General features: G+C 67.1%; 56 protein-coding genes (2 of these 56 cut by a window edge). 40 read left to right on the top strand and 16 right to left on the bottom strand.

Annotated elements, in window-relative coordinates:
* The 5 genes from CHB64_RS00865 to CHB64_RS00845 form a co-directional block, all read right to left on the bottom strand.
* Nucleotides 1-771 carry the 5' portion of an ABC transporter ATP-binding protein gene (locus CHB64_RS00865; RefSeq protein ID WP_089410702.1) on the bottom strand. The gene continues 189 nt to the left of window position 1, outside the view, so the window shows 771 of its 960 coding nt (coding positions 1-771); the start codon lies at nt 769-771; its stop codon lies beyond the left edge, outside the window.
* 63 nt (nt 772-834) lie between these two features.
* The gene (locus CHB64_RS00860; RefSeq protein WP_143265910.1) at nt 835-1443 is read right to left on the bottom strand and encodes a GNAT family N-acetyltransferase; all 609 of its coding nucleotides are present in this window, start codon (nt 1441-1443) and stop codon (nt 835-837) included.
* Nucleotides 1437-1877 carry a VOC family protein gene (locus CHB64_RS00855; protein WP_089410700.1) on the bottom strand — a complete coding sequence of 147 codons (441 nt, stop codon included), beginning with the start codon at nt 1875-1877 and terminating at the stop codon, nt 1437-1439. The genes CHB64_RS00860 and CHB64_RS00855 overlap by 7 nt, the downstream gene beginning before the upstream one ends.
* A 22-nt stretch (nt 1878-1899) precedes the next feature.
* Nucleotides 1900-2439: a hypothetical protein gene (locus tag CHB64_RS00850; protein ID WP_089410699.1), complete on the bottom strand. Its 540-nt coding sequence runs from the start codon at nt 2437-2439 to the stop codon at nt 1900-1902.
* A gap of 9 nt (nt 2440-2448) precedes the next feature.
* Entirely contained in the window at nt 2449-2994 is a 546-nt protein-coding gene (locus CHB64_RS00845; protein WP_200815188.1) for a DUF2244 domain-containing protein, read from the bottom strand.
* Between the two features lie 128 nt (nt 2995-3122).
* Between CHB64_RS00845 and nth the strand changes: the two genes are divergently transcribed.
* From nth to CHB64_RS00830, 3 genes are all read left to right on the top strand, one after another.
* Nucleotides 3123-4118 (top strand): endonuclease III, encoded by a 996-nt coding sequence (gene nth, locus CHB64_RS00840; protein ID WP_089410698.1) that lies wholly within the window; start codon nt 3123-3125, stop codon nt 4116-4118.
* A complete protein-coding gene (gene pyrF / locus CHB64_RS00835; RefSeq protein ID WP_089410697.1) occupies nt 4115-4822 on the top strand; it encodes an orotidine-5'-phosphate decarboxylase in 708 nt (235 codons plus the stop codon). The genes nth and pyrF overlap by 4 nt, the downstream gene beginning before the upstream one ends.
* 97 nt (nt 4823-4919) lie before the next feature.
* A complete protein-coding gene (locus CHB64_RS00830) occupies nt 4920-6671 on the top strand; it encodes an AMP-binding protein (RefSeq protein WP_089410696.1) in 1752 nt (583 codons plus the stop codon).
* Nucleotides 6672-6675: 4 nt separating this feature from the next.
* Here CHB64_RS00830 and CHB64_RS00825 read toward each other — a convergent pair whose 3' ends face one another.
* Nucleotides 6676-7689 (bottom strand): hypothetical protein, encoded by a 1014-nt coding sequence (locus CHB64_RS00825; protein ID WP_089410695.1) that lies wholly within the window; start codon nt 7687-7689, stop codon nt 6676-6678.
* Nucleotides 7690-7897: 208 nt separating this feature from the next.
* Here CHB64_RS00825 and hemH point away from each other — a divergent pair, with 208 nt between their 5' ends.
* The 12 genes from hemH (at nt 7898) to CHB64_RS00765 (ending at nt 20830) form a co-directional block, all read left to right on the top strand.
* Nucleotides 7898-8929 (top strand): ferrochelatase, encoded by a 1032-nt coding sequence (hemH, locus tag CHB64_RS00820; RefSeq protein WP_089410694.1) that lies wholly within the window; start codon nt 7898-7900, stop codon nt 8927-8929.
* A gap of 398 nt (nt 8930-9327) precedes the next feature.
* Nucleotides 9328-10101, top strand: a complete 774-nt coding sequence (locus CHB64_RS00815; protein ID WP_089410693.1) for a TerC family protein — start codon at nt 9328-9330, stop codon at nt 10099-10101.
* Nucleotides 10102-10443: 342 nt separating this feature from the next.
* Entirely contained in the window at nt 10444-10734 is a 291-nt protein-coding gene (locus tag CHB64_RS00810; protein ID WP_089410692.1) for a GIY-YIG nuclease family protein, read from the top strand.
* A gap of 516 nt (nt 10735-11250) precedes the next feature.
* Complete coding sequence (locus CHB64_RS00805; RefSeq protein ID WP_089410691.1) at nt 11251-11430, top strand: Flp family type IVb pilin; 180 nt, start codon at nt 11251-11253, stop codon at nt 11428-11430.
* A 604-nt stretch (nt 11431-12034) separates the two neighbouring features.
* The gene (locus CHB64_RS00800) at nt 12035-12541 is read left to right on the top strand and encodes an A24 family peptidase (protein ID WP_159462355.1); all 507 of its coding nucleotides are present in this window, start codon (nt 12035-12037) and stop codon (nt 12539-12541) included.
* Between the two features lie 100 nt (nt 12542-12641).
* On the top strand, nt 12642-13391 hold the full coding sequence (gene cpaB, locus CHB64_RS00795; RefSeq protein ID WP_089410689.1) for a Flp pilus assembly protein CpaB: 750 nt from the start codon (nt 12642-12644) through the stop codon (nt 13389-13391).
* A gap of 94 nt (nt 13392-13485) precedes the next feature.
* Nucleotides 13486-14928 carry a type II and III secretion system protein family protein gene (locus tag CHB64_RS00790; RefSeq protein ID WP_089410688.1) on the top strand — a complete coding sequence of 481 codons (1443 nt, stop codon included), beginning with the start codon at nt 13486-13488 and terminating at the stop codon, nt 14926-14928.
* A 12-nt stretch (nt 14929-14940) separates the two neighbouring features.
* Nucleotides 14941-15627, top strand: coding sequence for a CpaD family pilus assembly protein (locus tag CHB64_RS00785; protein ID WP_089410687.1), 687 nt, complete (start codon nt 14941-14943; stop codon nt 15625-15627).
* Nucleotides 15628-15669: 42 nt separating this feature from the next.
* Nucleotides 15670-17322 (top strand): AAA family ATPase, encoded by a 1653-nt coding sequence (locus CHB64_RS00780; protein ID WP_089410686.1) that lies wholly within the window; start codon nt 15670-15672, stop codon nt 17320-17322.
* 22 nt (nt 17323-17344) lie between these two features.
* Complete coding sequence (locus tag CHB64_RS00775; RefSeq protein WP_089411411.1) at nt 17345-18853, top strand: CpaF family protein; 1509 nt, start codon at nt 17345-17347, stop codon at nt 18851-18853.
* Nucleotides 18854-18858: 5 nt separating this feature from the next.
* A complete protein-coding gene (locus tag CHB64_RS00770; RefSeq protein ID WP_089410685.1) occupies nt 18859-19851 on the top strand; it encodes a type II secretion system F family protein in 993 nt (330 codons plus the stop codon).
* Nucleotides 19852-19858: 7 nt separating this feature from the next.
* Nucleotides 19859-20830: a type II secretion system F family protein gene (locus CHB64_RS00765; protein WP_089410684.1), complete on the top strand. Its 972-nt coding sequence runs from the start codon at nt 19859-19861 to the stop codon at nt 20828-20830.
* Nucleotides 20831-20895: 65 nt separating this feature from the next.
* On the opposite strand, the gene CHB64_RS00760 is transcribed toward CHB64_RS00765, so the two are convergent.
* Complete coding sequence (locus tag CHB64_RS00760) at nt 20896-22671, bottom strand: lytic transglycosylase domain-containing protein (RefSeq protein WP_159462354.1); 1776 nt, start codon at nt 22669-22671, stop codon at nt 20896-20898.
* A gap of 139 nt (nt 22672-22810) precedes the next feature.
* Nucleotides 22811-23683: a uracil-DNA glycosylase gene (locus CHB64_RS00755; RefSeq protein WP_200815187.1), complete on the bottom strand. Its 873-nt coding sequence runs from the start codon at nt 23681-23683 to the stop codon at nt 22811-22813.
* Nucleotides 23684-23798: 115 nt separating this feature from the next.
* On the opposite strand from CHB64_RS00755, the gene CHB64_RS00750 reads away from it, so the two are divergent.
* From CHB64_RS00750 to CHB64_RS00735, 4 genes are read left to right on the top strand one after another with little or no spacing between them, the layout of a single operon-like run.
* Nucleotides 23799-25478 (top strand): electron transfer flavoprotein-ubiquinone oxidoreductase, encoded by a 1680-nt coding sequence (locus tag CHB64_RS00750; protein WP_089410681.1) that lies wholly within the window; start codon nt 23799-23801, stop codon nt 25476-25478.
* Nucleotides 25479-25502: 24 nt separating this feature from the next.
* Nucleotides 25503-27230: a tetratricopeptide repeat protein gene (locus tag CHB64_RS00745; RefSeq protein ID WP_143265909.1), complete on the top strand. Its 1728-nt coding sequence runs from the start codon at nt 25503-25505 to the stop codon at nt 27228-27230.
* A gap of 13 nt (nt 27231-27243) precedes the next feature.
* Nucleotides 27244-28161, top strand: a complete 918-nt coding sequence (locus tag CHB64_RS00740) for a 4-(cytidine 5'-diphospho)-2-C-methyl-D-erythritol kinase (protein ID WP_089411410.1) — start codon at nt 27244-27246, stop codon at nt 28159-28161.
* A 45-nt stretch (nt 28162-28206) separates the two neighbouring features.
* A complete protein-coding gene (locus CHB64_RS00735) occupies nt 28207-29325 on the top strand; it encodes a glycosyltransferase family 4 protein (RefSeq protein ID WP_089410679.1) in 1119 nt (372 codons plus the stop codon).
* A 6-nt stretch (nt 29326-29331) separates the two neighbouring features.
* Here CHB64_RS00735 and CHB64_RS00730 read toward each other — a convergent pair whose 3' ends face one another.
* Nucleotides 29332-30372, bottom strand: coding sequence for a polyprenyl synthetase family protein (locus CHB64_RS00730; protein WP_234993291.1), 1041 nt, complete (start codon nt 30370-30372; stop codon nt 29332-29334).
* A 164-nt stretch (nt 30373-30536) separates the two neighbouring features.
* Here CHB64_RS00730 and CHB64_RS00725 point away from each other — a divergent pair, with 164 nt between their 5' ends.
* The 5 genes from CHB64_RS00725 (at nt 30537) to CHB64_RS00705 (ending at nt 34273) form a co-directional block, all read left to right on the top strand.
* Nucleotides 30537-31394, top strand: coding sequence for a S49 family peptidase (locus tag CHB64_RS00725; protein ID WP_089410678.1), 858 nt, complete (start codon nt 30537-30539; stop codon nt 31392-31394).
* Nucleotides 31395-31428: 34 nt separating this feature from the next.
* A complete protein-coding gene (locus tag CHB64_RS00720) occupies nt 31429-31623 on the top strand; it encodes a hypothetical protein (protein WP_089410677.1) in 195 nt (64 codons plus the stop codon).
* Nucleotides 31624-31842: 219 nt separating this feature from the next.
* Complete coding sequence (locus tag CHB64_RS00715) at nt 31843-32391, top strand: hypothetical protein (RefSeq protein WP_143265908.1); 549 nt, start codon at nt 31843-31845, stop codon at nt 32389-32391.
* 25 nt (nt 32392-32416) lie between these two features.
* Complete coding sequence (locus tag CHB64_RS00710) at nt 32417-33352, top strand: alpha/beta fold hydrolase (protein ID WP_089410675.1); 936 nt, start codon at nt 32417-32419, stop codon at nt 33350-33352.
* 126 nt (nt 33353-33478) lie between these two features.
* Complete coding sequence (locus CHB64_RS00705; RefSeq protein ID WP_089410674.1) at nt 33479-34273, top strand: SapC family protein; 795 nt, start codon at nt 33479-33481, stop codon at nt 34271-34273.
* On the opposite strand, the gene CHB64_RS00700 is transcribed toward CHB64_RS00705, so the two are convergent.
* Complete coding sequence (locus CHB64_RS00700) at nt 34270-34710, bottom strand: helix-turn-helix domain-containing protein (RefSeq protein ID WP_089410673.1); 441 nt, start codon at nt 34708-34710, stop codon at nt 34270-34272. The genes CHB64_RS00705 and CHB64_RS00700 overlap by 4 nt on opposite strands.
* Nucleotides 34711-34785: 75 nt before the next feature.
* On the opposite strand from CHB64_RS00700, the gene CHB64_RS00695 reads away from it, so the two are divergent.
* Nucleotides 34786-35631: a class I SAM-dependent methyltransferase gene (locus CHB64_RS00695; RefSeq protein ID WP_089410672.1), complete on the top strand. Its 846-nt coding sequence runs from the start codon at nt 34786-34788 to the stop codon at nt 35629-35631.
* A gap of 85 nt (nt 35632-35716) precedes the next feature.
* A complete protein-coding gene (locus tag CHB64_RS00690; protein ID WP_159462353.1) occupies nt 35717-37834 on the top strand; it encodes a protein-disulfide reductase DsbD family protein in 2118 nt (705 codons plus the stop codon).
* Between the two features lie 22 nt (nt 37835-37856).
* Here CHB64_RS00690 and CHB64_RS00685 read toward each other — a convergent pair whose 3' ends face one another.
* A complete protein-coding gene (locus CHB64_RS00685) occupies nt 37857-38072 on the bottom strand; it encodes a hypothetical protein (RefSeq protein WP_089410670.1) in 216 nt (71 codons plus the stop codon).
* A 104-nt stretch (nt 38073-38176) separates the two neighbouring features.
* On the opposite strand from CHB64_RS00685, the gene pgi reads away from it, so the two are divergent.
* The 7 genes from pgi to CHB64_RS00650 all read left to right on the top strand — a co-directional run bounded on the left by pgi (nt 38177) and on the right by CHB64_RS00650 (nt 44924).
* Nucleotides 38177-39850 (top strand): glucose-6-phosphate isomerase, encoded by a 1674-nt coding sequence (pgi, locus tag CHB64_RS00680; RefSeq protein WP_089410669.1) that lies wholly within the window; start codon nt 38177-38179, stop codon nt 39848-39850.
* Nucleotides 39847-40206, top strand: a complete 360-nt coding sequence (locus CHB64_RS00675; protein WP_089410668.1) for a GFA family protein — start codon at nt 39847-39849, stop codon at nt 40204-40206. Before pgi ends, CHB64_RS00675 begins: the two co-directional genes overlap by 4 nt.
* Nucleotides 40207-40228: 22 nt before the next feature.
* Nucleotides 40229-40816, top strand: coding sequence for a peptidylprolyl isomerase (locus CHB64_RS00670; protein WP_089410667.1), 588 nt, complete (start codon nt 40229-40231; stop codon nt 40814-40816).
* A gap of 87 nt (nt 40817-40903) precedes the next feature.
* Nucleotides 40904-42397, top strand: coding sequence for a histidine--tRNA ligase (gene hisS / locus CHB64_RS00665; RefSeq protein ID WP_089410666.1), 1494 nt, complete (start codon nt 40904-40906; stop codon nt 42395-42397).
* Between the two features lie 64 nt (nt 42398-42461).
* Entirely contained in the window at nt 42462-43706 is a 1245-nt protein-coding gene (locus CHB64_RS00660; RefSeq protein WP_089410665.1) for a dipeptidase, read from the top strand.
* A gap of 71 nt (nt 43707-43777) precedes the next feature.
* Nucleotides 43778-44200: a MarR family winged helix-turn-helix transcriptional regulator gene (locus CHB64_RS00655; protein ID WP_089410664.1), complete on the top strand. Its 423-nt coding sequence runs from the start codon at nt 43778-43780 to the stop codon at nt 44198-44200.
* A gap of 55 nt (nt 44201-44255) precedes the next feature.
* Nucleotides 44256-44924, top strand: a complete 669-nt coding sequence (locus CHB64_RS00650) for a hypothetical protein (RefSeq protein WP_089410663.1) — start codon at nt 44256-44258, stop codon at nt 44922-44924.
* A gap of 14 nt (nt 44925-44938) precedes the next feature.
* Here the strand turns inward: CHB64_RS00650 and CHB64_RS00645 are convergent, their stop codons facing one another.
* Nucleotides 44939-45511, bottom strand: a complete 573-nt coding sequence (locus CHB64_RS00645) for an energy transducer TonB (protein ID WP_089410662.1) — start codon at nt 45509-45511, stop codon at nt 44939-44941.
* A gap of 256 nt (nt 45512-45767) precedes the next feature.
* On the bottom strand, nt 45768-47174 hold the full coding sequence (ahcY, locus tag CHB64_RS00640; protein ID WP_089410661.1) for an adenosylhomocysteinase: 1407 nt from the start codon (nt 47172-47174) through the stop codon (nt 45768-45770).
* A 222-nt stretch (nt 47175-47396) separates the two neighbouring features.
* Here ahcY and CHB64_RS00635 point away from each other — a divergent pair, with 222 nt between their 5' ends.
* Nucleotides 47397-47900: a DUF6491 family protein gene (locus CHB64_RS00635; protein WP_089410660.1), complete on the top strand. Its 504-nt coding sequence runs from the start codon at nt 47397-47399 to the stop codon at nt 47898-47900.
* Between the two features lie 5 nt (nt 47901-47905).
* On the opposite strand, the gene CHB64_RS00630 is transcribed toward CHB64_RS00635, so the two are convergent.
* A complete protein-coding gene (locus CHB64_RS00630) occupies nt 47906-48775 on the bottom strand; it encodes an SDR family oxidoreductase (RefSeq protein WP_089411408.1) in 870 nt (289 codons plus the stop codon).
* Between the two features lie 56 nt (nt 48776-48831).
* Between CHB64_RS00630 and thpR the strand changes: the two genes are divergently transcribed.
* Both thpR and CHB64_RS00615 read left to right on the top strand, forming a co-directional pair.
* Nucleotides 48832-49383, top strand: coding sequence for an RNA 2',3'-cyclic phosphodiesterase (thpR, locus tag CHB64_RS00625; RefSeq protein ID WP_200815186.1), 552 nt, complete (start codon nt 48832-48834; stop codon nt 49381-49383).
* 162 nt (nt 49384-49545) lie between these two features.
* Complete coding sequence (locus CHB64_RS00615) at nt 49546-50055, top strand: DUF1993 domain-containing protein (protein WP_089410658.1); 510 nt, start codon at nt 49546-49548, stop codon at nt 50053-50055.
* Here CHB64_RS00615 and CHB64_RS00610 read toward each other — a convergent pair.
* The gene (locus tag CHB64_RS00610) at nt 50052-50456 is read right to left on the bottom strand and encodes a YciI family protein (protein WP_089410657.1); all 405 of its coding nucleotides are present in this window, start codon (nt 50454-50456) and stop codon (nt 50052-50054) included. The two genes, CHB64_RS00615 and CHB64_RS00610, sit on opposite strands and share 4 nt — an antisense overlap.
* A gap of 81 nt (nt 50457-50537) precedes the next feature.
* Between CHB64_RS00610 and CHB64_RS00605 the strand changes: the two genes are divergently transcribed.
* Nucleotides 50538-51254, top strand: a complete 717-nt coding sequence (locus CHB64_RS00605; RefSeq protein ID WP_089411406.1) for an NAD-dependent deacylase — start codon at nt 50538-50540, stop codon at nt 51252-51254.
* Nucleotides 51255-51529: 275 nt separating this feature from the next.
* Here CHB64_RS00605 and CHB64_RS00600 read toward each other — a convergent pair whose 3' ends face one another.
* Nucleotides 51530-52018, bottom strand: coding sequence for a GNAT family N-acetyltransferase (locus CHB64_RS00600; protein ID WP_089410656.1), 489 nt, complete (start codon nt 52016-52018; stop codon nt 51530-51532).
* 78 nt (nt 52019-52096) lie between these two features.
* Between CHB64_RS00600 and CHB64_RS00595 the strand changes: the two genes are divergently transcribed.
* From CHB64_RS00595 to CHB64_RS00585, 3 genes are all read left to right on the top strand, one after another.
* A complete protein-coding gene (locus CHB64_RS00595) occupies nt 52097-52402 on the top strand; it encodes a 4a-hydroxytetrahydrobiopterin dehydratase (protein WP_089410655.1) in 306 nt (101 codons plus the stop codon).
* A gap of 102 nt (nt 52403-52504) precedes the next feature.
* On the top strand, nt 52505-53200 hold the full coding sequence (locus tag CHB64_RS00590) for a response regulator transcription factor (protein WP_089410654.1): 696 nt from the start codon (nt 52505-52507) through the stop codon (nt 53198-53200).
* Nucleotides 53200-54551: the 5' portion of an ATP-binding protein gene (locus CHB64_RS00585; RefSeq protein WP_089410653.1), read on the top strand. 367 nt of this gene lie beyond the right edge of the window; 1352 of the gene's 1719 nt are visible here — the first part of the coding sequence; the start codon lies at nt 53200-53202; its stop codon lies off the right edge, out of view. Before CHB64_RS00590 ends, CHB64_RS00585 begins: the two co-directional genes overlap by 1 nt.

Genomic DNA, 54551 nt, shown 5'->3' with positions numbered 1-54551 from the left:
ACCGTCCGTCGTCTCGCCAAGAGCGACGATTTCGCGCACGCCGGGCGCGGCGGCGAGCGGGTCGACGGGATCGCGTGTGCGCAGCAGGAGTCGCGGCGGAAAGGCCGCGCGCGCCGCGGCGAGATCGCCCTCGAAGCGCTTGCGCCCGCTGGCGATGATCAGGAAACGATCGCAGAGACGCTCTGCGTGCTGCATGACATGGGTCGAGAAGATGATGGTGCGCCCTTCCGCCTTGAGGTCGCGGATGAGCGCTTCGAGCGTCGTCTGGTTGATGGGATCGAGACCGGAAAAAGGCTCGTCGAGAATGAGCAGCTCCGGCTCATGCGCGATGGTCGCGAGAAGCTGCACCTTCTGCGCCATGCCTTTCGACAGCGCTTCATTCTTGGCCCGTGCGAAGTCTGCGAGACCGAAGCGTTCGAGAAGTTCATGGGCCTTCTTTTTCGCCGCGCGCGCCGGCACTCCGCGCAGATGGGCGAAATAGGCGATGGTCTCGGCGGCGCGCATCTTGCGGTAAAGGCCGCGCTCTTCCGGCAGATAGCCGAGACGATGGCGCACAGGAATCGCCGAGATCGAGTCGAGAACCGTGATGCGGCCCGCCGTCGGCGGAATGATGCCGAGGATCATCCGCAAAGTCGTCGTCTTGCCCGCGCCGTTGGGGCCTAGAAAGCCGAAGATCTCGCCGCGCGCGACTGCGAAGGACAGCCCGTCCACGGCGGCGAGCCCGCCATAGCGCTTGACCACGTTTTCGAGCGACAGAACGGTTTCGGTCATTGGGCGCTTTCGGGCGGCGGATTCTTGCAACAGGCGGATAGCCGGCGGAGCTTAAGAAGACGTTCAGGCGCCGAAGCGAAGCCGCACGAGCGGCCGGTCGCCCCGGCGGCGGGCGATCTCGACGAAACCCGCGCGCGCGAACATAGCCGCGGTCCCGTGATAAAGCGACACGGCCGGCTTGTTTTCGGCCGTTTCCACCGGACAGGCGTCGATGCAGCGCGCGCCGTTCTTTCGGGCCCAGTCGATGCCCGCGCCCAGCAGCGCGCGCGCGACGCCCTTGCGGCGCCAGCGCCGTCGTACGACGAAGCAGTTGATCGCCCAGACGTTCGGGTCGTCTCCTTCCGCCGGGTCGAGCGGCGCCGAAAGCCGGCGCGGCCCGTTCCAGTTGGGCGCGTCCGGTCGCGGCGTGAGCTGCATCCAGCCGACAGGCTCGCCGTCGCAGGCGTAGGCGATGAGGCCGGGCGGCGGGCCTTTCCTTACGCGCCGGCGGAAACGGGCTTTCATCTGCTTGCGGGCCTCAGGGTTCTCGAAGTCGCGGCGCGGCGCGCGCCAGTACATGCACCAGCAGCCGCAATAGCCGCCCGTAGGGCCGAATACGGTTTCGAGATCAGCCCAGCGCTCGGCTGTGAGCGGATGAACCGCAAACGCCGGTTTCGCAGACGCCCTTACCACGCGCCGACATTCTCCATGCTCGCCCAGGGCTCGGCCGGCGCCAGCGGCTCGCCTTTCTGAAGGAGCTCGATGGAAATGCCGTCGGGCGAGCGCACGAAGGCCATATGTCCGTCGCGCGGCGGACGGTTGATCGTCACGCCCCCTTTCATCAGACGTTCGCAGACGGCGTAGATGTCGCCGACCCGGTAGGCGAGATGGCCGAAATTGCGCCCGCCGGAATATTCCTCCCGATCCCAGTTATAAGTGAGCTCCAGCATAGGCGACTTCTTCTCTTTCGCGGTCTCGAGGTCGCCGGGCGCAGCGAGAAAGACCAAAGTGAAGCGGCCCTTTTCATAGTCCTTGCGGCTCACTTCCACGAGGCCAAGCTTGTTGCAATAGAAGTCGAGCGAAGCGTCGAGATCGCTCACCCGAACCATCGTGTGCAAATATTCCATAGATCGCGTTCCTTTCCGTCAGTCAGCGCGCGCGCAGAATCTCCTCGCGCAGATAGCCCGGCCGGCGCGCATGATAGCGCCGCATAAAGATCGTCACGATCACGATCCAGGCGAACAGCACGCCGAAGAAATAGTAAAAGCCGGCAAGGTCGCGCGCGTAATACATCGCCGCCTCTGGCGTCGCGGCGGTGATCACGCGCATCCGTCCGTCCTCGACGAGATAGCGATTGGCGAATTCGGCCGGCGCGGGCAGCAAACCCAACGCCTCGCCCGCCCATATCCCGCCCGACAGGAGCGCTAGGATGATCGGCAGAGAGAGGAAAAAAGCCGCCGCGCAGGCGAGGGCGTATTTCGGGAAGCGCGGAAAGTTCACGCGGCGATAAATCGCGTCGAACTGCTCGCGCGTAAGGCCGGCGACCAGCTCCGGATCGTTCTTCTGAAGCTGCGCCCATTCGACCTCGCCGCCCTCGGCGATTTCAGCTGAAATCCGTCGCGCCCAGAGCGCATAGAGCCCGAAGCACGCGCCCAGAATGACCACGCCGCCGATGAAGAATCCGACCATGGTCCTTCCTCACCCCCGCCGCGCGCGCGCAAGCGCTTCGGCCAGGGCGTCCGCGAACTCGGCGCGCTCGCGCGGCGACAGGAAGGAGCCGAGCACGAGCGTGCGGCCCTTGGAGACCACCTGCACCTGGCTTTCATGACGCGCCGGCCGGTCGATATGCACCTCCGTCCAATAGGGCTGCAGCCGCCAGCGGGTCTCGTGGCCGGAAGGCAGCACGCGGCTCACCCACATGGCGTCCGGCGTGACCCGCACCCGCTCGTGCAGCCGGCCCTGCCGATAGCTGAGCTTGAAGGCGAGCCATACGAGAAAAACATCAAGGCCGCAAAAGCCGAGCACCGGCCAGGCGCCGAGCGCATAGAAATAAAGGCCGAAACTCAGATTGACGCCGATGATGACGCTCATCACCGCCGCGAAACCGGCGTCGGGCAGCGAGCGGTTCGGGTAAAGGATCGCGTCGAAGACCCGCTCATCGGGCGGGGCCGGCGCGGGCGGGAGATCGCGCGCGCGTCCGGCGACGACGGGCGCCATGTCCTCGAAGGCGGAAAGTCTCGGCATGGGGCGAGCCTATCCCGGGTCGGCGCGCCCGCCAATTGCGGCGGATCGGCCCGCTTTGCGCCGCGGGCCGGGCGCTGCTATGTCCGGACGGCCCGTCCTTGGGCCGGGCCCGCCGAGACAGTCCCGTCATGCCCCGCACGCTCACCCGGACAGAGGCAGAGAAATTCTTCGCCCGCCTCGCTGCGCGCGATCCCGCGCCGGAGACGGAGCTGAATTACACCAATCCTTACACCCTGCTGGTCGCAGTCGTGCTCTCGGCGCAGGCGACCGACGTCGGGGTTAACAAGGCGACGGCGCGTCTTTTCCAGATCGCCGACAGCCCGGAAAAAATGGTCGCGCTGGGCGAGAAGAAACTCGGCGAGCACGTCAGAACCATCGGCCTGTGGCGGAACAAGGCGAAGAACGTCATCGCGCTGTCGAAGATCCTGATCGAGCGGCACGGCGGGAAGGTTCCCGCCGACCGCGAGGCTCTGGAAAAACTGCCGGGGGTGGGACGCAAGACCGCCAATGTGGTCTGCAACGTCGCTTTCGGCCAGCCGACCATCGCGGTCGATACGCACATCTTCCGCGTCGCCAACCGCACCGGCCTTGCGCCTGGCCGGACGCCGCTTGAGGTCGAGCGCGCGCTCGAAAAGATCACGCCGAAGAAATATCTGCGCGGCGCCCATCACTGGCTGATCCTGCACGGGCGTTATGTATGCAAGGCGCGCCGGCCCGACTGTCCGAACTGCGTCGTCGCCGATCTTTGCCTTTATCCGGACAAGACGGCGGCTCATGCGCGCAAATCCGCCCGCGATGAGGAAAAGATCGAATGCCGCACGCCGACGCCGGGCCGGGCGAGCGTGCGCATTCCGCGCTGGAAATATGAGGCCGTGCGGCGCGCGATTCTGGACGCGCTGAAGACGGCGGGGGAAGAGGGCTTTGCGTTCAAAGAGCTTCCCGACGCGGTGAAGGCGCGTCTTTCCGCCGAAGAGCTTGAGAGTCTCGGCTCGGTTTCCTGGTGGACCACGACCGTCAAGCTCGACATGGAAGTCAAAGGCGAAATCGAGCGAGTCGTCGCCAAGGGCGGCCAGCGTCTGCGTCTCGTCCCGCGAAGGCGCGTGAGGAAAGGAGCCGCCGCATGACGCCTGACGCCGCGGAAAGACTGATCATCGCCCTCGACCTGCCGGACGTTCCGCAGGCGGAGGAGCTCGTCGCGCGACTCGGCGCCGCGGGCCGCTTTTACAAGATCGGCTATCAGCTCATGCCCGTCGGCGGGATCGAGCTTGCGCGTCGCCTGATGGAAGCGGGCGGGAAGGTCTTTCTGGATTTCAAGTTTCACGACATCGGCGCGACGGTGGAGCGCGGCGTGAAGAGCGTTCGCCGGCTGGGCGGCGATTTCCTCACGGTGCACGCCGAGCCGGACGTGCTGAAAGGGGCCGTCGCCGGACGGGGCGACGACCCTCGGCTCAAGATCATCGCGGTCACCGTGCTCACGAGCCTCGATCAGGCCGCGCTTGAGCGCGCCGGGATCACGACGAAGCTCGAGGATCTCGTCCTCAAGCGCGCCGAGTTCGCGGCCGAGGCCGGCGCCGACGGGGTCGTCGCTTCGGCGAAGGAGGCCGAAGCGATCCGCGCGCGTTTCGCAGACCGGCTCCTCATCGTCACCCCGGGGGTGAGGCCCGCCGGCGCCGGCGCCGACGACCAGAAGCGGGCGGCGACGCCAGCCGCCGCCATGCGCGCCGGCGCGGACTATCTCGTCGTCGGCCGGCCGATCGTGCAGGCGCCCGATCCCGCCGCCGCGGCCCGGTCCGTCATCGAGGAAATCCGCGCCGCGCGGCCGTCCTAGCCTTGGCCGCGCCGCCTTTGCGCGCCGGGCCCCGCCTTGTTAAAAAGAAGCGACCTCCTCGCAAGAAGGAGGGTCCGGGGCAGGAAGGCGGTATCCCATGAACGCTCACAAGGGCGACGCCGTAAGGCGGGTGCTCCGGCGCTCGCGTCGGTCCATTTTCCAGGCCTTTCTGGAAAGCGCGCGCCGGAAGGGCGGCAAGACCCTCGCCGTCATCGACGGCGACGGCCGCAAGCTGACCTATCGGGACATCGTCCGCGGCGCCTTCGCCATTTCCGGGCCGATCGCGCGCCGTACAACGAAGGGCGAAAGCGTGGGCGTGCTTCTGCCGACGGGCGCAGGCATTCTGATCGCCTTTCTGGCGATCCTCGCGCGCGGGCGCACGCCGGCGATGCTCAATTTCACGGCGGGCGCGCGCAATCTCAAGGCCGCCTGCAACGCCGCCGAAGTGCGCCGCGTGGTCACGGCCAGGAAGTTCGTCGAACTCGCCGGGCTTGAGAAGCTGATCGCCGAGCTGTCGGAGGCCGTGGAGTTCATCTATCTCGAAGACGCGAAAGAAGCGCTCACCCGCGCCGACAAGCTGCGCGCCCTTGCGGGCCCGCTCCTGCCGAAGCTGCTCGCCGCCGATCCGCATCCGGACGATACCGGCGTCATCCTGTTCACGTCCGGCACGGAGGGCGATCCGAAAGGCGTCGTTCTCACCCATGCGAACATTCTCGCCAACATCCAGCAGATCACCGAGCATGTGGAGATCGAGCCGACGGACGTTTTCTTCAATCCCTTGCCGGCCTTTCACTGCTACGGCCTGACGGCGGGAACGCTGTGGCCGGTGATGGCCGGCTATCCGGTCGTGCTGCATCCCTCGCCCTTGCAGACCAAGATCATCCCCAAGCGGATCTTCGAGACGAGCGCGACGATCATCCTCGCCACCGACACCTTCCTCAACCAGTACATGCGCGCCAGCGAAGAAGGCGGCATGAGCTCGCTGCGGATCGCCGTGTGCGGCGCCGAGCGCGTCAAGGACGAGACCCGCCAGGCGGCTGAGCGGCGCTTCTCCTTCGAGGTGCTGGAAGGCTACGGCGTGACCGAGGCCTCGCCCGTGGTGGCCGCCAACCAGCCGGGCGACATCCGCGCCGGCGCGGTCGGCCGGCTGTTGCCGGGGATCGAGGCGCGCGTCGAGCCGGTGGAAGGACTGGCCGAGGGAGGACGGCTGTTCATCCGCGGGCCGAACGTCATGAAGGGCTACCTGACGCCGGACGAGCCCGGCGTCGTCAAGCCGCTCGCCGACGGCTGGCACGACACCGGCGACGTCGTGGCCTTCGACGAGAACGGCTATATGTCGATCCGCGGCCGGCTGAAGCGCTTCGCCAAGATCGGCGGCGAGATGATCTCGCTCGCGGTGGTGGAGAACTGCGCCTGCGCCGTCTGGCCGGATCATCTGCATGGCGCGGTCGCGCTGCCCGACGAACGCAAGGGCGAGCAGATCGTCCTCGTGACCGCCAAGGCGGGCGCCGATCGCGGCCTGCTGCTCGCCTGGGCCCGCTCGCACGGCGTGCCGGAGCTCGCCGTGCCGAAGAAAATCGTCTGCGTCGCGGACGTGCCGGTGCTGGGCACCGGCAAGCTCGACTATGCGACGATCCAGCGCATGGCCGAGGAGGGCCTCGCCGCGCTCGAAGCCGCCGCCGCGGAACCTGCGCCGGCGCCGACGCGGCGCGAACTGAAAGAGGCTCAAAAACGCCAGCGCGCCGAGGAAAAGCGCGCCGCGCGCGAGGAGCGCGCGCAGAGCGCGGCGGCGAGCGACGCGCGTTCCGACGCGCCGGACGAAGACCCTCTGCCCAAGGCGGCCGAGTGAGGCGTCAGCCGCCGAGCCCGGCGAACAGCGCCGCGAACTCCGCGTTCTCGCCGATGGCCCTGGCCAGCCGCGGCAGGCCGACGGCGAGACCGACGCTGATGACGAGGCCGACGAACGCCTTGAAGGCGTCCATGCCCACAAGCCGCGCGGTCGCGCCGGGCGAACGGATCTTGTCGATGGTGGCGATCGAGAACTCGCGTCCCGCGATGAAGCCCAGAAACGCCCAGGTCGTCGACAGCGGCGTGGTCGAGATATAGGCGAAATAGGCGAGCAGCGAGGCGTAGATGAAGTCGATGATCGTCGCGGAGCGGATGTCGGCGACGTTGCTCTTCGAGCGGATGATCCGTTGCACCGGACCGCCCTGGTTGGCGAAAGTGACGAGCAGGAAAAGAATAATCACGCCGACCCCTGCGAACGCCTGTACGGGCGTCAGATCGCGCGGCAGGAAGACGAAGATGTTCGCGAAATCCTGCACCAGCCACACGCCCCACAGATAGGCGGTGGTGACCCATTGCAGAAGAATCCAGAAGGGCTTTTGCGCCTTTTCCGGCGTGTTGAGGAAATAGCGCTCGATCGTCGGCGCCAGCACGGCGTAAAGAACGAGGCCGACGCCGAAGGAGACGACATAAGCGTAAAGCGACTTCTGGACCATCGACGTCATCCCCTCGACCGAGGCGAAGATCGACAGCACCATGAAGCTCGTCGAGACCGGCACGCCGAGGCGCGTCAGCAGCAGCAGCACGAAGGCCGGCACCACATGATACCACTGCACCTCGAAAACGGGATATTTCTTCGCGTTGGAAAGCCGGCCCCAGGACGGATCGCCGTCGAACTGGATATAGCCGATCACGAAGGTGACGCAGAGCACCGTCGCCGCGAACAGGAACAGCGCCCACCAGGGCAGCTTGCGATTGGAGTTGATGAAGGTGCCGAGGGTCTGCAACGCGTCGTTGCCCACGACTGCGTAGGCGGCGAAGCAGAAGCCCACCATGGCCCAGAAAGTAATGCCGATGTCCATCAAGCCCGCCTGTCCGGTTTTGCGCGGCGCGCGGCCGCCGCCCCCCTTGCGAGGCGGGGGCACCCTCGTGTTTTTCTGTTTCACTATTGTGACAGGGCGGGGCGTAATCGGTGCGCCTGGCGGGACATCTCGCCGCGCCCCGCCCGCGTAAACAGGATTTGAACGTCCCCCGCATGACTCTCGCCCCCCTTCGCCCCGGACGCCGGCCATGAACGACCCCTCACAGAACCGGAACCTGCCCGAAGGCCATCCGGCGATCGCCCCGCCGCGCACGGGCGTTCTGCTCGTCAATCTCGGCACGCCCGACGCGCCGACGCCGGGGGCGGTGCGGCGCTATCTGGCGGAGTTTCTGAGCGACCGGCGGGTGGTGGATTATCCCCGCGCGCTGTGGCTGCCGCTTCTTTACGGCGTGATCCTCAACGTTCGCCCCGCCAGAACGGCGCGGGCCTACAAGGCGATCTGGCGGGAGGAGGGCGAATCGCCCCTGCGCTGGTTCACGCGGCGGCAGGCGGAGGCGCTTGCGGCGCGGCTGGGCGCGGGCGTTCTCGTCGACTGGGCGATGCGCTACGGCGCGCCCTCGCTCGCCGGGCGGCTCGAAGCGATGCGGGCCGCGGGCGCAGGGCGGATTCTGGTTCTGCCGCTCTATCCGCAATATTCGGCCTCGACCACGGCGAGCGTGAACGATGCGCTCTTCGCGGCGGTCCGCGCCATGCGCTGGCAGCCGGCGCTGCGCCTTGCGCCGGCTTTTCACGACGAGCCGGCCTATATCGAAGCGCTCGCCGCGGGCGCGCGCCGGCGTTTCGCCGAACTGGGCTGGACGCCCGAGCGCGTGATTATTTCCTTTCACGGCCTGCCGGAACGATTCCTCGCGGCGGGCGATCCCTATCACTGCCACTGCCAGAAGACGGCGCGTCTGTTGCGCGCGGCGATGGGCTGGTCCGAGGAGGCCGCGCCGATCGCCTTTCAGTCCCGCTTCGGGCCGGAGAAATGGCTGGGTCCGGCGACCGACGAGACGATCGAGCGCCTCGCCCGCGAAGGGACGAGGTGGCTCGCCGTGATGACGCCGGGCTTCATGGCGGACTGTCTCGAAACGCTTGAAGAAATCGCCGTCGCCGGGCGTGCGCGTTTTCTCGCCGCGGGCGGGGAGGCGTTCGACGCGATCCCCTGCCTCAACGACGCGCCCGAGGCGGTCGCGCTTCTCGAGTCGCTCGCCCGGCGCGAGCTCGCGGGGTGGGCGTAGCCGCGCCCGTCCTCCCGGTGTCCGCCGTCCTCCCGGGCGCATTGCAGCGCGCAGCGATGCAATGCAGACCCGGGATCGGGTTCGGCTTTCTCCGTCCTCCCGGGCGCATTGCAGCGCGCAGCGATGCAATGCAGACCCGGGATCGGGTTCGGCTTTCTCCGTCCTCCCGGGCGCGGCGCGGCGTGAAACGACGCGCCGCAGACCCGGGATCGGGTCCGGCCGGGCTCGGAGCGGGTCGAGAGCGGTCCCGGACCAGCAGCGCGGCATTTCATGCCGCGCAGCATCCGGGACGACGGGGAGATGCGCAGCATCCGGAATGACGCGGCGCGGGGAAATCCGGGCGGTCCCCTTGGCGGCAAATCGCGCTATAGCCGCTATTGAATGGTCCGGAGGGGAAAATGGCCGATCTCATCGCGGAGCCCGCTTTCTGGGGCAGCCTTGCGACGCTCACCTTCCTCGAAATCGTTCTCGGCATCGACAATCTGCTTTTCATCTCGATCGCCGTCTCGAAGCTGAAGGACAGACAGCACGTCTTCGCCCGGCGCTTCGGGGTGTGGGGCGCGATGATCCTGCGCATCGCCATGCTCGGCGCGATCTTCTGGATCGTCGGCCTCGACAGGAACGCGCTGTTCACGCTGCCGCAGGGACTGGCCGCGTTTCTGGCGGGCGGGGACGGGCACGCCCGCGAGGCGATCGCATCCGTGACCGCCAAGGATCTGGTGCTGCTCGCCGGCGGGCTCTTCCTGTTGTGGAAGGGCACCGTCGAGGTTCACGCCGCGGTGGAAGGCGTCGCCCATGAGGAAGCCGGGGCCAGGTCCACGCTCGGCGGCGTGCTGGTCCAGCTCATGGTCATCAACATCGTCTTTTCCCTCGACAGCGTCATCACGGCGGTGGGGTTGACGAACATCCTGATCGTGATGATTGCGGCGGTCGTGCTCTCCACGATCGTCATGGCGGTCTCGGCCGAGCCGCTGGCCGCATTCATCGAGAAGCACCCGACCACGAAGATGCTGGCGCTCGCCTTCATTCTGCTGATCGGCGTCGCGCTGGTCGCCGACGGGGCGGGCTTTCACATTCCGCGCGGCTATCTTTATTTCGCCATCGCCTTCTCTCTGGCGGTGGAGCTTCTCAACATCCGCGCGCGGCGCAAGACGGCGCGGCCTTCTCCGTAATCCCGGGCGCGGCTTTCTCCGTCATCCCGGGCGCATTGCAGCGCGCAGCGATGCAATGCAGACCCGGGATCGGGTCCGGCTTTCTCCGTCATCCCGGGCGCGGCGCGGCGTGAAACGACGCGCCGCAGACCCGGGATCGGGTCCGGCCCTCTCCGTCATCCCGGGCGCGGCGCGGCGTGAAACGACGCGCCGCAGACCCGGGATCGGGTCCGGCCGGGCTCGGAGCGGGCGGACAGCGGTCCCGGACCAGCAGCGCAGCATTTCATGCTGCGCAGCATCCGGGACGACGGGGAGCATCAGGCGCGGGGTGACGGTTGGTTTTGCAGACCGTAACCTTTCGCAATGCCCGGCTATGTCTACATGCTGGCGAACAAGCCCCGCGGCGTCCTGTACACGGGAGTGGCCGCCGATCTGGCCCGGCGCATCCATCAGCATCGGGAGGGGCGGGGCTCGGCCTTCTGCCGGCGTTACGGCCTGGACCGGCTCGTCTGGTACGCCGAGTATCAGCGCATAACGGACGCCATCAGCGAAGAAAAACGCATCAAGCGCTGGCGGCGGGCCTGGAAGGTCAGGCTGATCGAAGAGATGAATCCGGGCTGGGAAGATCTGTATCCGCTGCTCGGCTGGCGGTGACGCGATCCGGCGCCCGGGCCCTCTCCGTCATCCCGGGCGCATTGCAGCGCGCAGCGATGCAATGCAGACCCGGGATCGGGTCCGGCCCTCTCCGTCATCCCGGGCGCGGCGCGGCGTGAAACGACGCGCCGCAGACCCGGGATCGGGTCCGGCCGGGCTCGGAGCGGGTCGAGAGCGGTCCCGGACCAGCAGCGCAGCATTTCATGCTGCGCAGCATCCGGGATGACGGGAGCGCGTCGAGAGCGGTCCCGGGTCTGCGCAGCAGCGCTTCGCGCTGCAGCGCGCCCGGGACGACGGGAGGCGCGCAGCATCCGGGACCACGAAGATCCGTACACGAACATTATGCGCCGCTAACCGTTCGTTTACCGACTTTCACAATAAAAATTTAACGGATTGCGGCTCTATCGTTTCAGGCTTTCTTTACGCCTCGCGATCATAGTTCGGGCAGTCTGGGTGGGGGCTGAACAACCCATTCAGCGGTGCAAGCAAGAGTCTCGTGCAAGCAGGAGTCGACTCATGAAAGCTCTCATCAACCGCTTTCTCAAAGACGAGGAAGGCGCCACGGCCATCGAATACGGCCTGATCGCCGCCCTGATCGCCGTCGCGATCATCGTGGCAGTTAGGACTGTCGGCGGAAATCTTAACACGACGTTCACCACCATCGGTGACGAGCTCACAAATGCCAACACGCCGTAAGACGTATTTTTGTTGGAAGTGAAAAGGAGGCCTTCGGGCCTCCTTTTTCGTTTGGGGCGATTTTCGGGTCATGTCTAACGGCCCGTTAATCCGCGCGGGGTATTGGGAGACGAAACGTCGCCCCGGGCCCCTGCGTCATCCCGGGCGCGGCGCGGCATGGAATGACGCGCCGCAGACCCGGGATCGGGTCCGGCTTTCTCCGTCCTCCCGGGCGCATTGCAGCGCGCAGCGATGCAATGCAGGCCCCGGATCGGGTCCGGCCGGGCTCGGAGCGGGTCGAGAGCGGTCCCGGGTCTGCGCAGCGGCGCTTCGCGCCGCAGCGCGCCCGGGATGACGGTCCCGGACCAGCAGCGCAGCATTTCATGCTGCGCGGCATCCGGGACGACGGGAGCGCGGGTCGAGAGCGGTCCCGGGTCTGCGCAGCGGCGCTTCGCGCCGCAGCGCGCCCGGGATGACGGTCCCGGACCAGCGGCGCAGCATTTCATGCCGCGCGGCATCCGGGATGACGGGAGCGCGGGTCGAGAGCGGTCCCGGGTCTGCGCAGCGGCGCTTCGCGCCGCAGCGCGCCCGGGATGACGCAGGGTCGAAGAGGAGGAAACGCGGCATGGTTCCGCTGATGATGCTGTCGATCTTTCCTGCGGCGCTTCTCATCGCGGCGGCGAACGACCTTTACGAATTCAAGATTCCGAACTGGATCTCCGTCGTCCTGTTCGCGGCCTATTTCGCGGGCGGGCTCGCGCTCGGCGCGCCGGCGGCGCTTTATCTCGAAGGGCTCCTGCTCGCCGCGGCGGCGCTCGCCGTCGGCTTCGCGCTGTTCGCCTTCCGCATTCTCGGCGGGGGCGACGCGAAGCTGCTCGCGGCGATCGCGCCGTGGATCGGGCTGTCCGGTCTCGGCGCGTTTCTCGTCAACATGGCCTTCGCGGGGGCGGCGCTCGCCGTCGCGCTCATTCTTTTCCGCAAGACGCCGCTTCTGCCGATCTACGCCCACGCGCCCTGGATCATGCGGCTGCATCAGCAGCCCAAGGACATTCCCTATGCGGTCGCGATCGCGGCCGGCGGGCTGCTTAGCTTTCCGCAAACGCCTTACTTCCAATTGGCCTATGGCGGTTAACAGATTGAGTTAACCGGGTTTTGAGAAGTTGCCGGCAGGATGGAAAACGCCGCCGGACCGCTTTCGGCGGAATCGAGAGGGCAGGAAGGGCAGGTTCGACATGAATGTTTCGCGTATGGCCGTTCTCGCCGTGGCGCTCGTCGCCGGCGTCGGCGCGTTCTTCCTGATGATGAACAATTCCCCCGCGCCGCAAACGGTGCAGATCATCGAGCCGGCGAAGGAAGAGACGGTGCGCGTGCTCGTCGCCGACAAGGATTTTCAGCGCGGGGAGCGCCTCGGCGTCGAGACGGTGAAGTGGGTCGCCTGGCCGAAAAAGGCGCTCTCGCCGTCCTTCATCACCGAGGCCGGCGGCGTGAAGACGGAAGATCTCGCCGGCGCCGTGGCGCGCACGCTGATCGTCGCGGGCGAGCCGATCATCGAGCAGAAGATCGTGCGCGCCGGAAACTCCGGCCTGATGGCGGCGATTCTCACCCCCGGCATGCGCGCCGTGACGCTCAGGGTCTCGCCCGAGACGGCCTCCGGCGGATTCATCCTGCCGGGCGACCGGGTGGACGTTCTGCATACGACGGGCGGGCGCGACGGCGGGGCGCCGCGCACCCGCACCATCTTCGAGAACGTCCGCGTGCTCGCGGTCAACGCCATGTACGCGGAGGCGCCGGAAGCGGCGCATATCGAAGGCGCGACCGTCACGCTCGAATTCTCGCCGGGCGACGCGGAGTCCTTCATCAGCGCGCGCGCGAACGGAACGCTCAGCCTCGCGCTCAGAAGCGTGTTCCAGCCCGAGGGCGAAGTGGAGAGCCAGACGCGCCGGTCGAGCGACGTCACGGTGATCCGGTACGGCAGGTCCTGATGCGCAGGCGCGGCGCAAATCTCGCGCGCGGAAGGCAGGTTAGGGAACGATGATGAACCCGGTTCGGACAGTTCGGAATGCAATTGCGCCGCTCATGCGCGCGGCCCTGATCCGTCATCGCGAGCGTTTTCTGCTCGGTCTGGCCGCGCTTCTGGCCGCGACGGCGCCGGCGGCGGCCCAGCGCGGGGCGTATCCGGTCGAGATCGATCTTGGCGGCCAGAGCGCGGTCTCGAAGAGCATCGTCCTGCCGCTGAACAAGGCGGCGATCGTGGAGCTGCCGCATTCGGCCGCCGACGTGCTGGTCTCGCAGCCGGAGATCGTCGACGCGGTGGTGCGCACGCCGCGCCGGGTCTATCTGCTCGGCAAGGCGGTCGGCCTCGCCAACGCCTTTTTCTTCGACGCGCAGGGCCGGCAGATTCTCAATCTCGAAATCCAGGTCGAGCGCGATCTCGACGCGCTGACGGAGATTTTCTCGCGGCTCATCCCGGACGCGCGCATCACGGCCGAGGCGGTCAACGACAACGTCGTCCTGCGCGGAACGGTGCAGTCGGGCGCGCAGGCCGCGAACGCGGCCAATATCGCCGCGCGCTATGTCGGCGGCGAGGAAAAGGTCATCACCATGCTGAGCATCCGCCAGCCCGAGCAGGTGATGCTGAAGGTGCGCATCGTCGAAATGCAGCGCCAGCTGATCAAGCAGCTCGGCATCTCAAATTCAGGCACGGTGACGCTCGACAATGCGGCGCTGACGTTCGCCTCGTCGAACCTTATCGGCGCGGCGGGCGGTCTGGAAGGCAACCTAGGCACGTCCATCGGCGATCTGACCGATCTCGACGTCGCCTTCGAAGCGCTGGAGTCGACCGGCATCGTGCGCGTGCTCGCCGAGCCTAATCTCACCGCGGTGTCGGGCGAGTCCGCGAAGTTCCTCGCGGGCGGCGAGTTTCCCGTGCCCGTGGGCCAGGACGACGAGGGCATCACCATCGAGTTCAAGGAGTTCGGCGTGGGCCTCGGCTTTTCGCCGGTCGTGCTCGACAAGGGCCGCATCAGCCTGAAGATATCGACCGAGGTGAGCGAGGTCACGTCCGAGAACGCCTTCATCGTGCCTGGCGTCATCGTGCCGGACGGCCAGGGCGGCTTCTCGACGACCGGCAACCTCGCCATTCCCGGCCTGTCGGTGCGCCGCGCCAACACGACGGTCGAACTGCCGTCGGGCGGCAGCCTCGTCATGGCGGGCCTGCTGCAGGAAGACATGCGCTCGACCATTCAGGGCATTCCCGGCCTGAAGGACGCGCCGGTGCTCGGCCAGCTGTTCCGCAGCCGCGACTACCAGAACAACGAGACCGAGCTGGTCATCATGGTCACGCCCTATCTCGTCAATCCGACGCATGAGTCGAAGCTCACCGACCCGGTTCAGGGCATGGCGCCGGCGAGCGATCTTCAGGCGATCCTCCTTGGAAAGATGATCTCCACTTACGGCCTCGCAGGTTCGGGCGTTCGCGAAAAGACTCTGCAAGGCCCCCTCGGTTTCATCCTCGATTAGGAAGCGCGCATCATGACCCTCCACCGATCTCTGGCGAAAGCGTTTCTGGCGGCGGCCGCGACGGCCTTCGCGGCCGGGTGCTCTTCGGCTTTCAACGGACCCGAGCAGGCGCTCTCGGTCGCCGAAGAACATCCCATCTCCGTCGACACGCAGGTCGTCACGCTCACGCTGGGCGCCGATCCGACGACGACGGATCTGAGCGCCGTCGACAAGGCGCGCATCCGCGCCTTCGCCGACGCCTATCTCGTCAACGGCCACGGTCCGCTCACGGTCACGGCGCCGTCGGGCGGGGGCGCCGCCGACCGCGACGCAGAGGAAGCCGCCGCCGACGTGCGCGCGGTTCTCTACGAGGCCGGGGTCGACTGGGCGTCGATGACGGGATCGAGCTATCGGGCAGGCGGCGGAAACGACCGCCAGATCGTTCTTTCCTACACGCGTTATGTGGCCACGCCCAGCGCCTGCGGAAACTGGGCCGGCATGCGGATGCGCGACTATCGCAATCTGCGCTCGCCAAATTTCGGCTGCGCCACGCAGAACAATCTCGCCGCCATGGTCGCCGATCCGCGCGATCTCATTCAGCCTGCCGATGAAGCGCCCGCCGACGCCGAGGCGCGCGTGCGCGTCATGCGCGCCTACCGCAAGGGCGAGCAAACGGGCTCGGCGCAGGAAGCGAACATGGATGTGCAGATCTCGCAATAGAGGATCGGCGTGAAGCCGCGCAGCCGGCTTAAGGAGACGACGATGACCAAGGCCGTTGAGAAAGCCTTCGAATACGAGGACGACGAGGAAGGCGCCGCGAAAGCGGCCGCCCGGCTCGGTCCTGACGGCGGTCCGGCCGCCGCGCCGGCGGAAGCCGAGGACGCGCTCGACGAGCTCGAGGATTTCGAGAGCGAGGACGCCTGGCTGGACGAAGAGCTTTCCGACGAGGAGCTCGCCGCGCTCGGCGAGGAGGATTTCGAGGGCGAGGAGATCTTCGAGGAAGACCTGAGTCTTCTCGAGGACGAAGATCTCGGCGATGCGGAAGCCCTTGAGGCGGAAGCGCCCGCCGAAGACGCTGATGCGGCCGAAGCGGACGTGACGGCCGGCGCGCCGCGCGCGACGGCCGGGATGCTGACCGCGGCCCCGCTCGCGGCGAGCGACGAGCCTGCCCCGTCGGTCGAGTTCGACGCCGGTCCGGCCGGCGAGGAGGACGAACTCGATGCGCGCCCGGTGCCGCGGATCTCGATCCACGCCTTCTGCGAGACGCCGCAGACCACGGCGCTGCTCGAACGCGCCGCCGTCGACCGGCGTCTGTCGAAGGCGCATCTGACGATGCATATGGGCGGCATCGCCAAGGCCGTCGATCACTTCCAGTCGACGCCGACGCCCAACCTCATCATTCTCGAAACGCTCGACGGCGGGCCGGCGCTGTTCGAGCAGCTCGGCGAGCTGGCGCAGGTGTGCGATCCCTCGACCAAGGTCGTCATCATCGGCCGGATGAACGACATCGGCCTTTATCGCGAGCTCATCCGCCAGGGCGTCAGCGACTATCTGGTTCGGCCGCGCTCGCCCCTGCAGATCATCAAGGCGATCGCCGCGCTTTACATCGATCCGTCCGCGCCGCCCATCGGGCGCACCATCGCCTTCGTCGGCGCGCGCGGCGGCGTCGGCTCGTCCACGCTTGCGCACAACGTCGCCTGGTGCTCGGCGGAGGAGCATCAGTCCGACACCGTCATTCTCGACCTCGACCTGCCCTTCGGCACGGCGAGCCTCGATTTCGAGCAGGATCCGACTTCGGGCCTCATCGAGGCGCTATCCGCGCCGGAGCGTCTCGACGACGTGCTGCTCGACCGGCTCCTGCAGAAGCATACGGATCGGTTGAGCCTGTTCACCGCGCCTAATCTGCTCGATCGCGATTACGACCTCGACGATCAGGCTTTCGAGACGGTGATCGACGTGGTGCGCGGCGCGGCGCCGACGATCGTCATCGACGTGCCGCATATGTGGACGAGCTGGTCGAAACGCGTGCTTCAGACGGCGGACGAGATCGTCATCACCGCCGCCCCGGATCTCGCCTCGTTCCGCAATACGAAAAACCTCGTGGACGTCATTTCAGCGGCCCGGCCCAATGACGCGCCGCCCACGCTGGTGCTGAACCAGTTCGACCCCAAGCTGTCTTCCGTGCAGCCGGAACAGTATGCGGAGCATGTGGGTCTCAAGCCGGCGCTGGTCATCGGTTGGGAGCCGCAGCTTTTCCACACCGCCGCGACGAACGCCGCGCCGATCTTCGAGGTCGGCGCCAAGACGAAGACCGCGCAGGGATTGCGCGATCTGACGACGCGCCTGCTTGGCCGCGCCGACCCGCCCGGCGCGCGCGCGAAGTTCAGCCTCATCGGCCTTTTCAGGAAACGCTAGACGGTAAAGAGCGCTCATGGCGATGTTCGGACGCAGAACGAGTCAGGTCGCAGAGCCTCCTGCGGCGCCGGCGGGCAAGCCGCGGCCGGCCGCGGCGGCGGCGACCCCCAAGCCGAAGCCGGCTTCGGGTCCGGGCGCGAAACCGGCCGGCGCGGCCGCGCCGAAAAAACCGGCCGCAGGCGCGCCCCCGCGCGTGGCCGCCCCGACGCCTCCGCCCCCGCCCAAGCCCGTGCCGACGGTCGAGATCGGCGGGCGTTCGGACGAGTATTTTCAGACGAAGACCACGATCTTCAACGCGCTGATCGACACGATCGACCTGTCGCAGCTCGCCCAGCTCGACGCCGAATCGGCGGCCGAGGAGATCCGCGACATCGTCAACGAGATCATCTCGATCAAGAACGTGCAGATGTCGATCGCCGAGCAGGAAGCGCTCCTGCAGGACATCTGCAACGACGTTCTCGGCTACGGGCCTCTCGAGCCGCTTCTGGCGCGCGACGACATCGCCGACATCATGGTCAACGGCGCGAGCCGGGTGTTCATCGAGGTTGGCGGCAAGATCCAGCTCACCAATGTGCGCTTCCGCGACAACGCGCAGCTCATGAACATCTGTCAGCGGATCGTCAGCCAGGTCGGCCGGCGCGTCGACGAAGCCTCGCCGATCTGCGACGCGCGCCTCCCGGACGGCTCGCGCGTCAACGTGATCGCTCCGCCGCTGGCCATCGACGGCGCTGCGCTCACCATCAGGAAGTTCAAGAAAGACAAGCTCAAAATGACGGACCTGATCAATTTCGGGTCCATATCGCCGGAAGGCGCGAAGGTGCTGGAGATCATCGGCGCCTGCCGCATCAACACGCTGATCTCCGGGGGCACGGGCTCCGGGAAAACGACGCTGCTGAACTGTCTGACCGGCTTCATCGCTCATGACGAGCGCATCATCACCTGCGAGGACGCCGCCGAGCTTCAGCTCCAGCAGCCGCACGTGGTGCGTCTCGAGACTCGCCCGCCGAACCTCGAAGGCCAGGGCGAGGTGACGATGCGCGACCTCGTCAAGAACTGTCTGCGGATGCGCCCCGAGCGCATCATCGTCGGCGAGGTGCGCGGCCCCGAGGCCTTCGACCTCCTGCAGGCCATGAACACCGGTCACGACGGATCGATGGGCACGCTTCACGCCAACAGTCCGCGCGAAGCGCTGCAGCGTCTCGAATCGATGATCACCATGGGCGGCTACAATCTGCCGTCCAAGACCATCCGTGAAATGATCGTCGGCTCGATCGACGTCATCATTCAGGCGGCGCGCCTGCGCGATGGTTCGCGCCGTATCACCCATATCACCGAAGTTCTCGGCACCGAGGGCGACACCATCATCACGCAGGATCTGTTCGTGTACGAAGTCACCGGCGAGGACGAGAACGGCCGGCTTCTGGGCAAACACCGCTCCACCGGCATCGCCCGCCCGGCTTTCTGGGATCGCGCCCGTTACTACGGCAAAGAGGCCGAGCTCGCCGCCGCACTCGACGCCGCGTCGGAGTAGCGGCCATGGACCAACAGATAATCATCGTCGCGGTTCTCGGGGTTGTGTGCCTCGGCGCGCTCGCTTTCGCATTGTCGGCGCCCTCGCAGAAGGACAAGGCTAAACGCCGTATCGCCGAGATCGAAACCGCGCGTCCCGCGCGCCGCGCGGCGACCGCGGCCGGCGGGGATCGCGATTCTAAGGATCGCCGCCGCAAGCTGACCGAAGCGCTGGCCAAGATCGAGGACAAGAACAAGGAGCTGAAGAAGAAGCGGCGCGCTTCGCTCGCGCAACAGATCGAGCAGGCGGGTCTGACTTTCAGCGTGCAGCAGTTCTATATCGGCTCTGTCGTCTGCGCGCTCGTGTTCGGCGTGATCGGCGTGATTTCAGGCCAGAAGCTCTGGATCACCGGCCTTCTCATTCTCATCGGCGGGTTCGGCGTTCCGCGGTGGTTCGTCAATTTCGCCCGAAAGCGGCGGCAAAAGAAGTTCGCCAACGAATTTTCAAACGCCATCGACGTCATCGTGCGCGGCGTGAAGTCAGGTCTGCCGGTGAACGAATGTCTCAAGATCATCGCTGCAGAAGCGCCGAAGCCTGTGAACGAAGAATTCCATATGTTGACGGAGGGCATCCGCGTCGGTCTGTCGCTGGAGCAGGCGCTTGAGCGAATGTTTGAAAGGATGCCGCTGCAGGAGGTGCGTTTCTTCGCGATCGTGCTGATGATCCAGCAGAAGACGGGCGGCAATCTGGCCGAGGCGCTCAACAATCTCGCCAGCGTGCTGCGCGGACGCAAGCTGATGGTCGGGAAGGTGAAGGCGCTCTCGGCTGAGGCGAAGGCCTCGGCGATGATCATCGGCGCCCTGCCGTTTCTCGTCATGGGCGCAGTGTCGATGACCTCGCCGGATTACCTGGCGCCGCTTTTCACGACCAAGCCGGGCAATTTCATTCTGATCGGCGCCGGTCTGTGGATGGGCACCGGCATTATGGTCATGAAGAAGATGATCAACATCAAGGTGTAGCGCTGTCATGGAAGCGATCATAAACGCAGCGACGGATCGGCAGTTCCAGATCGCGCTTCTGGTCTCGCTCGCGGCGATCGGGACGATCTTCACCGTGCTCGAGCCGTTCCTCGTGCAGGACAGGCTCAAGGCGCGCATGAAATCGGTCACGGAATATCGCGAACGGCTGCGCCAGCAGCAGCGGGAGGCTTTCGCGCGCAAGGGCGCGAAAGGCCTGCGCGCGGCGAGCGCCCAGGGCATGCTCAAGGAGATCGTCGAGAACCTCAAGCTGTTCGAGATCTTCGACGCGGCCGATGCGCGCAAGAAGCTGGTGATGGCCGGTTTTCGTGGCCAGCGTCCGGTGTTCATCTTTCTCGCGGCGCGCATCGGCATGCCGTTCGTGATGGCCATCGGCGTCGGAATTTACGTCTATGTGCTGAAGGCGGTCGATCTGGAGAATCTGACCAAGCTGCTGGCGGTCGTCGGCGGCTTTCTGTCTGGCTTCTATGTGCCGAACCTTTACATCGAGAACGCGGTCAAGAAGCGCCAGCAGAAGCTTCAGGAAGCCTGGCCGGACGCGCTGGACCTCCTGCTCATCTGCGTCGAATCCGGCATGTCGATCGAGGCCGCGCTGCAGAAGGTCGCCGAAGAGATCGGCCCTGGCGCGCCCGAGCTCGCCGAGGAGCTTGGCCTGACGACCGCGGAGCTTTCATACCTTCAGGAGCGCAAACAGGCCTACCTCAACCTCGCCGAACGCACGGGCCTCGAAAGCGTCAAGGGCGTGACGACCGCGCTTGTTCAGTCGGAGAAATACGGCACGCCGCTCGGCCAGTCCCTGCGCGTCATGGCGAACGAAAGCCGCGAGATGCGCATGCAGGAGGCGGAGAAGAAAGCCGCCGCCCTGCCGCCGAAGCTCACCGTACCGATGATCGGCTTCTTCCTGCCGGTTCTGTTTGCGGTCATCCTCGGCCCGGCGATCATGCAGGTGATGGATCTGTAAAAGAGAGGCAGAGAAGCCGGAAAACAATCGCTCTCGCTTCTCCTTCCTCTTCCCTCGCCTCTATCCTACTCGCCCGCGATTTCGTCGAGCGCTTCGTAGAGGGGCAGCTCGCCTGCCGCGACCCGGTCGCGGGTCGGCGCGGGCTGGCCGAGCCGCGCGCGATAGATCCAGAAATTCGTCAGCACATGCTCGACGAAGTCGCGGCTTTCCTGGTTGGGAATGCTTTCGATGAACAAGAGCGGATCGTCGATCTCGGCCGCGCGCCGCCACCGGCGAAGATTGCCCGGTCCGCCGTTATAGGCGACGGCGAGCGCGAAAAGATCGCCGTCCGCGGCCGTCTCGATCAGATGGTTCACGTAAGTCTGGCCGAGCTCGAGATTGAGCGCAGGGTCGTAGAGCCGGTCGCGGCCCTTGCCGCGCTGAAGCGAGCGGTCGCGCGCGATAAAGCTCGCCGTGCGCGGCATGAGCTGCATGAGCCCGCGCGCGCCGACACGGCTCGTCGCTTCGACCTTGAACTTCGATTCCTGGCGCATCAGCGCGTAGATGAGCGCCCGGTCCGTCTTGAAACCTTCCGCTGGCGTATAATCCGGAATCGGATAAAGCCCGGCTTCGAGATATTTTGCATCGCCTGATTCGGCGATGTCGACCTGCGCCGCCGGCAGCTTGAGCGCGGCGGCGACCGCCAGAAGCTGCGCGTCGAGAGGCGGTTCGATCTCGCCGCTGGCCCAGCGCAGCTCCAGATCCGCGTCATGGCGTCGGCCGGCTTCGGCGAGCGCGACCGCCCGGCGCACGCGCGGGGCGGCTTCGACAAGGGCGGCGAAGCCCTCGGCGGTCGTCGCCGGCGGCGTCCAGTCGTAATCATAATCGCGCCCGAGCTGGGCGAGGGCGAGCTGGCCGTAAAAAGTGAAGGGAAACGAAGCGGCGATTTCGAGATTGGGCGTCACATCGTCCAGCCGGCCGGCCGCCAGCGCGGCGCGCGCCGCCCAGAAGCCGGCCGCGGCGCGCAAGGAGTCCTCCTGATGGGGAACCGCCGCCATCGCGGCGAAATGCGTGTGCGCGCGCGCCATGTCGCTCCCACGGAAAGCGGCGAGACCAGCGATCCAGCGCGCCAGCGGCGCGACGGCGCCGTTGCGCGAGGCCGCATCCTCGGCGAGGCGCGCGGCGGTGTCGACATAGCCCTGATAATAAAGGCTCGCCGCGATCCAGGAGCGCATGCGATCGTACTGGCGTTCGGTGATCGTGCGACGCGCGAGATGGCCGTCAATTTCCTTGAGCGCTTTGATGGCTTCGTTGCGGCGCGTGAGATAGCGCACCCGGCCTTCGATCTGGACGAGCTGCGGCCGACTGGTGCGCGCATAGTCGGCCTCGAGATCGGGATGCAACTCGAACCCGGCCGGCTTCTTGCGCCATTTGCGCGGGATCGGACGCACCGGCGGGGCGGCGCCTTTCGGCCGGCGCTTCAGCGCCAGGGAGTAGATTTTCGACGCATCCGGATGATCGGCGAAATACGCCATCCAGCGCTTGAGTTCGTCGAAGCGCGAGCGATAATCGGTCGGATGCATGTAACGCTGATAGAGCACGTAGCCCATCAGCGCGTCGTCCTCGACTTCGGCGATAAGGGCGTCGGCTTCCTTCCAGCGGCCGTCTTCCTGAAGCGCGAAGATTTCGGCGTAGCGCGCCGCATCCGCTTCGCTCAGCACGCGCGGGGCGTATGGCCGCGTTTCCCGCGCGGCGCCGGCGTCGGCCGCCGGCGTCGGATCCGCAGGCTGTTCCGGCGCGGCCGCCGCGGTTCCGGCCAGCATCGCGAAGATCGCGGCGAAAGTGGCGCGCGTCGCTTTCATCCCCTCCTGCTCCCGGCGCTCGACGCCTGTCTGCTGCTGCGAAGAGTCCGCTCGACGGCCGCCGAGCATAAGCCGGCGGCGCCCTGACGGGAAAGACGCATTCCGCGCCGCCCCTCGCCTAACGATAAGTTCACGGTCGTTAATCGCCTGTTAATCGCCTCTGGAGCGCGAGCAGATCCGCCCAAGCGAGGCGCTTCTGCGCCGGCTGGCGCAACAGAAAGGCGGGGTGAAAGGTGGGCAACGCCGCAAAGCGCGCGCCCGAGGCGGTCTCGATCTCGCGCCACACGCCGCGTGCGCGCATGATGCCCGTCACCTGCAACAGGGCCTGGGTCGGGACCCCGCCGGCGAGCAGCACGGCTTTGGGCGCGGTGATCTCGATCAGTCGTTCCACGAAGGGCTTGCACGCTGCGACCTCGAGCTGAGTGGGCGTGCGGTTGCCCGGCGGGCGCCAGAAGATCACGTTGGAGATGAGCGCGTTCGTCTCCCGCGCCCGTCCGATGGCGGCGAGCATGCGATCGAGAAGCTGGCCGGCCCGACCGACGAAGGGTTTGCCGAGGCGGTCCTCGTCGCGGCCGGGCGCTTCGCCGATGACGAGGAGATCGGCGCCGGGCGTTCCGTCGGTGAACACGGTCGTGCGGGCGCCGGCCTTGAGCGGACAGCCTTCGAAAGCGCGCACCGCCGCGTCGAGCGCGTCGAAGGTGTCGCAGGCGCGCGCGGCGGCCTCCGCCGCCGCGATCGCCTCGTCCGCCGACGGCGCGCTCGAAGGCGCGATAGGCGCGATGGGCGCGCGCGCCGTCGGCGGACGGGCGGGCGGCGCGTGGGTCCCCAAGGCGCCGTCGAGTTGAGACGAGCGCGGCGGCGCGTCGGGCCAGGCGAAGAAATCCGCCGGGCTTGCCTCGACGGCCTCGCTGACCCCCATCTCGGCGTACCAGCGCAACAGCGCCCGCGCGGCGTCTTCAGGACTCGTCTTGTTCATGCCGGCGAGGGCAGCACACGCCGCGTCTTGCGTCAAACGGGCGTTCGTTTCCGCCGGCGGGCGCCGTCCGTTGTGGCCCTCGCGGCGAAATTTTGCCAAACAGGCCTGAACGATGCGGTTCTCAGGAGCTGCCGGGGCGGAGGAAAGAAACATGTTCGATCAGGCGCCGGAACGCGAATCCATGGACTTCGACGTCGTCATCGTCGGCGCGGGACCGGCTGGCCTGGCGGCCGCGATCCGACTCAAGCAGCGCGCAGAGAAAGCCGGCGAGGAACTCAACGTCGTCGTCGTCGAAAAAGGCTCGGAGGTCGGCGCGCACATCCTTTCAGGCGCGGTGCTCGACCCGTCGGGGCTGGACGCGCTTTTGCCGGACTGGAAGGAGCGCGGCGCGCCGATCGACACGCCGGTGACTGCCGAGGCGTTCAAGCTGTTCGGCCCGTCGGGCTCAATCCCGCTGCCCGGATTCCTGATGCCGCCGATGGTGAAAAATCATGGCTGCTATGTCGTGTCCATGGGCAATGTCTGCCGCTGGCTCGCCGAGCAGGCCGAAAGTCTGGGGGTCGAGATTTACCCCGGCATGGCCGCCTCCAAGCCGCTTTTCCGCGAGGACGGCTCGCTTAAAGGCGTCGTCGTCGGCGAAATGGGGATCGGACGCGACGGCGAGCCTACCGATCGCTACGAGCCCGGCATGGAGCTCAACGGCAAATATGTTCTGATCGCCGAAGGCGCGCGCGGCTCGCTGGCCAAGACGCTGATCGCGAAATACGAGCTCGACGCGCAGTCCGATCCGCAGAAATTCGGCATCGGCCTGAAGGAGCTCTGGGAGATCGCGCCGGAAAAAGCCCGGCCAGGGTATGTGCAGCACACCTTCGGCTGGCCTCTGAAGGATGATGTCGGCGGCGGGTCGTTTCTTTATCACTACTCGGACAACACGATTGCGCTCGGCTTCGTCGTCCATCTTAATTACAAGAATCCGTATTTATACCCATACGGAGAATTCCAGCGCTTCAAGACCCATCCGGAAATCGCCGCGCTTCTCGAAGGCGGCAAGCGCATCGCCTATGGCGCGCGCGCGATTACGGAGGGCGGCTATCAGTCGACGCCGAAGCTCGTCTTTCCGGGCGGGGCGCTCATCGGCTGCGCGGCCGGCTTCGTGAACGTGCCCCGCATCAAGGGCAATCACAACGCCATGCTGACGGGCATAATGGCCGCCGACGCCGCTTTCGACGCCATTTCTGAAGGGCGCGCCGGCGACGCGCTGGAAGCTTACGAGGCTGCCTACCGCCGCTCGCCGGTGCGCCGCGAGCTTTATCAGGCGCGCAACGTCAAGCCGCTATGGACGAAATTCGGCACCTTTTTCGGCGGCATCGCGCTGTCGGGGCTTGATCTTTGGACGAACGCGCTCGCTCCCGGCTTTTCCCTTTTCGGGACGCTACGGCACGGTAAGACGGACGCCGAAGCGACGGAGCCGGCAGACAAGCACAAGCCCATTGATTACCCCAAGCCCGACGGCGTTCTCACCTTCGACCGATTGACCAATCTGGCCTTTTCGGGCGTGAATCACGAGGAGGACCAGCCCTGCCATCTCAGGCTTAAGGATCCTGAAATCCCGATCCGGGTGAATCTGCCGACCTACGCCGAGCCGGCGCAGCGCTATTGCCCTGCGGGCGTCTATGAGGTTGTTTACGAGGATGGCGGATCCGATCCGCGATTCCAGATCAACGCGCAGAACTGTGTTCACTGCAAGACCTGCGACATCAAGGATCCGTCCCAGAATATCGACTGGGTCACGCCCGAAGGCGGCGGCGGACCGAATTATCCCAACATGTGACGCCGTCGTCGGCGAGGAGGCCGCGTGAGCCTGACCAGAGCGTTGTTGTTCGCCGGTCTTCTCGCCGGCGCGGGTTGCGCCACGCACGAAGCCGACACCAGCCTGACCGGGGAGTACCTCGCCGGCAGGCTCGCCGCGCGCGTCAATGCGATCGACGACGCGGCCGCCGCCTACTCCGCCGCGCATGAGGCCGCGCCCGGCCAAGTCGACATTCTGCGCGACGCCTTCTTCTATCATCTCGCCGCCGGCGAGATCGACGCGGCCGCGCCTTATGCGGAAAAGCTCGTCGCCATCGGCGGCGAGGCGTCGAACGACGGGCTGGCGCGCACGCTGCTGGCCGCGCGCGCGCTCAAGCAGGGACGGCTGCGTCAGGCGCGCGCGATTCTCAACGGCCCGATGGAGACGCCGTTCGTCAAGTCGGTCGGCTTTCTGACCGACGTGTGGATCGAGGCCGGGCTCGCCGGCCCCGAGTCAGCCATGGCGCGGCTTGAAAATCCTGACACGGATATTTTCGCCGGCTTCAATCCGCTGCACCGCGCGCTGCTGGCCGAAATGGCCGGGAAAATCGACGAAGCGCGCGCAGCCCATCAGGCTTCGGTCTTCGCGCTCGGCGGGCCTGTGGGACGCGCCGCTTACGGCGCGTTTCTCGAACGTCGCGGCGACGAGGAGACCGCCCGCGCCTATTACAAGCTGCTCGAAGGAGAACCCGGCCCCGCGCGCCGGGCCGCCGAGGCCGGACTCGCCCGTCTCGATCGCGGCCGGGCGAGCCGGGCCTATGCGAAGGTTTCGCCGAGCGAAGGAGCGGCGATCGCGTTCTATTCCTTCGGCGCGGCGATGATCGACCAAGCGGCGGGCCAGCGCGCGCGCGCGCAGGAGGCCGGGTTCATTCTCGGCGAGCCGCGGTTCAACCTGCCGCTCGCGCTCGCGCGCATCGCGCTTTATCTCGACCCGAAGCTCGACGAGGCGCGCCGCCTCGTCGGGACGATTCTCAATGTCTACGGCGATTACGAGGGCGCGACAGCCGCGCTCGCCGGGATCGCGCCGTCCTCGCCGCATTTCGAGCAGGCCCGCATCGAAATGGCGCGCGGGCTGATGGCGCAGGCGCGTCCGGCCGAAGCGATAAACCTGCTCAGGGAGGCTATTCGCCGCGATCCGGACGGGCGCGAGCTTCGCTTCACGCTCGCCAATGTCTACGCCGGACAAGGCGAGCACGACAAAGCCGTCGCGACGCTCGACGAGCTCATCGGGCGCGCCGGCGACGAGCCGGACGACGGCGCCTGGCGCTATTACGTGGCGCGCGGCGCTTCTTATCTGGAGCTTGATCGCTGGCCTGACGCCGAAGCCGATCTTGAGCGCGCCGTCGAACTCGCGCCCGACGAGCCTACGGCGCTAAACTATCTCGGCTACAGCTGGGCCGAGCGCGGCGTGAATCTGGAGCGCGCGTTCGAGCTCATCGAAAAGGCGGTCGAGCTCGAACCGCGCTCGGGCGCGATCATCGATAGTCTTGGTTGGGCTTATTACCAGTTAGGCGATTACGAAAAAGCGGTGGTGCATCTCGAACGCGCCGCCGCGCTCGAACCTGACGATGCAACGATCACGGATCATCTCGGCGACGTCTATTGGCGCCTGGGGCGTAAGACCGAAGCGCGCTATCAGTGGCGGCGCGCGCTTGAGCTCGATCCCGGCGTGCGCCTCAAGGCCCTGATCGAAAAAAAGCTTGAGAAAGGCCTTGCTTCAGAGGAAGGCGCGTGACGGAGAGTCGGACATGATCCGCGAAATCGCGCCGGCCAAGATCAATCTGCATCTGCATGTGGGGCCCGCGCGCGCCGACGGGCTGCACGCCGTCGAGAGTCTGTTCGTGTTCGCCTGCGCCGGCGACGTCGTCGCGGCCGAGCCGGCGGATGATCTTTCTCTCGCCGTCGAGGGGCCTTTCGGCGCTGCGCTCGCGCGCTTTCCCGTGGAGAGCAATCTCGTCTGGCGCGCGGCCGAGGCGCTGCGGGCGGCGGCGGGCGTGCGCGCCGGCGCGGCCTTGCGGCTTGAAAAGAACCTGCCGCTCGCGGCCGGGATCGGCGGAGGCTCGGCGGACGCGGCCGCCGCGCTGCGCGCGCTTGTTCGGCTATGGCGGCTCGACATGCCGGACGACGCGCTCGCCCGGCTCGCTTTCCGGCTCGGTGCGGACGTCCCGGCCTGTCTTGCTGCGCGGCCGGTTTATGTGGGCGGAGCCGGGGAGAAGCTCGATCGCGGGCCGCGTTTGCCGCCGCTCTGGATCTGTCTCGCCAACCCGGGAGTCGAGACGCCCACGGGCCCGGTCTTTCGTGCTTTCGACGCCGCCAATCCGGCGCCGCCTTCGCCGAGGCGACTGCGGCCGGCCGCCTTCGCCGGCTACGAAGCGTTGCGCGCCTATGTCGCGGCGAGTCGCAATGATCTCGAGCCGCACGCCGTCGCGCGCGCGCCTGTCATCGCTGCGGCGCGGGACTTTCTGGCGGCCCGTCCCGGCGCGCTCTGCGCGCGCATGTCCGGCAGCGGCGCGACCGTGTTCGCCCTGTTCGCGTCGGGCGAGGCTGCGGCGCGGGCCGCGCGCGCCGCTTCGGGCCGCGGCTGGTGGGCTCTGGCGGCCGCGCTCGCACGGCGGTGGCAAACGCCGTCGCTCTGCGCTATGGCGTTCGGGCAAGCAGGGGAATAATCCGCCGGGTCAGGCGTAGTGTTCAGGGGGGGCGAAGGAACAAGGATGCCGGCGGAACCCATTGTGCTCGGCGTGATCGGCGTTTGCGTCGCGGCGGTCGGGGCGGCGCTTTCGCGGTTGGCCGTCCGGCGCAGGCTTGTGCTCGATCATCCGAACGGGCGCTCCAATCATCGCGACGCGACGCCCCGCTCCGGCGGGCTCGCCATCGCAGGGGCGTGGACGATCGGCATGGTCCTCGCCGCGCTCGCCGTTCCTTCCTTCGCGCTTGTCGCGTTGAAGCTCGCCGCCATCGCGGCCCTCGTATTTACGATGGGGCTGGCGGATGATCTTTACGATCTGTCCCCGGTCTGGAAGTTCGCCGGTCAGCTCGCCGCCGCGGCGCTTTTCATCGTGCTTTTCGGCGCTCTTGAGACGGGCCCCGTTCCCTTCGCCGGCGCCGTCCCGCTCGGCGCGGCTGGGGTCTTTCTGACGGTGCTGTGGATCGTCGGCTTCATGAACGCCTTCAACTTCATGGACGGCGTGAACGGCATGGCGGCGGGCTGCGGGCTCCTGACCGCGGCGGGACTTGCGGGCGCGGCCGCTTTTTCGGGCGCGCCGGAGACGGCGCTGGCCGCAGGTCTGCTCGGCGCGGCGCTCCTGGGTTTTCTGCCTTCGAATTTTCCGCGCGGGCGACTCTTCATGGGCGATTGCGGCAGCCAGACGGTCGGCTTTCTTATCGCTGCGTTAGCCGTCGTCGCGGCGCAGGAATCGGCGGGGGCGGCAAGCGCGCTGTTCGTTCCGACTGCAATGGCGGCGTTCCTGTTCGACGTCGCCTTCACGTTGATCCATCGCGCGCGCCGCCGGCGCAACGTGCTCGCCGCCCATTGCGAGCACCTTTATCAGCTAATGGCCCGCCTAGGCGCGAGTCATGTCCAGACGACGGCCGTCTACGCCAGCCTCACAGCAGCCTCGCTCGCGGCGGCCTTCGTGATGACGCGGCTCGATCCGGGCGCGCAATGGCTGGTTCCGGCGGGCCTGGCGCTTGTATTTTGCGGGCTCGGCTGGCCGCTTTTCGCACGCGCGCGCCGCGCCGGCCTGCTGGCGCGGGCCGAAACGCCCGCGCCGTCCGCCGGAGCGGGCGAAGACGCCGCCGCCTCGCGACAGATTCCTCAGGCGGCGGAGTAAGCGCGCTCAGTTCGACCGGCGCGTCGATGCGGCGGCGAGATCGGCGAGCGCGCGCAGACAGGCTTCATCCTTCGCGCCCCTGACGTCCTGAAGACTCGCCAGGGCCGTCTCGGCGTATCGGCGCGCGCAGCCGATAGTGTCCTCGATCGCGCCGGCGCGCCGCATGATCGCACGCGCGCGATCGAAATCGTCAGCATCCTGACGGCCTTCGGCGATGACGCGCCGCCAGAAGGCGGTTTCCTCGCCTTCCGCGCGGGCCAGCGCCAGCACGACCGGCAGGGTCATCTTGCCCTCCCGGAAGTCGTCGCCTACGCGCTTGCCGAGCGCGTCTTCCGCGCCCGAATAATCGAGCGCGTCGTCGACGAGCTGATAGGCGACGCCGAGATCGGCGCCGTAACGGCGCAGCGCCTCGGCGTCCTCTTCCGAACAGCCCGCGATGACCGCGCCGGCTTCGGCGGCGGCCGCGAACAGCGCGGCCGTCTTCGCTTCGATAACGGCGAGATACATTTCAAAAGTCGCGTCGAGATTATTCTGGGTCGAAAGCTGCAGCACCTCGCCTTCGGCGATGACGCCCGAAGCCGCCGAAAGAATCTGCAGCACTTTCAGATCGCCCGCCGAGACCATCAGCTCGAAGGCGCGCGAGAAGATGTAATCGCCGACGAGCACGCTTTCCTTGTTGCCCCAGATGACGTTCGCTGTCTGCGCGCCCCGGCGCAGCGCCGATCCGTCGACGACGTCGTCATGCAGAAGCGTCGCGCCGTGAATGAGTTCGACCGCGGCGGCGAGCTTGACATGCTCCAGCCCCCGATAGCCGAACAGACGCGCCGCCGCGAGGGTCAGCATCGGGCGGATGCGCTTGCCGCCTGCGCGCAAGAGGTGCCCCGCCAGCTCGGGGATCATCGGCGCTCGCGAGCGCATCCGGTCAAGGATGGTTTCGTTGACGCGCTCAAGATCGTCCGCCGTCAGGCGGCGCAGAACCGCCGTCGCCTCCGCGAAGCCGCACGCGGCGACAGGGGCATGTTCGGAGCTCGCAGCCGCCAGACCCAAAGCGGTCGCCTTTCATTGCAATAGATTGCGTCGCGCTCGCACCTTGCGAAAAGGCATGGGGCTGGTCAAGGCGGCCCCTTGCGACCGATTGCGCGCGGCGCTCAGGGTCGTTTCCCGCCGCGGCGCCGATTGATGAATGAGGCGGCTGCCCGTAATGGGAGAAAATGACCGAATCGTCCCCATCGACCCGCGCGCGATTTTCCTTTCCGCCGTTCTTCGGCCGCCGGCGGCCTCTCGTGACCGTGATCGAGCTTTCCGGCGTCGTCGGCCAGCTCGGCCCGGCCCGGAAGGGGCTGACGCTCGCGCGAGTCGAATCCGCCATCGAGTCGGCGTTCAAGCCGCGCGCTCTCAAGGCCGTCGCCCTCGCGATCAATTCGCCGGGCGGCTCGCCGGTGCAGTCGCGCCTCATCCACGACGCGATCCGCCGCCAGGCGGAGAAGAAGAAGATTCCCGTCTACGCCTTCATCGAGGATGTCGGCGCCTCGGGCGGATATATTCTCGCGCTCGCCGGCGACGAGATCTACGCTGACGCATCGTCCGTAGTCGGCTCAATTGGCGTGATTTCCGCCGGTTTCGGCTTTCACGAGTTGATCGGCCGGCACGGCGTCGAGCGCCGGCTTTATACCGCCGGCGAGCACAAGAGCCTTCTCGATCCCTTTCGCCGCGAAGACCCCACGGAGGTCGCGCGCCTGCAGGCCATCCTCGACGACATGCACGCGCAGTTCATAGATCTCGTCAAAGCCCGGCGCGGGGATCGCCTCGGCGGACAGGATGACGTCTTCACCGGCGCTTTCTGGACGGCCGGTCCGGCGAAGGAGCGCGGACTCGTCGACGGAATCGCTCATCTCGGCGATTTGATGCGGGCGCGCTTCGGCGAAAATGTTAAGCTGAAAAAGGTCGCGCCTGATCGCGGCTCGCTGCTGCGCCGGCTGATGGGCGGGGAAAGCCGCGGCCTCATCGATCCGGAGGCTGTCCTCGCCGCCCTCGAGGCGAAGGCTCTGTGGGCGCGCTACGGCCGGTGAGGCCGACGGCGCGCCCGAATGAAAGGAGGCCGCCATGAGCGCCATGACAGGCATCGTCGCCGGGCTGGCGACGGCCGCCGGGGCGTTTGCGCTTTACCGTTACGCCGAGCGCCGCGCGCGCGCCCTGCGGCGCGCGGTTGAGGAGAGGCGGCGCGACCCTCAGCGCGCCGGCAAGCCGGTGCTCGATTTCGAACGCGATCCGGAAACCGGCGTTTACCGTTCGAAATGACTCCTTTCCCGCGAACGCGCCCTGGTTTCTCCGTGCCTCAACGATTCTCCGCGTCCGGGAAGCGATGCTGCGCTGCAGCGTCCATTGTGCGGCGCGGCTTTACCCTTCCCTAGGCGGAAGGGCTATACTCTTCCTGTCGCATGGGCTATGGCCGGCGGCCCGCCGCCTGCGGGCGGTCACGGCCGCGTCACGAAATTCTGCTTCAAACGCGCGATGGTTATGGCGGAAAGAGCGATCGAGCATACGCGACAGACGGGCGCGCGGAAGCTGGCCTTCATCGACGTGGAGGCGTCCGGCCTCGGATCGAAGTCCTGGCCGGTCGAGGTCGGCTGGGCGTTCGAGGAGGGCGAGCCGCAGGCTTTCATGATTCGCCCACATGATTCGTGGACGGATGAATCGTGGGATCCGCAGGCCGAACGCCTTCACGGCCTCGATCGCGCCCGGCTCGAACGCGAGGGCCTCGCGCCCGTAGAGGTCTGCCGAGCCCTCAACGAGGCCTTCGCCGGCGCCGAGGTCTATTCCGACGCGCCGGACTGGGACGGCTTCTGGCTGTTCCGCTTGTTCTCGGCGGCCGGCGTCAGGCAGGGATTCGCGCTGCGCGATTTCGCCTGGCTGATGCGGCATTTCCCCCGCGCGCACGAAGCCGCCGTACTGGCCGGCGCGGCCCGCCTGGCGCCGCGCCGGCACCGCGCCGCCGCCGACGCGCGCCATCTGCAGACGCTCTATCGCCTGGCGCGGGAAAGCTGCGATCCGCGATTGACGCCGTGAACCGCCGCATCATGGTCGCCGGACCATGACGCCCTCCGAATCGTCCTCTCCCGTCCCGCCGCCGTCAGAGTCGGCCGAGCGTTTCGCCCTCGACTTCGGCGACGGCGCGATGGCGGGCTGGCGCTGGCGAAAGCCGGGCGCGCCCAAGCTGTTGTTCGCGCATGCGACGGGCTTTTGCGCGTCCGGCTACAAGCGAATGCTCGCCCCGCTTGCGGACGCCTTCGACATCATCGCGCCCGACCTGCGCGGCCACGGCCGGACGACCCTGCCCGCCGATCCGCGTCGTCTTGCAAGCTGGGAGACATACGGGCGCGACCTCGCGGCGGCGCTCGACCGGCTGAACGGGCTAGAGGGCGCGGCCGGCGCGGGCTGGATCCTCGCGGGCCATTCCTGCGGCGCGACCTCTTCGGCGCTGGCGGCGCGCGGCCGGACGGACGTCGCCGCGCTCATCCTGATCGAGCCTGTGATCCCGCCGCTTTCCGTGCGCCTGTGCGCGACGGGACCGCTGCGCGGGCTGCTGGCGCGCCGTCTGCCGCTCGCCCGCGGCGCGCGCGCCCGCAGGAACGGCTGGCCCGACCGCGCGGCGGTCCTCGAAAGCTACGCCCGCAAGCCGGTCTTCCGCGCATGGGCGCCGGGCGCGCTCGGGGATTATCTCGAAGACGGCCTTGTCGTGGACGCCGGGGGCGGGGTGCGGCTCGCCTGCGCGCCTGCATGGGAGGCGGCGACCTTCGCCGCGCTCGGCTTCGATTTCTGGGGGGCGATCCGGCGAACCCTAGCGCCCGTCTTCGTCCTCGCAGCGGAATCCGGCTCGACCCTGTTTCGCGGCGCGGCCGGACGGCTTGTCCGCAGCGGCGCGAGCGTGCAGACATGCTCCAGCGCCGGCCATTTCATCCCGCAGGAACGGCCGCTGGACGCTGCGGCCTTCATCCGCGAGGCCGCGCGCGCGGCGGGGCTCGGCTGACGGAAGACTAACGCTTGGAGCCTGGGCGGCTTTTTGCTAAGCGGGGCGCCGAACCGCCGCTCGGCGCGGCGCAAGAGGTCTGCAGAAAAGCTCCGCTGCGGTCGAAATAATCTGGAAAGGTCGTCCATGAGCGAAACGTCCGCCACGCCGAAGGTCACCGGCAAGATGTTCCTGTTCGAGCGCCCCGAGCTCCTCAACAAGGAGCAGCATGGCGCTTACGGGCTTAGCCGGCCCCAAAAGCCTTACGCCTTCTGCGCGAACATCCGCGGCGTGCCGCTGACGGTGAGCGAAATTCCGGCCGCAATGAAGTATTACCCGGTGGTCTTCTCCGGCGTGGAGAAGATCACGCCCATCGCCGTTCTCGGCATCTATGAGGACGTCAATCTGTTCGTGAACGACGCCGGCGAGTGGGAAGACAACGTTTATGTCCCCGGCTATCTGCGCCGTTATCCCTTCGCTTTCGCGTCCGAGACCGGCGGGGACCGTCTCGCCGTAGTCGTCGATGCGGCTTACGAAGGGTTCACGCAGAATGCGGAGATCCCGCTGTTCGACAATGGCGAGCCGTCGGAGGCGATGCGCAACGCCATCGAGTTCTGCAAGCAGTACGAGCAGGACCGGCGCACCACCGATCAGGCCATGCAGATCATCGAGCAGATGAAGCTGGCGGTCGGCCAGTCCGCCCAGTATACGCCCCAGCAGGGCGGCGAGCCGGTCACCTTCGCGCAGTATTTCGGCGTCGACGAAAAGCTGCTCGCCGAGCTTCCTGACGAGAAGTTCCTTGAGCTTCGCCGGACCGGCGTGCTGCCGATCGTCTACGCCCAGCTCATGTCGATGGCGAACTGGCGCCTGCTGCTCATGCGCCGCGCGCGCCGCTATGATCTGCAGGGCGAGGCCGTCGTCCGGCCGCTGAACGCCAACTAGGCGCTTTTCGGTCCTTTTGAGAGTCTCGGCGCCCGCGCTGCGAGCGCGCCGGATGCGGCCGCCCGCACGATGCGCCGGAAGACGGGGCATTCCATATGGCTGGGCGCCCGGCAGGCGGCGGCGTGCCGCAGACCGTCCTGCATGGCGCTCAGCCTGCGGATCGTCTTGTCCAGCTCGTCGGCCTTCGCCGTGAGCATCCGCCGGTCGATGCGCGGCCGGCCGTCGGGCCCGAACATCATCGCGATCTCGTCGAGCGAGAAGCCGGCGGCGCGCCCCAGCGCGATCAGCGCCAGCCTTTCGATGACGGATTCGTCGAACACGCGCCTGAGGCCCCGCCGGCCGATGGAGGCGATCAGGCCTTTCTCCTCGTAATAGCGCAGGGTCGAGGCGGGAACGCCGGCGCGCCGCGCCGTTTCCGCGATGTCGAGAACTTTCATCCGCTTGACCTCAAGTCGGCTTGAACTGGCAGGCTGCCGTCTTCGTCAGTCAAGAGCAAGCGTAAGGAGACGACTATGGACGCCGCCCCTCAGCCCTACGCCGATCAGGCCGCGCTCTGGAACGGGCTGGCCGGTCGCGTCTGGGTCGAGATGCAGGATCTGCTCGACCAGATGTTCAGACCGCTTGAAGACCGGCTCGCCGAAACGGTCCCCGCCGGATCGGACTTCGCGGTTCTCGATGTCGGGTGCGGTACGGGCGCGATCACGCTCGCCGTCGCGCGCCGGCTTGCGCCGGGAGGTTGCAGCGTCGGCGTCGACATTTCCGAACCGATGATCGCCGCGGCGAAAGCGCGGGCGGCGCGGGAGGGCGCGCCGGCGGACTTCATCTGCGCCGACGCGCAGACCCATCCATTCGAGCCCGCCGGCTTCGACATGATCCTGTCGCGCTTCGGCGTCATGTTCTTCGACGACTTCACCGCCGCCTTCGCCAATCTGCGGCGGGCGGCGAAAGACGACGCAGCGCTGCGATGCGTCGTGTGGCGCAGTCCCGAGGAGAACCCGTTCATGACGACGGCCGAGCGTGCGGCCGCGCCGTTTCTGCCGGCCATGCCCGCGCGCCGGCCGGACGCGCCGGGCCAATTCGCCCTGGCGGACATCGGCCGGATTCGCCGCGTTCTGGCGGAAGGCGGCTGGACCGACATCGACATCCGGCCGATCGACGTTCCCTGCGCCTTTCCAGAGAGCGATCTGGTTCGCTATTTCACCCGGCTTGGTCCGCTCGGCCTGATTCTGCCCCAGGCGGATGAGCGCACGCGCGCCCGCGTCGTGAAGACGGTCCGCGCCGCCTTCGATCCCTATGTGCGCGACGGCCAGGTCCGTTTCGTCGCCGCCTGCTGGATGGTTGCGGCGCGCGCGCGGTGAGGCGCGTCACATTCGAGAGAGCGAAGAGGCGGCGCACGAAACGGCGGCTTGGCGAGGCCCGCCGTCGCGGCTATCAGCGGGGACGATGAAAGCCTTGCGCGGATTCCGGACACCTTTCGTCGCGGCGCTCGTCGCGTTGATCGCCGGCGCGGGTTTCGCGCCGGCCGAGGCGCGCCTTGAAAGCCGCGTCGTCACCGAGCGCGCCGAGAGCGCGCTCTACCCCGTGCGTCAGGGCTTCGCGCCGGGCGAGACGACCTGGTTCGTGTTCGAGCAGCATCTGAAGCCCGGCTGGCACGTCTACTGGAAGAATCCCGGCGATTCCGGCCTGCCGCTCGAACTTGACTGGACCCTTCCTGACAGTTACGCCGTCGGCGAGATTATTTATCCGACCCCGGAGCGTATTCCCGTCGGGCCGCTCGCCAATTTCGGCCATCACGGAAATCCCGCCTTTCTCATCCCCGTGACCGCGCCGACGGACGCCCCGCCGGGCGAGACGGTCGCAATCGAAATTGCGGCGACCTGGCTCATCTGCGAGGAGATCTGCGTTCCGGAAGAGGGGGCTTTCACGCTCTCCATGCCGGTCGCGATCGAGCCAGCGACGGACGAGCGGGCCGCCGCCCGCGCCGAGGCCGCGCGCGCCGACGCGCCGCAGCCCTTCGACAACGAAGCGCTGTTCCATATCGACGCGGGCCGGCTGACCGTCGCCATGAAGGCGCCGGATCATCCGTACAGGGAGACTTTTTTCTTTCCGGAAACGGAAAGGCTGATCGAACCCGCCGCGCCCCAGACCGTGCGCGCCGAGGACGGCCGGCTCATGATTTCGATGAAAGCCGACGTCGGCGCGCAGGAAGCCGGCGATGAGATTCGCGGCGTTCTCGGCCTCGTCTTGCGCGACGGGACGCGGGCGGGCTTCGAAATCGCCGCCGCAAGAACGCAGGCGCCGCTTGCGGCTGCGTCGCCCGCCGCGCCGGCGGGCGGGGACGGCGCGCTGGTTCTTCTGCTCACGGCCTTTCTGGGCGGGGCGCTGCTCAACGTGATGCCTTGCGTCTTTCCGGTCGTGTTCATCAAGGCGGCCTCGTTGATGAGCGCCGCGGCCGGCGCGCGCGGGCAGGCGCGGCGCGACGGGATTTTGTATACGGCCGGCGTTCTTACGACGTTTCTCGCCCTCGGCGGCGTTCTGCTGGCCCTGCGCGCGGGCGGCGAAGCGCTGGGCTGGGGCTTTCATCTTCAGTCGCCGGCGGTCGTTCTCCTGTCCGCCTACGTTCTGTTTGCGATCGGTCTCAATCTCGCCGGCGTCTTTCACGTCGGCGAAAGCCTGCAAGGGGCGGGCGCGGGCCTGTTGTCCGGAAGCGGCGGCTGGTCGGCTTTCCTGACCGGCGCGCTCGCGGTGTTCGTCGCCGCGCCCTGCATCGGCCCGCTCATGGCCGCGCCCATGGGCGCGGCGGTGCTGCTGCCGCCGGCGGCCGGCATGGCGATCTTCGGGGCCATGGCGCTTGGACTCGCCGCGCCCTACCTCCTGCTGTCGCTGGCGCCGGAGCTCGGCCGCTTCCTGCCCCGGCCCGGTCCGTGGATGGTCGTGTTCAAACAGGCCCTCGCCTTTCCGGTCTTCGCCGGCGCGGCGTATTTCCTCTGGGTGCTCTCCCGGCAAACCGGCGCGGAGGGCCTCGCCTGGGCGCTCGCCGGCGCCGTGATGCTCGCCTTCGCCGCCTGGCTTTATGAGCGCGCCAAGAGCGTGGGAGCAGGAGCGAGGCTCGCCTGTCGGGGCTTTGCGCTCGCGGCTCTTGTCGCGGCCTTCGCGCCGCTTGCGCGCGGCCTCGATTCCGTCGCCGCAGGCGAACGGCCCGAAACCGGGCCCGGCGGGACGGAGACGATCGCCTTCGATCCCGAGAAGGTCGCGGCGCTCAGGGCCGAGGGCCGCCCCGTCTTTCTCGACTTCACCGCCGCCTGGTGCGTGACCTGCCAGTTCGATCATCTCACGGTGCTGTCGCGGCGCAGCGTCAAGAATGCTTTCGCCAAGCAGAACGTCGCTTTCATGGTGGCGGACTGGACGCGGCGCGACCCGGTCGTCACGCAAGCCTTGCAGTCCTTCGGGGCTTCGGGCGTGCCGCTTTACGTCTATTATCCGCCGGGCGGCGAGGCGATCGTTCTTCCCTCGCCGCTGACGGAAAAAGCCGTGCTCGACGCCGTCCGCGCCGGCTCATAGCGCGTCGGAGCGGAGCGGCCGCTCAGTCGTCCAGATGAAGACTCGCCGGGGACCTGTCGACCGCCAGCTCGGCCGCGGCCTGCGTCGACGCCAGCGAAGCAAGATCGCGCGCGCGCGCGTCGACATAAGCTTTGAGGGCGAAAATGGCCGTGACGGCGGCCACGGCGGCGAGATTGGCGGCGGCGCGCGAGAGCGCGCGGCGCACGGCGGGCCGGCGGAGGGCGTATGCGAAGCTCATGGGGAGAGCCTAGCCGGCGCGGGTTTAAGGAGCGTTGAGCGGGCCCCTTAAAATGCTTATGACTCGCGCGCCGGATCCCTCCGAAGCCGCCCGCGAGCCTTCCCATGACCGACGTCGTCAAAACGCCCGCCTGGGCGCGCCTTGAAAAGCTCGCCGCCGCGCCGCGCCCGTCTGCGCGCGCTCTGTTCGAGCGCGACCCGGCCCGCGCGGCGCGCATGAGCCTCGAAGCGGCGGGGCTCTATCTCGATTACTCGAAGAACCGCATCACGCCGGAGATTTTCGACGCGCTTCTGGCGCTCGCCGAGGCGGCGGATCTTGAACGGGTCCGCGGGCGCATGTTCGCGGGGGAAAAGATCAACGCGACCGAGCGGCGCGCGGTCCTGCATGTGGCGCTGCGCGACTTCGCCATGCGCGCCTATCATGTCGACGGCGAGGACGTCTCGAAGCGCGTGCGCGCCGAGCGCGAAAAGATGCGGGACTTCACGCGCCGCGTGCACGCCGGGGAGCTGACCGGCCATACCGGCGCGCCCCTCGACACGGTGGTGAATATCGGCATCGGCGGGTCCGATCTCGGGCCGCAGATGGCCGTGGAGGCGCTCAGCCCTTATTGGGTCCGCGGCCGGCGCACTTTCTTCGTGTCCAACGTGGACGGCCAGCATCTCGCCGATACGCTCGCCGCCGTCGATCCCGCGCGCACGCTCTTCATCGTCGCCTCCAAGACCTTCGCCACGCAGGAGACCATGACCAACGCGGCCTCTGCGCGCGCCTGGTTCCTCGAAAAGGGCGGGCGCGAAGCGGATGTGGCCAAACACTTCGTCGCGCTTTCCACCAACGAGCGCGCGGTCAGAGATTTTGGAATCGACCCCGCCAACATGTTCGTGTTCTGGGACTGGGTCGGCGGGCGCTATTCTCTGTGGTCGGCGATCGGGCTGTCGATTGCGCTGCAGGTCGGGTTCGACAATTTCGAGAAGCTGCTCAAGGGCGCCCATGCGATGGACGAGCATTTCCGCGCCGCGCCGCCGGCCAAGAACATGCCGGCGATCCTCGCCCTCGTCGGGATCTGGAACCGAAATTTCGAAGGCGCGGCCGCCCATGCGGTTCTGCCCTACGATCAGCATCTTCATCGGCTGCCGGCCTATCTCCAGCAGGCGGATATGGAATCGAACGGCAAGCGCGCGCGAGCCGACGGCGCGCCGGCGGGCTGCGCAACCGGACCGGTGATCTTCGGCGAACCGGGCACCAACGGACAGCACGCCTTTTATCAGCTCATCCATCAGGGCACGGACCTGATTTCAGCGGACTTCATCGCGCCGGCGCTGTCGCATGCGCCCATCGGCGATCATCACGAGAAACTGCTTGCGAACTTCATCGCCCAGCAGGAAGCGCTGATGATCGGCCGCACGGAAGCCGAAGCGCGCGCCGAGATGCTGGCCCAGGGCCTTGCGCAGAAGGACGTCGACCGCCTCGCCCCGCACAAGGTTTTCCCCGGCGGCCGGCCCGTCAATGCGATCGTGATGGAGAAACTGACGCCCGAGACGCTCGGCGCGCTGATCGCGCTCTACGAGCACAAGATCTTCTGTCAGGGCGCGATCTGGGGGATCAACTCCTTCGACCAGTGGGGCGTCGAGCTCGGCAAGACTCTCGCCGGAAGGGTGCTGCCCGAGCTCGCCCGGCTCGGCGAGGAAAAGCCCGCCGCGGCCGGTCACGACGTCTCCACCAACGCGCTGATCGACCGGGTGAACCGGATCAGAGCCGCAGCGAAGAGAGAACGGTCATGAGCGATATGAAAGACGTGACCGGCGGATGCCATTGCGGGGCCGTGCGGTTCGAGGCGAAGGTCGATCTTTCCCAGACCAACGTCTGCAACTGTTCGCATTGCGAGAAGAAAGGCTTCGTCCTGAGCTTCACGCCGCGTGAGAATTTCAGGCTTCTTCAGGGAGAGGATCAGCTTACGGAATATCGCTTCAACAAAAAGAAAATCGCGCATGTGTTCTGCAAGACCTGCGGCGTGCAGGCCTTCGCCTGGGGCGAGGCGCCGGACGGAGCGCAGATGGCGGCGGTCAATGCGCGCTGCATCGACGGGGTCGATCTGAAGGCGCTGACCCCCGTACAGATAGACGGCAGGAGCTTTTGAGCCCGAGCCGGGAAGCAAGCGCATGATGAAAACGACAGCGATTCTGGCCGCCGCCCTCTCTTGTCTTCTCGGCGCCGCCGCCGCCGAGGCGCCCCGGGTAAAGATCGCCACCAGCATGGGCGACATCGTGGTCGAGCTTTACCCGGACAAGGCGCCGGCGACGGTCGAGAACTTCCTGCAATACGCGAAGGACGGCCATTACGACCGTACGCTCGTTCACCGAGTCGTTCCCGGCTTCGTCATTCAGGGCGGGGGCTATTCGCGGCTGTTCACCGAGCGGCCGACCCGCGATCCCATTCCTTACGAGGGCGACAACGGCCTCAGGAACGAGCGGGGGACCATCGCCATGGCGCGCACGGACGATCCGGACAGCGCCGCGGCGCAGTGGTTCATCAATCTCGTCGACAATCCGAAGCTCGATCATCGCGTGACCGATCTCGGGCCGATCTACGGCTATACGGTCTTCGGCCGGGTCGTCGACGGGATGGCGGTCGTCGACGCCATCGGCACGGTTCCGACCGGCCCCGGCGGGCCGTTCGACGCCGAGGTTCCGGTCGAGCCGGTCGTCATCGAGCGCGTCGATCCGGTCGAAGCGCCCGCCGCGCCGTGACGCGCGCGCCGGAGGGCGGACGGAGCGCGCGTTGCGCGCCGGCGCGCCATCGGCTATCCCGCGGAGCCTGATCTTTCGGGGAGCCGGATGGCGAAGAAAACCAAAGAGATACGGCCCAAGGCGCGCATCCCGCGCGGGTTCCGCGATCGGCGCGGCGCGGAGATCGCCGCCGAGCGGGAGATGCTCGCGCGCATTTCCGCCGTCTATGAGGCGTGGGGCTTCGAGCCTTTGGAGACGCCGACCTTCGAATATACCGACGCGCTGGGCAAGTTCCTGCCCGATGTCGACAGGCCGAACCAGGGCGTTTTCTCGCTGCAGGATGACGACGAGCAGTGGATGAGCCTGCGCTACGATCTGACCGCGCCGCTCGCCCGGTTCGTCGCGCAGAACTACGACGCGCTTCCAAAGCCCTATCGGCGCTACGCCGTCGGCCCGGTCTGGCGCAACGAAAAACCCGGCCCCGGACGGTTCCGCCAGTTCACCCAGTGCGACGCCGATACGGTCGGCGCGCCGGCGCCTTACGCCGATGCGGAGATGTGCGCGCTTTTCGTCGAAGTGATCGAGGCGGCGGGCATTCCGCGCAAGGATTTCCGTATTCGGATCAGCAGCCGAAAGATCGTCGACGGGCTGTTCGAAAAGATCGGTCTCGACAGCGAGGACGAGGCCGAGCGCCGGCTGAATGTCATGCGGTCCATGGATAAATTCGACCGCCTCGGCGAGGAAGGCGTGCGGCTGCTGCTCGGGCCGGGCCGTCGCGATGAAAGCGGCGATTTCACGAAAGGCGTCGGTCTGTCGGACGCGCAGATCGACACGGTGGCGCTGTTTCTGAAATCCGCGATCGGCGCGGGCCTGAAAACCGTATCGGCCATTTCAAAGACGTTGGGCGGGACGAAAAGCGGCGAAGCCGGCCTCGACGAATTGATCGCCATCACCCGACTGCTCCCTGAGGATTGCAAGGGAGTCGTCGGCATCGACTGTTCGATCATTCGCGGCCTTGAATATTACACGGGACCGGTCTTCGAGGCGGACCTGGCCTTCGAGACCCAAGACGAGCAGGGCCGCCCCGTGCGCTTCGGCTCCATCGGCGGCGGCGGCCGCTATGACGGGCTCGTCAAGCGCTTCAGGGGCGTGGAAGTTCCAGCCGTCGGCGTTTCCATCGGCGTGTCGCGCCTGCTCGCTGCATTGGAGTTCGCGAAAGAAACAGGCGCGGGGCGGGCCTTCGACGGTCCCGTCGTCGTGCTGGCGCTCGACCCGGCGCGCATGGCGGACTACCAGCGGATGGCGGCGGAATTGCGCGCGGCGGGTCTGCGCGCGGAGGTCTATCTCGGCGGGGCCGGCATGCGGGCGCAGCTCAAATACGCCGACAGACGCGGCGCGCCGGTCGCCGTCATCGAGGGCGAGGACGAGCGCGCGAAAGGCGCGGTCACGATCAAGGATCTCGTCCTCGGCGCGGCGCTTTCGAAACAGATCGAGGACAACGTCGAGTGGCGCGAAGCCCAGCCGGCGCAATTCTCCGTATCAAGAGGAAACCTTGTCGAGGCCGTGAAAGAGACTCTTGCGCGTCCGCGCGCGCGGTCTTGACCGTTCCGGTCGGCGGCCTGCATGGTCAGGCCGTCGCCGAATTCGTGACCGAGAGGACCGTCGCATGAAAACACCCTCCGCCTTTCTGAGCGCGCTTCTGCCGGCGCTCGCCGCCGCTTCCGCCGCGGCCCAGCCCCTCGCCGATCCGACGCTTGAAGAGGAGGCCCGGCGCATTCACGAACGGGTCCTCGCGCTCGACACTCATGTCGACATTCCGCTCGATTACGCGACGTTCAGGAACGATCCCGGCGGCTTCACGAAGCTTCAGGTCGATCTGCCGAAAATGCGCGCGGGCGGGCTCGATGCGGCCTTCTTCATCGTCTACACGCCGCAAGGGCCGCTGACGCCGGAAGGCTACGCCGAAGCGCGGCGCGTGGCGAACACGCGTATCGAGGCGATCGCGCGGCTCGTGCGCGCCTACCCGGACGAGGTCGGCGTCGCTTTCACGGCCCGCGAGGCGCGGCGCATTGCGCGCACGGGCAAGCGCGTCGCGCTTATCGGCATGGAGAACGCCTATCCTTTGGGCCCGTCGGTCGAGGATGTCGCGGCCTGGGCGCGGGCCGGCGTGCGCTATATGGGGATCACGCATTTCGGCCATAACCAGTTCGGCGACAGCTCCAATCCCAACGAAGCGCTCGGCGACGCGGAAGAGCGTCACGGCGGACTGTCCGGGATCGGACGGTCTCTGGTCGCCGAGTTGAACCGTCATGGGATCATGGTCGACGTCTCGCACGCCGGCAAAAAGACCATGATGCAGGCGGTCGCGCTTTCCGCCGCGCCGCCGATCGCGTCTCATTCCGGCGTCAAGGCGATCGCCGACAGCCCGCGCAATCTCGACGACGAGCAGCTTCGCGCGCTCGCGGCGAAGGGCGGCGTCGTGCAGATCGTCGCGCTCGACGCCTATGTGAAGCCGCTGACGGAGGAGCAGATCGCGCTGCGGGACCGGATCCGCAAGGAAATGGGGCTCGAGACGACCGAGGCGCGCGCGGCGATGACGCCGGAGGTCGAGGCCGAATATGAAAAACGCCTCGAAGCCATGTGGGATATCGCGCCGCGCGCTACGGTCGCGGACTTCGTCGACCACATCGATTACGCCGTGAAGCTGGTCGGCGTCGATCATGTCGGCGTCGCGTCGGACTTCGACGGCGGCGGCGGCGTGGTCGGCTGGGAGGACGCCGGCGAGACTCTCAACGTCACCCGCGAGCTTGTGAGACGCGGGTACACGGAAGAAGAGATCGCCAAGATCTGGGGCGGCAATCTCCTCCGCGTCATGGAGGAGGTCGAAAAGACCGCCCGCCGGCTGCGCTAGCGGCGGGGCGGCGACGCCTTTCCGCCGTTGCGGCCCTTGACGGTCGCCGCAATAGTGTATATACACTATTTATGGAGAGCGTCGATCTGGCGGCCCCGTCGGCCTGTCTTTGCTTCAACCTGCGCAAGGCGGCGCGGGCGGCGACCCGCGCGCTCGACGCCGCGCTGAAGCCGGTCGGGCTCACGGCGACGCAATTCTCCGCGCTCGCCGTTTTGCGCGCGATGGACGAGGCGTCCGTATCGCGCCTCGCTGAGGCGATGGGCGCAGATCGGACGACGTTGACGCGCAATCTCGCCGTGATGGAGAGGGACGGATTGATCGCATACAGACCGTCCAGAGATCGGCGCGAGCGCCGCGTCGCGCTCACGGCGCGCGGCCGGCGCGCCCATGAAAGGAGCCTGCCCCTGTGGGCTGCGTTCCAGGCGCGCGCCGTCGGACGGCTCGGCGAGAAAGAAGCGGCGCGGCTTCTGGCCGTACTTGGCGCCGTCGGCTGACGGCGAGTTTTTTTCATCAGTTAGGTGTATATACACTATACTGGAGGAGGTTGCGATGTCCGAGCATGTCGAACTGGCGGAGCGCGCCGGCGCCGGATCCGAGAGCGCGGCGGCGGGCAAAGGCGAGCCGCTTTTGCGCCTTCCTGTCATCGCGACGCTCATCGTCTGGGGCGCGTTGTCGGCGCTCGCCGCCGCGAACGGATTGTATCAATCCGTGAACGGCGCGCCGCCTTATGGACTCGTCGCTGCGGCGATTCTGCCGCCGCTCGCCTTTTGCGCCGCTTATGGGCGGTCAGCGGGGCTTCGCCGCTGGGCGGATGAGATCGACCTTGGCCTTGTGACGGCGCTGCAGGGCTGGCGCGTCGTCGGCGCGGCTTTCGTGTTCGTTTGGGGGCTCGGCATGCTGCCGGCTGTTTTCGCCGCGCCGGCGGGCTTCGGCGACATCGCCGTGGGCCTAGCCGCGCCCTTCGTCGCGCTCGCCGTCTGGCGCCGGTCCCCCGGCTGGAGGCGCGCATCCTACGCGCTGATCGCCGCCGGCCTGTTCGACTTCGCGGCCGCGTTCGCGACCGGCGCGCTTGCGCGCGAAGGCGGCGCGTTGCACCAGCCGGGGGCGATCCATACCGGCCTGATGGCCGAGCTCCCGCTCGCGCTCATTCCCGGCTATCTCGTGCCGGCTTTCGCGATCCTGCACCTGATCGCGTTCTTCAAGCTGCGTCGGGCCTGACGGGAGCTATTCAGTCAGCTCAAAGACGAACCGTTCGACGACGCCGCGGCGCGCGACCGGACGCCCGTTCTCATAGGCCGGCGGATATTTCCAGCGCGAAACGGCGCGAATAACCGTGTGGTCGAAGCAGGAATGGACGAGGAAAGGATGAGCGGATTGACGACGTCCCTCTCGGGCGTGACGTCGAACTGCACCAGCACCACGCCCTCGACGTTCTGCGCCGCGCAGCGCTCGGGATAGGCCGGGGCGACGCGGATCGTCGGCGCCGTCGCCGGCCCGCCGATCGGTCCGATAGGACCGGGGTCGATCTCGCCGGGCTTCGGCAAATCGATCGTTCCTTCGGGTTTGTCGCCCTTCTTCGTCCGCGGGGGGATAGGCGGCGGCGCCTCGGGCGGGCTCAACTCCTCTTTCCCGCCTTCCGGCCCTATCTCTGGCTCGGGAATTTTGGCGACGATGCTGATGTCGGGAACCGCCTTCGCCGGTTCGAGACGCAGGTCCTGACGGATCAGGCCCGCCATCAGAACGAACAGCGCCGCCGTGATCGCGATCGCAGCCGGCGCGCCGAAAATCCAACGCATGATGCTCATCGCGCGATCCCTTTCTGCGCATTCCTTCTGCGCCGCTCATGCGGCGCGTCTGGTCCTGCGGCCGGCGCGCGGGGAACTCGAAGGCGACTGGCGCGCGCCTCTCTACTGGAACTATCGGCGAGAACGGGCGCGGGCATAAAGCGAAAATCATCCTTTGCGCGTCTTTATTGCGGCGCTCCACACGTATTCTTTATATGAAAACCGGCGCGCCGATGGCGCGCCGGTCCGAATTTCGACCCCAAGGAGAAGTCTGCGCTCAGTAGCGGTAGTGGTCCGGCTTGAACGGTCCGTTCGGATCGACGCCGATATATTCCGCCTGCTCTTCGGAGAGCTTCGTCAGCTTCGCGCCGACCTTGGGCAAATGCAGCGCGGCGACCTTCTCGTCGAGATGCTTGGGCAGCACGTAGACTTCGTTCCTATACTGATCGCCTTTCGTCCACAGCTCGATTTGCGCGAGAGTCTGGTTGGTGAAGGACGCCGACATGACGAAGCTCGGATGACCGGTGGCGTTGCCGAGATTGAGCAGCCGGCCTTCCGACAGAAGGATGATCCGCTTGCCGTCGGGGAACTGGACCATGTCCACCTGGTCCTTGACGTTCACCCATTTGAAGTTGCGCAGGGCCTCGACCTGAATTTCGTTGTCGAAATGGCCGATATTGCCGACGATGGCCATGTCCTTGAGCTTGCGCATGTGGTCGACGGTGAGGACGTCCTTGTTGCCCGTCGCCGTGATGACGATGTCGGCTCGATGGATGTCCTCGTCGAGGGTGACGACTTCATAGCCGTCCATGGCGGCCTGGAGCGCGCAGATGGGATCGACTTCCGTCACCATCACCCGCGCGCCGGCGCCCCTCAGCGAGGCGGCCGAGCCCTTGCCCACATCGCCATAGCCGCACACGATCGCGACCTTGCCGGCGATCATCACGTCGGTCGCGCGGCGGATGCCGTCCACCAGCGACTCCCGGCAGCCGTATTTGTTGTCGAATTTCGACTTCGTGACGGAGTCGTTGACGTTGATGGCGGGGAAGGGCAGCTGGCCCTTCTTCTGGCGCTGATAAAGGCGCAGAACGCCCGTGGTGGTCTCTTCGGTGACGCCGCGGATGCTGGCCTTCACCTTCGAGTACCAGCCGGGATTTTTATCGAGCCGGCGGCGAATGGTCTGAAAGAGATATTTCTCTTCCTCGTTTTTCGGATTCTCGATGAGCGACGGATTTTTCTCCGCATCCGAACCGAGGAGAACGAGCAGGGTCGCGTCCCCGCCGTCGTCGAGGATCATGTTGGCGGTCTCGCCGTTCGGCCATTCGAAAATGCGGTCGGCGAAGTCCCAATACTGCTCGAGGGTTTCGCCCTTGAAGGCGAAGACGGGAACGCCGGCCGCGGCGATGGCGGCCGCCGCATGGTCCTGGGTCGAAAATATGTTGCACGAGGCCCAGCGGATTTCCGCCCCTAGCGCCTGAAGGGTCTCGATCAGCACCGCCGTCTGGATGGTCATGTGCAGCGAGCCGGCGATCCGCGCGCCCTTCAGCGGCTTTTTCGGCCCGAACTCCTCGCGGAGAGCCATGAGGCCGGGCATTTCGGTTTCGGCGATTTCGATCTCCCGGCGTCCGTAATCGGCGAGCGAGATGTCCTTGACGGCGTAGTCCTTGCGGCTGGGCTCTGTCATCCGGCGGTCCTTCATGGGTGAAAACGATCCAAAAGCCGGGCGCTTATAGCAGGGGGGCGCGTCGCGGCCAAGCTCATATAAGGATTTCTTTATGTCTTGCGCGGCCCGTCGCCGGCCGGTCCTGGCCCCCGCCCTTTTTTCTCCGCAATCGCCGGCCATGTCTTGGGCGGCTGGGGAATAGGGCAAGGCGGATCGACGTCTTTAGGGACAGGAGAAGGCGAGATGTCGAACTTCATCAAACGCCGCCGGCTCGCGCGGCAGGGCGCGCGCGACGCCTGGCTTTTGGGACTGGCCGCGAGCGCTGCGTTCCTCGCCGCCGGTTCGCTCATGGGCGCGCGGGCGGGCGAGGAGAACGCCGAAGAAGCGCCCGAGGCTCGCGAGGGGACCGATCTCCGCCTCGGCGCAGAGGTCGACCGCATCTGCTTCGGGCGCAATATAAACGGCTGGAAGCCCGTGAAGGGGGAAGACGACGTCGTCCTGCTCGAACGCGGCGTCGACGACTGGTACCGGGTGGAGCTTACCGGCGCGTGCGAGGAGCGCCTGTTCCGATTCGCTCAGGCGATCGGCATCGAAAGCCGGCCGTCCGGCGGGTGCGTGACCCACGGCGATGTCATCATCGTCGAGGATACGGGAAACTTCGCGCGCCGCTGCTTCATCCGGCGCATATATGAGTGGAACGACAAGGCGCCGGCGCCGGAAGAGGCGTCGCCGGGCGAGGACGCCTGAGGGGACTAGCCGCCCGCCGCGAGAATGGCGCGCAGGCCTTCCCGATAGGTCGGAAAGGCGAGCTTCAGCCCGAGCGCCTGCTTCATCCGGTCGTTCCGTACACGCTTGTTTTCGAGATAGAAGCTGCGCCCCATTTCGGAAAGCTCGGCCTCTTCGAAGGGAACGGGCGGGGGCGGGTCCACGCCCAGAAGCGCGCAGGCGTATTCGATCACGTCCTGGGGCGGCGACGGCTCGTCGTCGGCGAGATTGAACAGCGCGCCCGCTTCAGGCCGCGCGAGGCTCGCCTCAAGCGCCGCGGCGATGTCGTCCACATGCATCCGATTGAAGACCTGGCCTTCCTTCACGATGCGCCTGGCGCGGCCCTCGCGCACGGCGTCGAGGGCCGATCGACCCGGCCCGTATATGCCCGGCAGGCGGAAGATCGCGACCGGCAGGTTCCAGGTCGCGCCGAGCGCGGCCCAGTCGGCCTCCGCCGCGATCCGGCGCAGCCCGCGCCTGGAAGCGGCGCGCAGGGGCGAGAATTCGTCCACCCAGGCCCCGCCGTGATCGCCATAGACGCCGTTGGAGGAAAGATAGCCGATCCAGGCGATGTCGCCGGCCCGCGCGGCGAGCGCCTCGCCCGCCGCGGCCAGCGCCGGGCAGCCGCCTTCGCCCGGCGGCGTCGAGACGAGAACGGCGCACGCGCCTGCGAAGGCGGCGGGGTCGATTCCGGACCCGGTCCAGGGAATCGCGCGCGCGCCGGCGCGCTCGATCGCGGCGGCCTTCTCGGCGCTGCGCGCCGTCGCGGCGATCCGCCAGCGCGCCGTCTTGAGCCGGCGCGCGAGCGCGCGCGCCGTGTAGCCGTAGCCGAGAAAAACGATCTCGCGATCAGTCAAGGCGGCATCCTTTCGCGGCGGGTCGATATTTACAGCGCCGCCGCCGGCGGACAAACATGGGCGTCATGTACCGCCTCTTCGTCGCTTTGTCGCTCCCCGAAGTCGTCGCCGACGCGCTCGCGCAGCTCCAGACCGGGCTCGAGGGCGCGCGCTGGCGGCCCGACGAGGCTTTTCATCTCACCTTGCAGTTCATCGGCGACGCGGACCGGCATGGGCTTGAGGACATTCACGCCTCGCTTTCAGGCGTCGCCGCGCCGGGCTTCGACCTCACTTTATCAGGATGCGGATTTTTTGGCGACCGCAGGCCGCACGTGCTCTGGGCTGGCGTGGCCGCCTCTGCGCCGCTGGCGCATCTTCAGTCGAAAGTGGCGAACGCGCTGGCGCGCGCAGGCTATCCGGGCGACAGGCGCAAATTCGCGCCGCACGTGACGCTCGCCTATCTGAGCGGGGTCAGCCGCGAGGCCGTCGCGCGCTTCTGCGCCATGCACGGGCTGTTCGCCTGCGGGCCGTTCCCGGTGGAGGAGTTCCACCTTTACGAGTCGCGTCTCGGCGGAGACGCGAGCCATTACGAGATTCTCGAGACCTATCCGCTCGCGCCTTCGCGATAGGGGCGGGAACCGCGCCCGCCTTCGAACCGGGTTATTGAAATTCCTTCGCGCGGCGCCGTTATGACATTCTCGCGAGCGCGGCCGTTTCCGCGCGCGCGGCGTCTTTTCAATCCGCTCCCGGCGGCCCTATGGTCGGCCGGCCGGCCACGCAGGGAGTCCTCCATGCCGCTTTCGCTTTCGGACGTCGCCTACGCTTCGCTGAACCAGATGCTCGCCGCGCTCGACGGCGTCCTCGACAAGGGGGCCGCGCACGCGCGCGCGAAGGGCGTCGAGGAGCAGGTCTTCCTCGACTGGCGTCTCGCGCCGGACATGTTTCCCATGAAGCGGCAGACGCAGATCGCCTGCGATATCGCCTCGCGGGGTCTGGCGCGACTTGCGCGCGTCGAGCCGCCGTCCGTTCCCGACACGGAGGAAAGTTTCGAGGCGCTGAGGGCGCGCGTCGCGAAAGCGCGCGATTTCATCAGGGCGCTCGATCGGGGCGCGATCGACTCGCAGCCCGAGGCGGAGGTGACCTTTCCGGTCGGGCAGGAAACGATGACGCTCAAGCGGCGCGACTATCTTCTGAATTTCGTGCTGCCGAACGTCTATTTCCACGTCACGGCGGCCTACGCGCTTTTGCGCGCCTGCGGGGTTCCGCTGGGGAAGGCGGACTTCCTCGCGCGTCCGCGCTAACGCGGCGCGATGATCGGCTGCAACGTTTCGCCGGACACGAAGCGCGGCGCCCAGGCGCGGATCTCGGCCGTGAACACTCCCTCGACGATCGCGGGGTCGGCGGCGAGCAGGCGTTCGGCCTCCGCGCGATCCTGCGCCCACACTAGCGCGACGCCCCCGTCTGCGTCCGCATAGCCGCCGGCGGCGAAAATGCGGCCCTCGTCCAGCAGCGAGCGGATGTAGCGCCCGTGCGGCAGAAGGTTCTGCTCGCGCATCGGCTTGCCCTCGACCCAGGCGGGGCCGGGGCTGTAGGCGAAAATGAACAGGGCGCGCTCGGGTTGGGCGGCGGCGTTTTCCGCCGCGGCGCGGGCCAATCCGAGCGCGGCGATGGCCAGCATGGCGGAGAGAACAAGCTTTGACATGGGCGATTCCTCTCAGGCTCGATGCCGGGACGACGCTATCATGCGGTTGGATATTTCGGAGACGAGGATAACGAAAACGTGATGGAGGACGTCATGCGCATCGTCGTTCTGACCGGCTCCGGCGTGTCGGCCGAATCGGGGGTGGCGACTTTCCGCGACCGGAATGGCGTCTGGGCGAAATACGACTGGCGCAGGGCGGCCACGCCGGAAGGGTTCGCCGCCGATCCGGCTTTCGTGCACGCCTTCTATAACGAGCGCCGGCGCGCGCTGCCGGCCGTCAGGCCGAATGCGGCGCATTATGCGCTGGCGAAGCTGGAGAAAGAGCTCGCCGCGCGCGGGGGCTCGCTCACATTGGTCACGCAGAACGTCGACGACCTGCATGAGCGCGCCGGATCGAAAAACCTTATCCATATGCATGGCGAGCTCATGAAGGCGCGCTGCGGCGCCTGCTATTCTGTTCATCCGTGGAAAGATGAGTTGAGCATCGAGACGCGCTGCCCCGTCTGCGATCATGCGGGCGCGATGCGCCCGCATGTCGTCTGGTTCGGCGAGATCCCGATGGCGCTCGACGCGATTTACGAGGCCGTGACGTCTGCGGACCTGTTCGCGGCGATCGGCACGTCGGGCGCGGTCTATCCGGCGGCGGGTCTTGTCGGCGAGGCGCGCGCGATGAACATTCCCTGTACGGAGCTGAATCTCGAACCGTCGGAGAACGCCTGGCTCTTCACTGACAGCCGTTACGGCCCGGCCACGAAGATCGTTCCGCGCTGGGTCGAGGAAACGCTGAACGGAGCCTGAAGAACCGCGCCCCGCCTCGCGGAGGCGTTAACCATTACACTCTTGCAATCGGGCGCGGCGCGTCCCATGCTTCAGTCAGGTTCAACAAACGAAAGGAGGTGATCCGATGTCTAGCGATTTCTCGAAGCCGATGAGGTCTTCGCGGAAAGTCCGCGCTTCGGAGCAGCCTCCGGCAGCGCGCTGACCGCCGAAATCGAACCAGGATTTCGAGGCCGTTCGGCCGAGGAAATTGCGGGGGCCGCCCGAAGGACGGCCCTTTTTTCTTTTTTCGAGGCTTAAAGCTCCTTGTACATGATATGCGCGTCGACAAGGCCGAGGCGCGCGTGGCGGAACGCTTTCGGGACCGTGCCGATGATCCGCATGCCGCTTTTGAGCCAGGCCCTGACGGCCGCTTCGTTCGTCGCGATGACGAGGTTGAACTTCATCGCCCGATAGCCGCGCTCGCGCGCGATCTCCTGCGAGCGCCGGCACAGCGCGACGGCGAGCCCGCGCCCGCGCGCGCTTTCCGCGACCACATAGCCGCAATTGCAGACGTGATCGCCGAGACCGGGCTGGTCGGGCCGGATGTAGAACGCGCCGACGGCCCGGCCCTCCGCGTCGCGGGCGACGTAGGAAGCCTCGGTCGTCTCCGCCCAGTAGAGGCGCGCTTCCTCTTCAGTGATCGCCGGGTCGCAGGGATAGGTCTCGCCGGCGCGGAACACCGGCTCCAGCATCGCCCAGACCGTAGGCCAGTCTTCGTCGCGGAGCGGTTGGATCTTCAGCATGGGGGGCCCTTTCGCGCGCGTCTTGCCGCCGCCGGCGGGACTATCTAAACCGGACGCGCAGCCGATGGGAGACGAGGCGTGGTTGAAAAGCTCGACGACGCGGCGCGCGCGGCGTTTTTCAGGGATCATCCCGGCTGGACGCCTGTCGAAGGCCGGGACGCCGCCTTTCGCGCCTTCAAGTTTTCCGATTTCAACGCCGCCTTCGGCTTCATGACGCGCGTCGCGCTCGCGGCCGAGAAGGCCGATCATCATCCCGAGTGGTTCAACGTCTACAATCGGGTCGAGATCACGCTGGCGACTCATGAGGCCGGCGGGCTCACCCGGCGCGACGCGGCGCTGGCGAAGGTCATCGATGCCGCGGCGAAGGCCGCGGGCGCGAATTGAGGCCCGGGCCGCAAATTCGCCCGTTTCGCGCCGTTCTCTCGCCCGCCGATCCGGGCTAGGCTAGGGCGGCATAAGATGCTGAAATCACCCGGGGAATTGACAATGGCGACGATCGCGCTGGTCGACGACGACGAAAACATCCTCACCTCCGTCTCCATGGCGCTGGAATCGGAAGGCTTCAAGGTGAAGACCTATGAAGACGGCGCCTCGGCGCTCGCCGACATCGCCGCGACGCCGCCCGACCTCGTCGTCTCCGACATCAAGATGCCCACGATGGACGGCATGGAGCTGCTGCGCCGCATCCGGCAGAGCTCGGACCTGCCGCTCATCTTCCTCACCTCCAAGGACGAGGAGATCGACGAGGTTCTGGGCCTGACCATGGGCGCGGACGACTATGTGAAGAAGCCGTTCTCGCAGCGGCTCCTCATCGAGCGCATCAAGGCGGTGCTGCGCCGGCGGTCGGCCGGCCCGACGCCGACCGAGGAGGAGGAGAAAAAGATCCTGCGCCGGGGGGACCTCACGCTCGATCCCCTGCGCCACGCCTGCACGTGGAAAGGCCAGCCGGTCACGCTCACGGTCACTGAGTTTCTGATTCTCCAGGCGCTCGCCCAGCGCCCGGGTTTCGTGAAGAACCGCGACCAGCTCATGGACGCGGCCTATGACGACCAGGTCTATGTCGACGACCGCACCATCGACAGCCACATAAAGCGCATACGGAAGAAGTTCCGCATGGTCGACAAGGACTTCGACGCCATCGAGACCCTGTACGGCGTGGGCTACAAGTACAAAGAGAACTGATGGCGCGAACGGCCGGCAGGCGGCGTCGGCGCGGGGCGGGCCTTCAGGTCTCGCGCCTGACGCTGACGATCTTTCTCGCCAATCTCGCCGGCCTCGCCGTCCTTCTGTTCGGCTCGTTCGGGCTCACCCAGTTCCGCGACGGCCTCATCCAGGCCAAGCTCGAAGGCGTGCGCGCCCAGGCGCAGATCATCGCCGACGTGTTGGCCCAGACGGCAATCGACGAGACCTCCTGCCGGCCGATGGAGGCGGGCGAGGCCGGTCCCGGCGAGGCGGGCTGCGCGCTCGCGCTCAATGAAGGCGACGTCAATCAGATCTTCACGCGAGTGTGGGACAGCTTCGAAGGACGGGTGCGAATCTTCAATGCGCCGCAGAGCTTCTCCGATCCGCCGGTGACCGATGCGGGCGCGCTGCTTCTCGAGGACGTGGTGCTGCGCCGCGACGTCATTATCGTCGAAGAGCTCGCCCCAATAGACGCTTCGCCTACGGAAGAGTTTATCAACGAGGCTCGCCGGCGGCTCGCCGAAGCGTTCGGAAATTTTCTCGCTGGCGGGTACCGGCGCGAGGCGGCGCGGCGCGCGCTCGAAGACGAGCTCAACGAGGCCCTCGCCTCCTCGCCGTTCGCCGAGGAGCGCGGCGCGACCTCGCTGCGCCTCAACGAGGACGGCGAGCTCGTCGCCTCCGTATCCGTTCCGATCCGAAAGGTGCAGGCGATCTACGGGATCGTGACGGCCGAGATCGGCGGCATCGACGAGCTGGTGCTCGCCGCGCGACTCGCCATCTTGCCGTTTTTCGGCCTTGCATGCCTCACGGCGATCCTGTCGGCGTTTCTGCTCACCGCGGCCATCGCCCAGCCGATCCGCCAGCTCGCGCTCGCCGCCCATCAGGTGCGCGAAGGCGTCTCGGCGGCCGGCCGGGTGCGCATTCCCGATCTGACGGCGCGGCGCGACGAGATCGGCGAGCTCTCGGCGGCGCTGCGCTCCATGACCCAGGCCGTCTACGACCGCATGGAGGCGATCGAGACGTTCGCCGCCGACGTGGCCCATGAGCTCAAGAACCCGCTGACCTCGATCCGCAGCGCCGCCGAAACGCTTGAGATCGCCAAAGACTCGGCGGCGCGCGAAAAGCTGATGGCGCTCATCAAGAAAGACGTCGCGCGCATGAACCGTCTGATTACGGATATTTCGAACGCTTCGCGCCTCGACGCCGAGCTCGCCCGCCAGACCCATGAGCCTGTGGAGCTGCGCAAGCTCATCGCCGACATCGGCGAGCTTTACGCGGCGACCCTGAAGGACGGCGAGGCGCGCGTGCGTTTCGACGCGGCAGGCCCGCCGGTCTATGTCAGCGGCAATCC

The sequence above is a fragment of the Amphiplicatus metriothermophilus genome (genome assembly GCF_900199215.1).
In the GTDB taxonomy this organism is placed as follows: domain Bacteria; phylum Pseudomonadota; class Alphaproteobacteria; order Caulobacterales; family Parvularculaceae; genus Amphiplicatus; species Amphiplicatus metriothermophilus.
Note: the sequence above shows the minus strand (reverse complement) of the source record. Positions and strands in the feature narration are given on the sequence as shown.

Coding starts and splice junctions, on each gene's coding strand:
- CHB64_RS00855 (WP_089410700.1), bottom strand. CDS start 1,877: ATGGAATATTTGCACACGATGGTTCGGGTGAGCGATCTCGACGCTTCG.
- CHB64_RS00850 (WP_089410699.1), bottom strand. CDS start 2,439: ATGGTCGGATTCTTCATCGGCGGCGTGGTCATTCTGGGCGCGTGCTTC.
- CHB64_RS00845 (WP_200815188.1), bottom strand. CDS start 2,994: ATGCCGAGACTTTCCGCCTTCGAGGACATGGCGCCCGTCGTCGCCGGA.
- nth (WP_089410698.1), top strand. CDS start 3,123: ATGCCCCGCACGCTCACCCGGACAGAGGCAGAGAAATTCTTCGCCCGC.
- pyrF (WP_089410697.1), top strand. CDS start 4,115: ATGACGCCTGACGCCGCGGAAAGACTGATCATCGCCCTCGACCTGCCG.
- CHB64_RS00830 (WP_089410696.1), top strand. CDS start 4,920: ATGAACGCTCACAAGGGCGACGCCGTAAGGCGGGTGCTCCGGCGCTCG.
- CHB64_RS00825 (WP_089410695.1), bottom strand. CDS start 7,689: ATGGACATCGGCATTACTTTCTGGGCCATGGTGGGCTTCTGCTTCGCC.
- hemH (WP_089410694.1), top strand. CDS start 7,898: ATGAACGACCCCTCACAGAACCGGAACCTGCCCGAAGGCCATCCGGCG.
- CHB64_RS00815 (WP_089410693.1), top strand. CDS start 9,328: ATGGCCGATCTCATCGCGGAGCCCGCTTTCTGGGGCAGCCTTGCGACG.
- CHB64_RS00810 (WP_089410692.1), top strand. CDS start 10,444: ATGCCCGGCTATGTCTACATGCTGGCGAACAAGCCCCGCGGCGTCCTG.
- CHB64_RS00805 (WP_089410691.1), top strand. CDS start 11,251: ATGAAAGCTCTCATCAACCGCTTTCTCAAAGACGAGGAAGGCGCCACG.
- CHB64_RS00800 (WP_159462355.1), top strand. CDS start 12,035: ATGGTTCCGCTGATGATGCTGTCGATCTTTCCTGCGGCGCTTCTCATC.
- cpaB (WP_089410689.1), top strand. CDS start 12,642: ATGAATGTTTCGCGTATGGCCGTTCTCGCCGTGGCGCTCGTCGCCGGC.
- CHB64_RS00790 (WP_089410688.1), top strand. CDS start 13,486: ATGCGCGCGGCCCTGATCCGTCATCGCGAGCGTTTTCTGCTCGGTCTG.
- CHB64_RS00785 (WP_089410687.1), top strand. CDS start 14,941: ATGACCCTCCACCGATCTCTGGCGAAAGCGTTTCTGGCGGCGGCCGCG.
- CHB64_RS00780 (WP_089410686.1), top strand. CDS start 15,670: ATGACCAAGGCCGTTGAGAAAGCCTTCGAATACGAGGACGACGAGGAA.
- CHB64_RS00775 (WP_089411411.1), top strand. CDS start 17,345: ATGTTCGGACGCAGAACGAGTCAGGTCGCAGAGCCTCCTGCGGCGCCG.
- CHB64_RS00770 (WP_089410685.1), top strand. CDS start 18,859: ATGGACCAACAGATAATCATCGTCGCGGTTCTCGGGGTTGTGTGCCTC.
- CHB64_RS00765 (WP_089410684.1), top strand. CDS start 19,859: ATGGAAGCGATCATAAACGCAGCGACGGATCGGCAGTTCCAGATCGCG.
- CHB64_RS00760 (WP_159462354.1), bottom strand. CDS start 22,671: ATGAAAGCGACGCGCGCCACTTTCGCCGCGATCTTCGCGATGCTGGCC.
- CHB64_RS00750 (WP_089410681.1), top strand. CDS start 23,799: ATGTTCGATCAGGCGCCGGAACGCGAATCCATGGACTTCGACGTCGTC.
- CHB64_RS00740 (WP_089411410.1), top strand. CDS start 27,244: ATGATCCGCGAAATCGCGCCGGCCAAGATCAATCTGCATCTGCATGTG.
- CHB64_RS00735 (WP_089410679.1), top strand. CDS start 28,207: ATGCCGGCGGAACCCATTGTGCTCGGCGTGATCGGCGTTTGCGTCGCG.
- CHB64_RS00725 (WP_089410678.1), top strand. CDS start 30,537: ATGACCGAATCGTCCCCATCGACCCGCGCGCGATTTTCCTTTCCGCCG.
- CHB64_RS00720 (WP_089410677.1), top strand. CDS start 31,429: ATGAGCGCCATGACAGGCATCGTCGCCGGGCTGGCGACGGCCGCCGGG.
- CHB64_RS00715 (WP_143265908.1), top strand. CDS start 31,843: ATGGCGGAAAGAGCGATCGAGCATACGCGACAGACGGGCGCGCGGAAG.
- CHB64_RS00710 (WP_089410675.1), top strand. CDS start 32,417: ATGACGCCCTCCGAATCGTCCTCTCCCGTCCCGCCGCCGTCAGAGTCG.
- CHB64_RS00705 (WP_089410674.1), top strand. CDS start 33,479: ATGAGCGAAACGTCCGCCACGCCGAAGGTCACCGGCAAGATGTTCCTG.
- CHB64_RS00700 (WP_089410673.1), bottom strand. CDS start 34,710: ATGAAAGTTCTCGACATCGCGGAAACGGCGCGGCGCGCCGGCGTTCCC.
- CHB64_RS00695 (WP_089410672.1), top strand. CDS start 34,786: ATGGACGCCGCCCCTCAGCCCTACGCCGATCAGGCCGCGCTCTGGAAC.
- CHB64_RS00690 (WP_159462353.1), top strand. CDS start 35,717: ATGAAAGCCTTGCGCGGATTCCGGACACCTTTCGTCGCGGCGCTCGTC.
- CHB64_RS00685 (WP_089410670.1), bottom strand. CDS start 38,072: ATGAGCTTCGCATACGCCCTCCGCCGGCCCGCCGTGCGCCGCGCGCTC.
- pgi (WP_089410669.1), top strand. CDS start 38,177: ATGACCGACGTCGTCAAAACGCCCGCCTGGGCGCGCCTTGAAAAGCTC.
- CHB64_RS00675 (WP_089410668.1), top strand. CDS start 39,847: ATGAGCGATATGAAAGACGTGACCGGCGGATGCCATTGCGGGGCCGTG.
- CHB64_RS00670 (WP_089410667.1), top strand. CDS start 40,229: ATGATGAAAACGACAGCGATTCTGGCCGCCGCCCTCTCTTGTCTTCTC.
- hisS (WP_089410666.1), top strand. CDS start 40,904: ATGGCGAAGAAAACCAAAGAGATACGGCCCAAGGCGCGCATCCCGCGC.
- CHB64_RS00660 (WP_089410665.1), top strand. CDS start 42,462: ATGAAAACACCCTCCGCCTTTCTGAGCGCGCTTCTGCCGGCGCTCGCC.
- CHB64_RS00655 (WP_089410664.1), top strand. CDS start 43,778: ATGGAGAGCGTCGATCTGGCGGCCCCGTCGGCCTGTCTTTGCTTCAAC.
- CHB64_RS00650 (WP_089410663.1), top strand. CDS start 44,256: ATGTCCGAGCATGTCGAACTGGCGGAGCGCGCCGGCGCCGGATCCGAG.
- CHB64_RS00645 (WP_089410662.1), bottom strand. CDS start 45,511: ATGAGCATCATGCGTTGGATTTTCGGCGCGCCGGCTGCGATCGCGATC.
- ahcY (WP_089410661.1), bottom strand. CDS start 47,174: ATGACAGAGCCCAGCCGCAAGGACTACGCCGTCAAGGACATCTCGCTC.
- CHB64_RS00635 (WP_089410660.1), top strand. CDS start 47,397: ATGTCGAACTTCATCAAACGCCGCCGGCTCGCGCGGCAGGGCGCGCGC.
- thpR (WP_200815186.1), top strand. CDS start 48,832: ATGGGCGTCATGTACCGCCTCTTCGTCGCTTTGTCGCTCCCCGAAGTC.
- CHB64_RS00615 (WP_089410658.1), top strand. CDS start 49,546: ATGCCGCTTTCGCTTTCGGACGTCGCCTACGCTTCGCTGAACCAGATG.
- CHB64_RS00610 (WP_089410657.1), bottom strand. CDS start 50,456: ATGTCAAAGCTTGTTCTCTCCGCCATGCTGGCCATCGCCGCGCTCGGA.
- CHB64_RS00605 (WP_089411406.1), top strand. CDS start 50,538: ATGGAGGACGTCATGCGCATCGTCGTTCTGACCGGCTCCGGCGTGTCG.
- CHB64_RS00600 (WP_089410656.1), bottom strand. CDS start 52,018: ATGCTGAAGATCCAACCGCTCCGCGACGAAGACTGGCCTACGGTCTGG.
- CHB64_RS00590 (WP_089410654.1), top strand. CDS start 52,505: ATGGCGACGATCGCGCTGGTCGACGACGACGAAAACATCCTCACCTCC.